General features: G+C 67.5%; 61 protein-coding genes and 1 pseudogene (2 of these 62 only partly in view). 34 read left to right on the plus strand and 28 right to left on the minus strand.

Annotation, left to right across the window (positions count from 1 at the left end; translation table 11 throughout):
- The 7 genes in view from ABW16_RS16790 to ABW16_RS16820 are tightly spaced (at most 17 nt apart) and all read right to left on the minus strand, a layout consistent with a single transcriptional unit that may run on beyond the window.
- A protein-coding gene (locus ABW16_RS16790; protein ID WP_047320329.1) for an alcohol dehydrogenase catalytic domain-containing protein crosses the window boundary here: on the minus strand, positions 1–638 show its 5' portion. 403 nt of this gene lie to the left of the window's left edge; only the first 638 of its 1,041 coding nucleotides appear in the window; its start codon is at positions 636–638; its stop codon lies off the left edge, out of view.
- Positions 639–648: 10 nt separating this feature from the next.
- Positions 649–1,167, minus strand: a complete 519-nt coding sequence (gene msrA / locus ABW16_RS16795; protein ID WP_047320330.1) for a peptide-methionine (S)-S-oxide reductase MsrA — start codon at positions 1,165–1,167, stop codon at positions 649–651.
- A gap of 17 nt (positions 1,168–1,184) precedes the next feature.
- Complete coding sequence (locus ABW16_RS16800) at positions 1,185–2,351, minus strand: cytochrome P450 (RefSeq protein ID WP_047320331.1); 1,167 nt, start codon at positions 2,349–2,351, stop codon at positions 1,185–1,187.
- Entirely contained in the window at positions 2,351–3,463 is a 1,113-nt protein-coding gene (locus ABW16_RS16805; protein ID WP_047320332.1) for an alpha/beta hydrolase, read from the minus strand. The genes ABW16_RS16800 and ABW16_RS16805 overlap by 1 nt, the downstream gene beginning before the upstream one ends.
- 16 nt (positions 3,464–3,479) lie before the next feature.
- Positions 3,480–4,133, minus strand: a complete 654-nt coding sequence (locus ABW16_RS16810) for a TetR/AcrR family transcriptional regulator (RefSeq protein ID WP_047320333.1) — start codon at positions 4,131–4,133, stop codon at positions 3,480–3,482.
- Positions 4,130–4,963: an enoyl-CoA hydratase/isomerase family protein gene (locus tag ABW16_RS16815; protein ID WP_052956953.1), complete on the minus strand. Its 834-nt coding sequence runs from the start codon at positions 4,961–4,963 to the stop codon at positions 4,130–4,132. Before ABW16_RS16815 ends, ABW16_RS16810 begins: the two co-directional genes overlap by 4 nt.
- Before the next feature lie 11 nt (positions 4,964–4,974).
- Positions 4,975–5,514, minus strand: a complete 540-nt coding sequence (locus tag ABW16_RS16820; RefSeq protein ID WP_052741261.1) for a VOC family protein — start codon at positions 5,512–5,514, stop codon at positions 4,975–4,977.
- A 133-nt stretch (positions 5,515–5,647) separates the two neighbouring features.
- Between ABW16_RS16820 and ABW16_RS16825 the strand changes: the two genes are divergently transcribed.
- From ABW16_RS16825 to ABW16_RS16835, 3 genes are read left to right on the plus strand one after another with little or no spacing between them, the layout of a single operon-like run.
- Entirely contained in the window at positions 5,648–6,154 is a 507-nt protein-coding gene (locus tag ABW16_RS16825; RefSeq protein ID WP_047320334.1) for a nuclear transport factor 2 family protein, read from the plus strand.
- On the plus strand, positions 6,151–7,164 hold the full coding sequence (locus ABW16_RS16830; RefSeq protein ID WP_047320335.1) for an NAD-dependent epimerase/dehydratase family protein: 1,014 nt from the start codon (positions 6,151–6,153) through the stop codon (positions 7,162–7,164). Before ABW16_RS16825 ends, ABW16_RS16830 begins: the two co-directional genes overlap by 4 nt.
- Complete coding sequence (locus tag ABW16_RS16835) at positions 7,161–7,556, plus strand: DUF427 domain-containing protein (protein ID WP_047320336.1); 396 nt, start codon at positions 7,161–7,163, stop codon at positions 7,554–7,556. Before ABW16_RS16830 ends, ABW16_RS16835 begins: the two co-directional genes overlap by 4 nt.
- Before the next feature lie 15 nt (positions 7,557–7,571).
- On the opposite strand, the gene ABW16_RS16840 is transcribed toward ABW16_RS16835, so the two are convergent.
- Positions 7,572–7,961 (minus strand): nuclear transport factor 2 family protein, encoded by a 390-nt coding sequence (locus tag ABW16_RS16840; RefSeq protein WP_047320337.1) that lies wholly within the window; start codon positions 7,959–7,961, stop codon positions 7,572–7,574.
- Between the two features lie 64 nt (positions 7,962–8,025).
- Between ABW16_RS16840 and ABW16_RS16845 the strand changes: the two genes are divergently transcribed.
- Positions 8,026–8,952 (plus strand): DNA-3-methyladenine glycosylase family protein, encoded by a 927-nt coding sequence (locus ABW16_RS16845; RefSeq protein WP_047320401.1) that lies wholly within the window; start codon positions 8,026–8,028, stop codon positions 8,950–8,952.
- On the opposite strand, the gene ABW16_RS16850 is transcribed toward ABW16_RS16845, so the two are convergent.
- Positions 8,939–9,529 (minus strand): TetR/AcrR family transcriptional regulator, encoded by a 591-nt coding sequence (locus tag ABW16_RS16850; protein ID WP_047320338.1) that lies wholly within the window; start codon positions 9,527–9,529, stop codon positions 8,939–8,941. The two genes, ABW16_RS16845 and ABW16_RS16850, sit on opposite strands and share 14 nt — an antisense overlap.
- A gap of 169 nt (positions 9,530–9,698) precedes the next feature.
- Here ABW16_RS16850 and ABW16_RS16855 point away from each other — a divergent pair, with 169 nt between their 5' ends.
- The 3 genes from ABW16_RS16855 (at position 9,699) to ABW16_RS16865 (ending at position 12,244) form a co-directional block, all read left to right on the plus strand.
- Positions 9,699–10,295, plus strand: coding sequence for a TetR/AcrR family transcriptional regulator (locus ABW16_RS16855; protein ID WP_233424802.1), 597 nt, complete (start codon positions 9,699–9,701; stop codon positions 10,293–10,295).
- Positions 10,296–10,361: 66 nt separating this feature from the next.
- Positions 10,362–11,300, plus strand: coding sequence for a class I SAM-dependent methyltransferase (locus ABW16_RS16860; protein WP_047320340.1), 939 nt, complete (start codon positions 10,362–10,364; stop codon positions 11,298–11,300).
- 83 nt (positions 11,301–11,383) lie between these two features.
- Positions 11,384–12,244, plus strand: coding sequence for an SDR family oxidoreductase (locus tag ABW16_RS16865; protein ID WP_047320341.1), 861 nt, complete (start codon positions 11,384–11,386; stop codon positions 12,242–12,244).
- Between the two features lie 34 nt (positions 12,245–12,278).
- Here the strand turns inward: ABW16_RS16865 and ABW16_RS16870 are convergent, their stop codons facing one another.
- Both ABW16_RS16870 and ABW16_RS25465 read right to left on the minus strand, forming a co-directional pair.
- A complete protein-coding gene (locus ABW16_RS16870) occupies positions 12,279–13,094 on the minus strand; it encodes a tyrosine-protein phosphatase (protein ID WP_047320402.1) in 816 nt (271 codons plus the stop codon).
- 103 nt (positions 13,095–13,197) lie between these two features.
- A complete protein-coding gene (locus ABW16_RS25465) occupies positions 13,198–13,341 on the minus strand; it encodes a hypothetical protein (RefSeq protein WP_095173665.1) in 144 nt (47 codons plus the stop codon).
- A 133-nt stretch (positions 13,342–13,474) separates the two neighbouring features.
- Here ABW16_RS25465 and ABW16_RS16875 point away from each other — a divergent pair, with 133 nt between their 5' ends.
- Positions 13,475–14,122, plus strand: a complete 648-nt coding sequence (locus ABW16_RS16875; RefSeq protein WP_047320342.1) for a TetR/AcrR family transcriptional regulator — start codon at positions 13,475–13,477, stop codon at positions 14,120–14,122.
- Between the two features lie 9 nt (positions 14,123–14,131).
- On the opposite strand, the gene ABW16_RS26070 is transcribed toward ABW16_RS16875, so the two are convergent.
- From ABW16_RS26070 to ABW16_RS16890, 4 genes and pseudogenes are all read right to left on the minus strand, one after another.
- Positions 14,132–14,419 (minus strand): hypothetical protein, encoded by a 288-nt coding sequence (locus tag ABW16_RS26070; protein ID WP_131721514.1) that lies wholly within the window; start codon positions 14,417–14,419, stop codon positions 14,132–14,134.
- Positions 14,388–14,789, minus strand: coding sequence for a type II toxin-antitoxin system VapC family toxin (locus ABW16_RS16880; protein ID WP_052956954.1), 402 nt, complete (start codon positions 14,787–14,789; stop codon positions 14,388–14,390). The genes ABW16_RS26070 and ABW16_RS16880 overlap by 32 nt, the downstream gene beginning before the upstream one ends.
- Positions 14,790–14,878: 89 nt before the next feature.
- A pseudogene (locus ABW16_RS26925) lies at positions 14,879–15,055 on the minus strand (type II toxin-antitoxin system Phd/YefM family antitoxin); the annotation flags it as partial.
- A 223-nt stretch (positions 15,056–15,278) separates the two neighbouring features.
- Positions 15,279–16,178 (minus strand): alpha/beta hydrolase, encoded by a 900-nt coding sequence (locus ABW16_RS16890; RefSeq protein ID WP_047320344.1) that lies wholly within the window; start codon positions 16,176–16,178, stop codon positions 15,279–15,281.
- 72 nt (positions 16,179–16,250) lie between these two features.
- Here ABW16_RS16890 and ABW16_RS16895 point away from each other — a divergent pair, with 72 nt between their 5' ends.
- Positions 16,251–17,591 carry an FAD-binding oxidoreductase gene (locus tag ABW16_RS16895; RefSeq protein WP_047320404.1) on the plus strand — a complete coding sequence of 447 codons (1,341 nt, stop codon included), beginning with the start codon at positions 16,251–16,253 and terminating at the stop codon, positions 17,589–17,591.
- Here ABW16_RS16895 and ABW16_RS16900 read toward each other — a convergent pair.
- The gene (locus tag ABW16_RS16900) at positions 17,588–18,124 is read right to left on the minus strand and encodes a TetR/AcrR family transcriptional regulator (RefSeq protein WP_047320345.1); all 537 of its coding nucleotides are present in this window, start codon (positions 18,122–18,124) and stop codon (positions 17,588–17,590) included. The two genes, ABW16_RS16895 and ABW16_RS16900, sit on opposite strands and share 4 nt — an antisense overlap.
- Positions 18,125–18,286: 162 nt before the next feature.
- Here ABW16_RS16900 and ABW16_RS16905 point away from each other — a divergent pair, with 162 nt between their 5' ends.
- Entirely contained in the window at positions 18,287–18,883 is a 597-nt protein-coding gene (locus tag ABW16_RS16905) for an SDR family NAD(P)-dependent oxidoreductase (protein WP_131721515.1), read from the plus strand.
- Here ABW16_RS16905 and ABW16_RS16910 read toward each other — a convergent pair.
- Positions 18,880–19,686: a thioesterase family protein gene (locus ABW16_RS16910; RefSeq protein WP_047320347.1), complete on the minus strand. Its 807-nt coding sequence runs from the start codon at positions 19,684–19,686 to the stop codon at positions 18,880–18,882. The two genes, ABW16_RS16905 and ABW16_RS16910, sit on opposite strands and share 4 nt — an antisense overlap.
- 10 nt (positions 19,687–19,696) lie before the next feature.
- Positions 19,697–20,542, minus strand: a complete 846-nt coding sequence (locus ABW16_RS16915; RefSeq protein WP_082134174.1) for an SMP-30/gluconolactonase/LRE family protein — start codon at positions 20,540–20,542, stop codon at positions 19,697–19,699.
- An 81-nt stretch (positions 20,543–20,623) separates the two neighbouring features.
- Between ABW16_RS16915 and ABW16_RS16920 the strand changes: the two genes are divergently transcribed.
- Complete coding sequence (locus ABW16_RS16920; RefSeq protein WP_047320348.1) at positions 20,624–21,514, plus strand: acyl-CoA thioesterase; 891 nt, start codon at positions 20,624–20,626, stop codon at positions 21,512–21,514.
- On the opposite strand, the gene ABW16_RS16925 is transcribed toward ABW16_RS16920, so the two are convergent.
- Positions 21,509–22,195 (minus strand): DUF427 domain-containing protein, encoded by a 687-nt coding sequence (locus ABW16_RS16925; RefSeq protein WP_047320349.1) that lies wholly within the window; start codon positions 22,193–22,195, stop codon positions 21,509–21,511. The two genes, ABW16_RS16920 and ABW16_RS16925, sit on opposite strands and share 6 nt — an antisense overlap.
- A 159-nt stretch (positions 22,196–22,354) precedes the next feature.
- Here ABW16_RS16925 and ABW16_RS16930 point away from each other — a divergent pair, with 159 nt between their 5' ends.
- The 7 genes from ABW16_RS16930 to ABW16_RS16960 are packed head-to-tail and all read left to right on the plus strand — an operon-like array spanning position 22,355 to position 28,763.
- On the plus strand, positions 22,355–22,912 hold the full coding sequence (locus ABW16_RS16930) for a hypothetical protein (protein ID WP_052956955.1): 558 nt from the start codon (positions 22,355–22,357) through the stop codon (positions 22,910–22,912).
- Positions 22,912–23,628 (plus strand): hypothetical protein, encoded by a 717-nt coding sequence (locus tag ABW16_RS16935; protein WP_047320350.1) that lies wholly within the window; start codon positions 22,912–22,914, stop codon positions 23,626–23,628. Before ABW16_RS16930 ends, ABW16_RS16935 begins: the two co-directional genes overlap by 1 nt.
- A 50-nt stretch (positions 23,629–23,678) precedes the next feature.
- On the plus strand, positions 23,679–24,854 hold the full coding sequence (locus ABW16_RS16940; RefSeq protein WP_047320407.1) for a cytochrome P450: 1,176 nt from the start codon (positions 23,679–23,681) through the stop codon (positions 24,852–24,854).
- Positions 24,855–24,857: 3 nt separating this feature from the next.
- A complete protein-coding gene (locus ABW16_RS16945) occupies positions 24,858–25,826 on the plus strand; it encodes a zinc-binding dehydrogenase (protein ID WP_047320351.1) in 969 nt (322 codons plus the stop codon).
- Positions 25,823–26,572, plus strand: a complete 750-nt coding sequence (locus ABW16_RS16950) for an HpcH/HpaI aldolase family protein (protein ID WP_047320352.1) — start codon at positions 25,823–25,825, stop codon at positions 26,570–26,572. Before ABW16_RS16945 ends, ABW16_RS16950 begins: the two co-directional genes overlap by 4 nt.
- A complete protein-coding gene (locus ABW16_RS16955; RefSeq protein ID WP_047320353.1) occupies positions 26,569–27,300 on the plus strand; it encodes an SDR family NAD(P)-dependent oxidoreductase in 732 nt (243 codons plus the stop codon). Before ABW16_RS16950 ends, ABW16_RS16955 begins: the two co-directional genes overlap by 4 nt.
- Complete coding sequence (locus ABW16_RS16960; protein ID WP_047320354.1) at positions 27,297–28,763, plus strand: flavin-containing monooxygenase; 1,467 nt, start codon at positions 27,297–27,299, stop codon at positions 28,761–28,763. Before ABW16_RS16955 ends, ABW16_RS16960 begins: the two co-directional genes overlap by 4 nt.
- On the opposite strand, the gene ABW16_RS16965 is transcribed toward ABW16_RS16960, so the two are convergent.
- Positions 28,744–29,859, minus strand: a complete 1,116-nt coding sequence (locus tag ABW16_RS16965; RefSeq protein ID WP_047320408.1) for an alcohol dehydrogenase catalytic domain-containing protein — start codon at positions 29,857–29,859, stop codon at positions 28,744–28,746. The two genes, ABW16_RS16960 and ABW16_RS16965, sit on opposite strands and share 20 nt — an antisense overlap.
- A gap of 14 nt (positions 29,860–29,873) precedes the next feature.
- Between ABW16_RS16965 and ABW16_RS16970 the strand changes: the two genes are divergently transcribed.
- The 16 genes from ABW16_RS16970 to ABW16_RS17045 all read left to right on the plus strand — a co-directional run bounded on the left by ABW16_RS16970 (position 29,874) and on the right by ABW16_RS17045 (position 46,032).
- Entirely contained in the window at positions 29,874–30,329 is a 456-nt protein-coding gene (locus ABW16_RS16970) for an acyl-CoA thioesterase (RefSeq protein WP_047320355.1), read from the plus strand.
- 36 nt (positions 30,330–30,365) lie between these two features.
- Positions 30,366–30,806, plus strand: a complete 441-nt coding sequence (locus ABW16_RS16975; RefSeq protein ID WP_047320356.1) for an SRPBCC family protein — start codon at positions 30,366–30,368, stop codon at positions 30,804–30,806.
- Between the two features lie 20 nt (positions 30,807–30,826).
- Complete coding sequence (gene fadD5 / locus ABW16_RS16980) at positions 30,827–32,515, plus strand: fatty-acid--CoA ligase FadD5 (protein ID WP_047320357.1); 1,689 nt, start codon at positions 30,827–30,829, stop codon at positions 32,513–32,515.
- Between the two features lie 281 nt (positions 32,516–32,796).
- Entirely contained in the window at positions 32,797–33,534 is a 738-nt protein-coding gene (locus tag ABW16_RS16985; RefSeq protein ID WP_109519646.1) for an MlaE family ABC transporter permease, read from the plus strand.
- Between the two features lies 1 nt (position 33,535).
- Positions 33,536–34,405 carry an ABC transporter permease gene (locus ABW16_RS16990; RefSeq protein ID WP_047320359.1) on the plus strand — a complete coding sequence of 290 codons (870 nt, stop codon included), beginning with the start codon at positions 33,536–33,538 and terminating at the stop codon, positions 34,403–34,405.
- A gap of 5 nt (positions 34,406–34,410) precedes the next feature.
- The gene (locus ABW16_RS16995; RefSeq protein WP_047320360.1) at positions 34,411–35,622 is read left to right on the plus strand and encodes an MCE family protein; all 1,212 of its coding nucleotides are present in this window, start codon (positions 34,411–34,413) and stop codon (positions 35,620–35,622) included.
- The gene (locus ABW16_RS17000) at positions 35,619–36,647 is read left to right on the plus strand and encodes an MCE family protein (protein WP_047320361.1); all 1,029 of its coding nucleotides are present in this window, start codon (positions 35,619–35,621) and stop codon (positions 36,645–36,647) included. Before ABW16_RS16995 ends, ABW16_RS17000 begins: the two co-directional genes overlap by 4 nt.
- Positions 36,644–38,248 carry an MCE family protein gene (locus tag ABW16_RS17005; protein ID WP_047320362.1) on the plus strand — a complete coding sequence of 535 codons (1,605 nt, stop codon included), beginning with the start codon at positions 36,644–36,646 and terminating at the stop codon, positions 38,246–38,248. Before ABW16_RS17000 ends, ABW16_RS17005 begins: the two co-directional genes overlap by 4 nt.
- Complete coding sequence (locus ABW16_RS17010) at positions 38,245–39,810, plus strand: MCE family protein (protein WP_047320363.1); 1,566 nt, start codon at positions 38,245–38,247, stop codon at positions 39,808–39,810. The genes ABW16_RS17005 and ABW16_RS17010 overlap by 4 nt, the downstream gene beginning before the upstream one ends.
- A complete protein-coding gene (locus ABW16_RS17015) occupies positions 39,810–40,979 on the plus strand; it encodes an MCE family protein (protein WP_230987332.1) in 1,170 nt (389 codons plus the stop codon). The genes ABW16_RS17010 and ABW16_RS17015 overlap by 1 nt, the downstream gene beginning before the upstream one ends.
- Entirely contained in the window at positions 40,973–42,565 is a 1,593-nt protein-coding gene (locus ABW16_RS17020; RefSeq protein ID WP_047320365.1) for an MCE family protein, read from the plus strand. Before ABW16_RS17015 ends, ABW16_RS17020 begins: the two co-directional genes overlap by 7 nt.
- Positions 42,535–43,188, plus strand: a complete 654-nt coding sequence (locus ABW16_RS17025) for a hypothetical protein (protein WP_047320366.1) — start codon at positions 42,535–42,537, stop codon at positions 43,186–43,188. Before ABW16_RS17020 ends, ABW16_RS17025 begins: the two co-directional genes overlap by 31 nt.
- Positions 43,185–44,141 (plus strand): RDD family protein, encoded by a 957-nt coding sequence (locus ABW16_RS17030; RefSeq protein ID WP_047320367.1) that lies wholly within the window; start codon positions 43,185–43,187, stop codon positions 44,139–44,141. Before ABW16_RS17025 ends, ABW16_RS17030 begins: the two co-directional genes overlap by 4 nt.
- The gene (locus ABW16_RS17035) at positions 44,138–44,686 is read left to right on the plus strand and encodes a hypothetical protein (protein WP_047320409.1); all 549 of its coding nucleotides are present in this window, start codon (positions 44,138–44,140) and stop codon (positions 44,684–44,686) included. The genes ABW16_RS17030 and ABW16_RS17035 overlap by 4 nt, the downstream gene beginning before the upstream one ends.
- Positions 44,620–45,330, plus strand: a complete 711-nt coding sequence (locus tag ABW16_RS17040) for a hypothetical protein (protein ID WP_052956956.1) — start codon at positions 44,620–44,622, stop codon at positions 45,328–45,330. The genes ABW16_RS17035 and ABW16_RS17040 overlap by 67 nt, the downstream gene beginning before the upstream one ends.
- A 33-nt stretch (positions 45,331–45,363) precedes the next feature.
- The gene (locus ABW16_RS17045; RefSeq protein WP_047320369.1) at positions 45,364–46,032 is read left to right on the plus strand and encodes a YoaK family protein; all 669 of its coding nucleotides are present in this window, start codon (positions 45,364–45,366) and stop codon (positions 46,030–46,032) included.
- A gap of 15 nt (positions 46,033–46,047) precedes the next feature.
- On the opposite strand, the gene ABW16_RS17050 is transcribed toward ABW16_RS17045, so the two are convergent.
- The 8 genes in view from ABW16_RS17050 to ABW16_RS17085 are tightly spaced (at most 19 nt apart) and all read right to left on the minus strand, a layout consistent with a single transcriptional unit that may run on beyond the window.
- The gene (locus tag ABW16_RS17050) at positions 46,048–46,842 is read right to left on the minus strand and encodes a mannan-binding family protein (RefSeq protein WP_047320370.1); all 795 of its coding nucleotides are present in this window, start codon (positions 46,840–46,842) and stop codon (positions 46,048–46,050) included.
- Between the two features lie 10 nt (positions 46,843–46,852).
- Positions 46,853–47,407 carry a hypothetical protein gene (locus ABW16_RS17055; RefSeq protein WP_047320371.1) on the minus strand — a complete coding sequence of 185 codons (555 nt, stop codon included), beginning with the start codon at positions 47,405–47,407 and terminating at the stop codon, positions 46,853–46,855.
- A gap of 19 nt (positions 47,408–47,426) precedes the next feature.
- Complete coding sequence (locus ABW16_RS17060; RefSeq protein WP_047320372.1) at positions 47,427–48,677, minus strand: MlaD family protein; 1,251 nt, start codon at positions 48,675–48,677, stop codon at positions 47,427–47,429.
- On the minus strand, positions 48,674–49,912 hold the full coding sequence (locus ABW16_RS17065) for an MCE family protein (RefSeq protein ID WP_047320373.1): 1,239 nt from the start codon (positions 49,910–49,912) through the stop codon (positions 48,674–48,676). Before ABW16_RS17065 ends, ABW16_RS17060 begins: the two co-directional genes overlap by 4 nt.
- 3 nt (positions 49,913–49,915) lie before the next feature.
- Positions 49,916–51,049, minus strand: coding sequence for an MCE family protein (locus ABW16_RS17070; protein ID WP_082108104.1), 1,134 nt, complete (start codon positions 51,047–51,049; stop codon positions 49,916–49,918).
- Positions 51,046–52,089 (minus strand): MCE family protein, encoded by a 1,044-nt coding sequence (locus ABW16_RS17075; protein ID WP_047320374.1) that lies wholly within the window; start codon positions 52,087–52,089, stop codon positions 51,046–51,048. The genes ABW16_RS17070 and ABW16_RS17075 overlap by 4 nt, the downstream gene beginning before the upstream one ends.
- Positions 52,082–53,176, minus strand: coding sequence for an MlaD family protein (locus tag ABW16_RS17080; RefSeq protein WP_046283295.1), 1,095 nt, complete (start codon positions 53,174–53,176; stop codon positions 52,082–52,084). The genes ABW16_RS17075 and ABW16_RS17080 overlap by 8 nt, the downstream gene beginning before the upstream one ends.
- Positions 53,173–53,905 carry the end of an MlaD family protein gene (locus tag ABW16_RS17085; protein ID WP_047320375.1) on the minus strand. 845 nt of this gene lie beyond the right edge of the window, so the window shows 733 of its 1,578 coding nt (coding positions 846–1,578); its start codon lies beyond the right edge, outside the window; it ends in the stop codon at positions 53,173–53,175. Before ABW16_RS17085 ends, ABW16_RS17080 begins: the two co-directional genes overlap by 4 nt.

Raw genomic sequence — 53,905 nt, forward strand, 5'->3', positions numbered from 1 at the left:
AGTTCTTCGGCGGCACGCAGCTTCACCGGATCGTTGTCGAGGGCGATGATTCGGGCGCCGGTGGTGGACTTGAGGATCTGCAGCCCGAGATGTCCCAGGCCACCGATCCCGACGACAACAACGGTGGCGCCTGCGTTGAGACGATGGCGTGTCGAATTGATGGCGTGCATCGGTGTGACGCCCGCGTCTGCCAGCGGGGCGGAGGTGACCGGGTCCAAATCGCCGATTCGCTCAAGGTACTGCGCCTGCACCAGCATGTACTCGGCCATCGCCCCGTCCGGGCCAAGGCCCGGCGTCGTCGGGAACGCGGTCCGGCTGCCATTGACCTGGCAGGCGTTCTCGCGGCCTTCGATGCAGGCACGGCAGTGCCCGCACCCCCACACCAGTGCCACGATGACGGACTCGCCGCCGGAGAAGCCCTGCACCCCCGGGCCGACCGCGTCGACCCAGCCTGCGCCCTCATGGCCGATGGTGCCGCCGAAGACCGGCCACCGGTCACCGAGCTCCAGGACATGGAGATCCGAATGGCACAGGCCCGCGCCGGCGATCTTCACCCGGACCTCGCCCGGCCCGGGATCACCGACGTCGACCGCCTCGAGGCGCAGCGTCCCGGGGGAGACCAGTTTGACCGCCCGCACGATGGCGTCGCTACCGGTTGGAGTCGGCGCGGCGCGGCAGCTGCCAATCCGGCCGGATGTAGTGACAGGTGTAGCCGCCCGGGAACCGCTCCAGGTAGTCCTGGTGCTCGGGTTCGGCTTCCCAGAAGTCGCCGGCGGGGCTGACCTCGGTCACCACCTTGCCCGGCCAGCGGCCGGAGGCCTCCACGTCGGCGATGGTGTCCAGTGCGATCTGGCGCTGCTCGTCGTCGAGGTAGAAGATCGCCGAGCGGTAACTGGTCCCGACGTCGTTGCCCTGCCGGTTACGCGTGGTCGGGTCGTGGATGGCGAAGAAGAACTCCAGCAGGCTGCGGTAGTCGGTCGCCGCGGGGTCGTAGGTGATCTCGATGGCCTCGGCGTGAGTGCCGTGGTTGCGGTAGGTGGCGTTCGGGACATTGGGGTCGCCGGTGTAGCCGACGCGGGTGCTCACCACGCCGGGCTGCTTGCGGATCAGGTCCTGCATGCCCCAGAAGCAGCCGCCGGCCAGGATCGCTCTCTGGTAATTGGTCATGCCCCGATTATCCGCAGCTATCCGTGACCCGCCAGCGGATAGGAACGGTAGCTGGTCAACACCGCGCTCGGCTCCCGGTGCGGCGGCGCCTGCTCGGTCAACTCGGGAAATCGGTCGAACAGGGCGAGCAGGCCCAACCGGATCTGCATCCGGGCCAGCGGGGCGCCCAGGCAGACATGCGGACCGAACCCGAATCCCAGATGGCCGGTCTGCGACCGGGCCAGGTCGAGCCGGTCGGGGTCGGGAAACACCGCCGGATCGCGGTTGGCGGCCGCCAGCCCGAGCAGGATCGGGGCGCCGGTGTCGATCACGGTGTCGCCGATCTCGATCGGCGCGCTGGCCACCCGGGAGATCATCAGGGCCGGGCTGATCATCCGGACCAGTTCGTCGACGGCGTGCGGGGAGTCGGCCAACAGGCCGCGTTGCTCGCTCTGCTCGATCAGCAGCGCGGCCGCGCCGGTCAGCACGGCCGTGGTGGTGTCGTGGCCGGCCGACAGCAAGAAGATGGCGTTGTGCAGCAGCTCGTCGTCGGACAGCGGCAGCCCGCTGGTGGCCACCACGGACAGCAGGTCGTGGCCGGGATCGGCGCGGCGCAGCTCCAGCAGATCGGCGAGCAAAGCCTTCATCCCGGCGGCGGCGTCGTCCGCGGCAGCGAACACGGTGCGAGGCGCCGCCGGCTCCAGGGCCGCGATCAGCGCCATCGACCAGGTCGCCAGGTTGTCCAGTTCGCTGTCGGGCACCCCCAGCAGGGTGGCGATGGCCCCCAGCGGCAACGGCTTGGCGAACTCGGCCACCAGGTCGAAGCCGGCCGGATCCAGCCCGGCCGCCAAAGACCGGGCCCGGGCGGCGACTTCGGCTTCGAACGAGGCCAGCGCCCGCGGCGTGAACGCCCGGGACAGCGGGGCCCGCAGCCGGCGGTGGTCGTCACCGGACCGGTAGAACAGGTTGTGTTCCACGTGGGTCAGGTACGGGCGGCCCGGATCGAGCTTGCTGCGGTACAGGTTTCGCCGGTCGGTGCTCGCCCGCTCGTCACGCAGCATCGCCAGCACGTCGGCGTAGCGGGTCAGCACCCACAGCCCCTGGCTGCTGCGGTGCACCGGTTCGGCTTCGGCGAACCGGCGCTGATACGCCAGGGGATCGACGTGCAGCTCCGGGTCGCGGAAATCGAAGTCGAGCGCGCCCATCAGGTGCGTTCAGCGATCCAGGACGCCACCAGATCCGCGCAGACCGTGCGGCTGTCCGTCGGCTGCTCCAGATAGTGGTCGCCGGCGATGAAATGGAGCTGCTTGTCGGTGCTGGCCAGCGAGTCGTGGATGTGGTGAGCATCGCTGGGGAAGACACCGGTGTCCGCGGTGCCCTGGATCACCAAGGAGGGCAACGTGATCCGGCCCAGGTGCGGGGTGCCCTGGCAGAACGACGTCTGCAGGCTCCACATAGACAGCCAGGTCCGCAGTGTGCAGTGCGCGGCGATGTTGTACGGCGCGCGGTTGGCCCGTCGCGGGTCACCGAGGTAGCACTGGTTGAGCGGGCGGTCCGACGGGTCGAGCGAGGGGTCCAGGTAGCGCGGGTCCGCCCACACTCGATGCACCGAGAAGGAGCGGTCGTAGGTGCCGCCGGCCTTCAGTCGCTTCAGTTCCGCCTGCGCCCACGCGGTGATCCGGTCATTGCGGTCGCGCTGGGCCTGGCGGTAGCGGGCGATGAATTCCGGGGTGTAGGGCGGCGCGTTCTGCTCGGCGTACATGTCCAGCGACGGGTCGCAGGACAGCGGGTCGGTCTCGTCGGTCACCGACGGGTCGATCCACGCGGTCAGCACCTCCGGGCGCCCGGCGTGTGCCTGGGTGGACACGTACAGGTCGCCGGGCGGCAGTGCGTTGCACGCGTCGGGTACCGGGCCGCCGCCGACGGTGGTGATGTGCGGGTCCACAGACTGCGACTGGTAGGCGGCCATCAACGAGCCACCGCCGGAGTTGCCGAGCAGGACGATCGTCTCGACGCCGGCCTGTTCGCGCAGCCACTGCACCCCGGCCGCGATATCGAGCAGTGCGTGCTCGAGCAGGAACAACGACTCGCCGCTGCGATACCGGGTGTTCCAACCCAAGAAGCCGTAGCCGCGTTCGGCCATGAGCGGCGCCAGGTAGTGCTCGGCGAAGTCCACGTTGTAGTGGCTGGCGATCACCGCCACCTTCGGCTTGACGCCGGCCGGGGTCCAGTACAGCCCCTGGGCCGGGTGATAGCCGGCGGGGTTCACACCCGCCGATGCCGAAGTGAGCGAAACGAATTCGCGGGTTACCGCCACTGCATTACTCCTTTGGTCATGAACCCTGATTGCGCCAGCTCACCGAGCGATACCAGGTGTCGGTGAGCGTCTTGATCGCTGCTTCTTCGTCCAGTTCGCGGCCCGCGACGTCGCCGCCTGCCACCAGCCAGACATAGGTGAAGTGGTTGAGCATGGCGACGATGGCGGACCCGACCAGTTCCGGGTCTGCGTCGGGCGCGTAGCCCTTGCGCTGCGCCATCCGCACCGTCTGCGCCACCCAGTCGATCGCGTCGGCGCACATGTCCCGCCAGCGCTGGGCGAACTCGTCGTTGATCATCGCCAGCTGGAACACCCCGACCATGACCCCGAGATGTTCGCGGTAGGTCTCCCAGTGCGCCCGCACGGATTCCTCGATGATCTCCCGCAGATCCTGGCCCGGGTGCAAGGCCTGTACCGCACGGCTTTTGGCCGAGGCCCGGAAGTCCTCGGCCAGCGACGCCAGCAGGTCTTCCTTGGATTCGAAGTAGTGGTAGAACGACGCCGGCGAGCGTCTGGCGGCCGAGGTGATGTCGGTGATCGTCGTCTTGAAGAAGCCCTTGCGGGCGATCACCTCACGGCCGGCCTGCTCCAGGCGGGCCTGGGTGTCGCGGCCCCGGACGGTGGGGCGGGTGGCCGACCCCTCCGCGGCCCCGCCGTCCGCGGACGTCATACCGGTTCCGTCCGGTCCAGGTCGGCCACCAGGTCGGCCAGTCGGCGTTCTCCCTGGGGCGTCTGGCCGCCTGCGGCCAGGAAGCGTTGCATCTTGGGCAGCGCCGTGCCGCGGCCCAGCATCTGGGCGAACGCCGAACGCTCGACGGCCAGTCCCGCGGCGACGTCCGGGGCGGCCAGGGTGGCCTTGACATCGGCGATGTCGGCCAGCGGCACCGTGGCGATGCGCTTCACCAGCCGGTCGAGGAAAGCCGCGACGTCGTCGGGGGCCAACGCCCGGTTGACCAGCCCGTAGCGTTCGGCGAGGCCGGCATCGAGGTCGTCGTGACCGAGGATGACCTCCAGTGCTCGGCCCCGCCCCAGCAGGTGAAGCAGGTGCTGCGGACCTGAACCGGCCGGGATGACCCCGATTCCGGTCTCGACCTGGTTGAACACCGCCCGGCCGGTGACCGCAAACCGCAGATCGAGGTTGACCAGCAGCTCCATCCCGCCGCCGGCAACCCGCCCGGCGACCACCCCGATGGTGACCTGGTCCAGGGCCCGGAACGCGCCGACCAGGTCCTGAAAGGAGCCGACCTCAGCCTCGGTGTTCTCGACCGAGGCGGCCAGCAGCGCCAGGTCCACGTGGGCGATGAAGAAGTCGGGGTTGGCGCTTTCCAGCACCACCACCCGGACGTCGCGCCCGGCGGGTGACCGCAGCCACTTCACCAGTCGCCACAGGTCGCCCATCATGGTGGCGTCCATCAGGTTGATCTCGCCGTGGCTGATACCTACCCGGGCCACCGGTCCGTCCTGGGTGACCGTCAGCGACGTCAGGGAATCGAGACCCATGAGTGCCCGGCTCAGCCGAGCTGGGTGGTGGTCGTCTTCGACGTGACCACCTTGGGGTCAGCGGCTCGCTCGGTACTGTTCAGCAACTTGTGCGCCTGCTCCGGGTCGGGTTCGAACCCGGGGGTGTCGCGGCAGAGCTCGATCATGATGCCGTTGGGGTCCAGGTAGTACAGCGAGTGGCACCAGCCGTGGTCGACGTCCATCAGCGCCTTGATGCCGGCGGCGTCCATCCGCGCCCGGACTTCGTTCTGCTTCTCCTCGGTGGCCCGGAATGCGAAGTGGTTCACCCACACCGGCAGTCCGTTCGGACGTGACAACGAGCTGGACCAGTCGGGCTTCTCCCCGACGCCGTGCAGGTCGAAGAACGCGATGCACGAGCCGTCGCCGAGGTCGTAGAACACATGCCGGAAGAAGCCTTCTTGCAGGTGCTCGACTTCGGTGTGCACCAGCGGCAGGCCCAGCAGGTCTTCGTAGAAGTGATTGGTCGCTTCCAGGTCGGCGCAGGCGTAGGCCGCGTGGTGCAGGCCGACGGCGGGCTTGGGGGACGTCACTGGCTACCGAACCTCCTCACGGCCCGCGGCGGGCCGACGGCGCCACCGTAGCACTGCCGGTGAATATAAACCCAGATTCGATTCTGGGCGCGGACCCTCGACAACCTCGCTAGAACGTGTTCTAGTTCTTGGCATGACGAAACCGCAGTTCAGCCGCGCGGAACTCGCGGCCGCATTCGATGTGTTCGAGCAGACCGTCGCCCGTGCCGCCGAGACCAAGGACTGGGACGCCTGGGTGGCGCACTACACCCCCGACGTCGAATACGTCGAGCACGCGATGGGCACCATGCACGGCCGTGATGAAGTGCGCAGCTGGATCCGCAAGACCATGTCGACGTTCCCGGGCAGCTACATGACCGAGTTTCCGGCACTGTGGTCGGTCATCGACGAGGACGGCGGGCGCATCATCTGCGAACTGGACAACCCGATGCGCGACCCGGGCGACGGCACCATCATCAGTGCCACCAACATCTCGATCGTCACCTACGCCGGCGACGGTCTGTGGTGCCGCCAGGAGGACATCTACAACCCGCTGCGCTTCGTGGCCGCGACCATGAAATGGTGCCGCAAAGCCCAGGAACTCGGCACCCTCGACGACGAAGCGGCGGCCTGGATGCAGCAGTTCGGAGGCAACGCGTGAGCGGCAAGCCCAAGCTTGTCATCGGGGCCAACGGGTTCCTGGGGTCGCACGTCACCCGCCAGCTCGTCGACGCCGGCGAAGACGTGCGGGTGATGGTGCGCCCGAGCGCCAACACCATCGCCATCGACCACCTCGACGTCACTCGGTTCCACGGCGACATCTTCGACTCCGCCACCCTGGCCGAGGCGATGGCGGGCTGCGACGACGTCTACTACTGCGTCGTGGACACCCGCGCCTGGCTGCGCGACCCGAGCCCGTTGTTCCACACCAACGTCGAGGGCACGCGCAATGTCCTGGCAGTTGCCAAAGACGCCGACCTGCACCGCTTCGTGTTCACCAGCAGCTACGCCACGGTGGGCCGGCGCCGCGGTCACGTCGCCACCGAGGACGACATCATCAACCCGCGCGGACTCACGCCCTACGTCCAGTCCCGGGTACAGGCCGAAGAGCTGGTGCTGCGCAGTGCCGCCGAATCCGGCCTGCCTGCCGTCGCGATGTGTGTGTCCACCACCTACGGCGACGGCGACTGGGGCCGGACCCCGCACGGGGCCTTCATCGCCGGGGCGGTGTTCGGCAAACTGCCGTTCCTGATGCGAGGGATCGAGCTGGAGGTGGTCGGAGTGGACGACGCCGCCCGCGCGATGATCCTGGCCGCCGAGCGTGGACGCAACGGCCAGCGCTACTTGATTTCCGAGCGGCTGATCCAGCTGCAGGACGTGGTCAAGATCGCGGCCGACGAAGCAGGTATGCCCGCGCCGTCGCGTTCGATCTCGGTGCCAGCGCTGTATGCGCTGGGGGCATTGGGCAGCATGCGGGCGAGCCTGACCGGAAAGGACGCCGAGCTGAGCTTGAAGTCGGTGCGGATGATGCGCGCCGAAGCCCCGGTCGATCACAGCAAGGCGGTGCGCGAGCTCGGCTGGCAACCACGACCGGTTGAGGAATCGATCCGGGAGGCGGCGCGTTTCTGGATGAAACTGCGTGACGCCAAGAAGCGAGGTACCCCGGCATGACACACGGCCATTCAGGCAGACGTCCGATTCACACCCCGACTGCCGACTACCCGATCACCGTGACCCCGACCGGGCGCCAGGTCACGGTACGGATCGACGGCGAGATCATCGCCGACACCGCCGACGCACTGACGCTGCAGGAATCGAATCATCCTGCGGTGCAGTATATTCCGCTGGCGGATGTCAAGACCGATCTGCTGACCCGCACACAGACCACCAGCTACTGTCCGTTCAAGGGCGATGCCGCCTATTACAGCGTCACCACCGCGGCCGGCCGATGCGTCGCCGACGCGATCTGGACCTATGAGCAGCCATTTCCGGCCGTTGCGCCGATCGCCGGGCACGTTGCGTTCTACCCCGACAAGGCCGACATCAGCATCGCCGGAGGCTGAGGCTTACCAGCCCTTCTACAGGCCCAGCAATTGCCCGGCGAACCGGGTGTCGGTGTACTCGCGCACTGAGACGATCCGTCCGTCCTGGGTGTCGACGATGTACGCCAGCGGACTGTCGTAGTGCGAGCCGTCGGCGGCGTGACAGTCGCCCAGCGCCTCGATCACCACGGTCTCGTGTTCGTTGATGCACCGGACCAGCTCCAGGTTGATCCGCAGGCCGAGTCGCCGCTGTTCGACTTCCAAGCGCAGCTCGTCCTTGTCGACGGCCTGGCGGGTCAGGATGCTCCACCAGGTGAAGTCGTCGCTGACCAGCGCAAAAATATCGTCCAGGTCGTCGTCGCCGCAGATGCCTTGGAGAAACATCCACGCCAATTCCGCCTGCGGATCGTCGAACGGGGTGGCCATTTGTCCATCGTGGCCGCGCGGCGCGGAGCGGTCAACGAGGACGGGAGATCCTTATGATCGCGTCATCAGTAATTCGCTTCGTCGTACCGTCGCTTTTCCCGGCCCGGCCAGCCCCGCGCTGACGCTGGCCCCGCTGCGCCGCGGGCCGGGCGACCCCTGCCTGCAATTCGTCGACGGTGCCATTTGGCGAACCAGCTTGATGCCCAGCGGGCCGGTGACGGCGTGCATCATCCAGGTGGCGCCCGATGCGGTGGACTGCGCGGCCTGGGGTGCCGGGGCCGCGGAGTTCCTTGACGGCGCACCGGGCTTGTTGGGCGTCCACGACGACGCGGCCGACTTCGCGCCCACCGACCCGACGGTGGCCGCCGCGTATCGGCGCGTGCCGCACCTGCGGTTGGGTCGAACCGGCCGGGTGCTCGAGGCGCTCGTCCCGGCCGTGCTCGAGCAGCGGGTGCCCGGAGCCGACGCCTTTCGGGCCTGGCGGCTGCTGGTCACCGAGTTCGGCTCGCCGGCTCCCGGCCCGGCGCCGTCGCGAATGCGGGTGCCGCCGTCGGCGCAGACCTGGCGGACCATCCCGTCATGGAAGTTCCATCGCGCCAACGTTGATGGCGGACGGGCCCGCACCATCGTCGGTTGCGCGGGGCGGGCGGCTGCCCTGGAGCGGCTGGTGGCCCGCCCGGCCGCGGAGTCCCGGGCGGCACTGATGTCGCTGCCCGGCGTCGGCGAGTGGACCGCCGCCGAAACAGCGCAGCGCGCCTTCGGTGATGCCGATGCGTTGTCGGTGGGCGACTATCACCTTGCGACGATGATCGGCCGCACGCTGCTCGGCCTGCCGCTCGACGAGCCGTTCACCGACGAAGCCATGGTCGAACTGCTCGAGCCGATGCGGCCGCACCGGCACCGGGTGGTGCGGTTGCTGATCGAAAGCGGGCTCGCCGTCAGCAAACGACGCGGGCCGCGACTGGCCCTGCAGCGGATCAGCTCGCTGTAGACGGCTTGCCGGGCTGGGCGTCGGTCGCCGTGGCAAACCTTCCGGAGTCGAGTGCATCGAGCAACTGTGCGGCGATCCACTCGAACGTGGAGGTGTCGCGCGGCAACAGGGCTTGCTCGTAACCGATCAGCAGATAGATCGCCCAGTTTGCGAACAGTTGCGCCTGCCGCTTGTCATGGAGGACTTCCAGTGCCGACTCGAAGAGAACGTCGAAGCGTTGCTGATCCACCTCGGCCTGCACGGCATGCACACGCGGGTCCGCCGAGCTCCAGGAGCGGATGGAGGCTTCGGCCCCGTGGGGGAGAGTCAGGCCGATCTGGATCAGGCTGTCGAGGCGCTGCCGCGGGTCGGGTATCGCACGTAGGAACTCCACGTGCTGGAGCGTGCGGACGTCCAGCCAGTGTTGAACCAGGTCACGGGTGTAAACCGGCCAGCTGGTGAAGTAGTGATAAAACGACCCCGTGGTCACCCCGAGCCGGTTGCACACTTCGGCGAGCTTGAGGCCGCCGTAGCCCAATTCGGACAGCACTTCGAGACCTGTCTCGAAGTACGCCTGACGAGAGAGAACCGCGCCCATAAGTCGACTTTAGTTCGCTGGACGCAGTTGGCATACAGCGCGGCTGAGTCTTAAGTGAATCTTGGTAATTACGGTTTTTCTCGGGTCCGAGGCTGTGCCGTGCCACACTTGTCCAGTGCGGGATGCGGCATTTCGCAGGGTGGGGCGCCCCCGCGGGGCGCGGTCTGGCGTGACCAGAGAGCGCATCGTCACGGCCGCCAGCGGGTTGTTCGGCGAATTCGGCTACCACGCAACGACGTTCCAGGCGGTGGCGGAGCGGGCACAGCTGACCCGCCCGGCGATCAACCACTATTTTCCTAGCAAGCAACTGCTCTATCAGGCGGTTCTTACGCAGGCTGCGACCCTGTTCGAGCGCGCCGTCGAACAGGCGCGCACCGAGTCCACCCTGATCGGACAGCTTTCCTCCATCATTGTCTCGTTCGCTCAGCTCGGCGAAGAAGACCGCACGGTGGCGGCGTTTGCGGTCACCGCGGTGGTAGATGCCCAGCGCGACCCGGTGTTGAAGTCATTGGTCGGCGACATCCAAGGCCCGCCCCGGGCGTTTCTGGCCGAAGCGCTCACCGACGCCGTCGACCGGGGAGAGCTGGTCACGAACTCCGGGATCGGTGAGCTGACCGAGATGCTGCTGGCCGTGTGGTGGGGAGTCGCGTTCTATGTCTCGCTGGTGGGTAATCAGGCGACCTCGGCGGGGGTGGTCGCCACGCTGCAGGCGCTGTTGACCCAGGAACTCTGGCAGTTGCGTCAGCCAGCCGACGGAAAAAGTTAATAGCCCGGCTAACTTTCATCGGTAGGATGGCGTGCGACACCGGCCGCGACCAAACGAGGTAACCCGATGAGCGCACTCCGTACCCACGACGACACCTGGGATATCGCCACCAGTGTCGGCTCGACGGCGGTAATGGTGGCCGCTGCCCGCGCGTCCGAGACCGCCAGCGCCGATCCGCTGATCAATGACCCGTACGCCGAGCTTCTGGTCGCCGGTGCCGGCACCGGGATCTGGGAGATGCTGCTCGACGACGCGTTGGTCGACAAGGTGGAGGCCATCGACGCCGAGGTGGCCGCGGTGTATCACCACATGCGCAACTACCAGGCGGTCCGCACCCACTTCTTCGACGCCTTCTTCGCCGACGCGGTCGCAGCCGGTATCCGCCAGGTGGTGATCCTGGCATCCGGACTGGACTCTCGGGCCTACCGGCTGGACTGGCCGGCCGGCACCGTCGTCTATGAGATCGACCAGCCGAAGGTCTTGGCCTACAAGGAGCAGACCCTGGCGGCCAACAATGTGACGCCGGCGGCAGAGCGCCGCGCGGTGGCCATTGACCTGCGACAGGACTGGCCGGCCGCGTTGACCGCCGCCGGTTTCGACCCCGCGGCCCCGACCGCATGGTTGGCCGAGGGACTGCTGATGTACCTGCCGGCCGACGGCCAGGACCGGCTGTTCGACCAGATCACCGCGCTCAGTGCTCCGGGCAGCCGGATTGCTGCGGAGACCGCGGGTAACCACCGCAGCGACGAGCGGCGCCAGCAGATGTCGGAGCGGTTCAAGAAGATCGCGGAGACGATGGGCCTGACGCAGAGCGTGGACATCCAGGATCTGATCTATTCCGACGAGGACCGCGCGCCGGTTAGGGGATGGCTCGACGAGCACGGTTGGCGGGCCGCCTCTCAACCCTCCACCGCGGAGATGCGCCGGCTTAACCGCTGGGTGGACGTGTCGGTGACGGACGACGCGGACGCGTTCTCCGAGTTCGTCACTGCGGTGCGTACCTGACCCGCATACCCGACCCGACATAGCGGACTCGATTCATCCCCCGTATACAGGGAAGGCCTGGATCGAATCGAGGAAGGAAACTGATGTCCGGAGTGCAGGATCGTGTTGTCGTCGTCACCGGAGCCGGTGGTGGGTTGGGCCGCGAATACGCCCTGACCTTGGCCCGCGAAGGGGCCTGCGTGGTGGTCAACGATCTCGGGGGTGCCCGCGACGGCACCGGCGCCGGGCACAACATGGCCGACCACGTCGTCGCTGAGATCAAGGAGGCCGGCGGCCGGGCCGTCGCCAACTACGACAGCGTCGCCGACGCCGATGGCGCGGCCAACATCATCAAGACTGCGATCGACGAGTTCGGGAAGGTCGACGGCGTGGTCAGCAACGCCGGCATCCTGCGCGACGGCACCTTCCACAAGATGACGTCGGAGAACTGGGACGCCGTGCTGCAGGTGCACCTCTACGGCGGCTACAACGTGGTGCGGGCGGCGTGGCCGCACTTCCGTGAGCAGAGCTACGGCCGCGTGGTCGTCGCCACCTCCACCAGCGGGCTGTTCGGCAACTTCGGGCAGGCCAACTACGGTGCGGCCAAGCTCGGCCTGGTCGGCATGATCAACACGCTGGCCATCGAGGGCGCCAAGTACAACATCAAGGCCAACGCGATCGCCCCCATCGCGGCGACCCGGATGACCGAGGACATCCTGCCGCCGGAGGTGCTGGCCAAGCTGAAGCCCGAATACGTCGCACCGGTGGTCGCCTACCTGTGCACCGAAGAGGTCGCCGAGACCGGCTCGGTGTTCATCGCCGGCGGCGGCAAGGTGCAGCGGACGGCGCTGTTCGAGAACGCCGGCGCCACCTTTGAGAACCCGCCGTCGGTCGAGGAGATCGCGGCGCAGTGGTCGACGATCACCGACCTTTCGGCGGCCAAGTCGGCCAGCTTCTCGCTGTAGCGGCCGGCCGGATTCGGGACGTGGCGCGCTGCTCCTAGCCGAGCAGCGCGCCGCGCAGCCCGTCTCGGTCGGCATCGGTGACTCCGGAGGCCCGCAGGAAGCCGTCGAGGGAGCCGAAGTTCTCCTCGATCGAGCGTTCGGCGGCATCCAGGTAGTCAGCGCGCACACCGAGCACCTCGTCGGAGAGGCGCGCTTCGGTGAAGGTCAGCACCTCAGGGGTGATCTCCGCCTCGGGCCGTGACCGGATCATCTCCATGATCCGGTCACGCAACACCGGCACCGCGGCGTTGCTGCGCAGATAGTCCGCGATGACGGCATCGCGGTCCACCCCGGCCGCCCGCAGCACCACCGCGACGACGAAGCCGGTGCGGTCCTTACCGGCGAAGCAGTGGGTCAGCACCGGCCGGCCTTCTGCCAGCAGCGACACCACCCGCTGCACCGCCCGGCGGGATCCGGCGAGCGTGGGGAAGCGTTCGTACTCCTCGAGCATGTAGCGGGCGGCGACGTCGGCGGCGGAATCCTCGTCGGGCTTCTCGGCCATCATGTTGCGGAACGCATCCTCGTGCGGAGCCGAGCTGTCCGGTGATTGGTCACCGGCCAGATCCGGGAATGGCAGCAGGTGGATGCCGACACCGTCGGGCACCAGCCCTGGGCCCCGGCGGGTGACTTCGCGCGGAGATCGCAGGTCGGCCACGTCAGCCACCCCGAGCCGCCGCAGTTCTTCGCGGCCCTGTTCCTCGAGGCGACTCAGTTCGCTGGACCGGAACAAGCGACCCGGGCGCAGCGCGCCGGTAGTCTGCGAAACATCGCGAAAATTCCACGCCCCGGGCAGATTCGGCTGGGAGGTCACTCGGCCACGATAGGACACCACGCTGGCAGCGCTGCGGATCAGACGTGAAACGACCCCTGATCCGCGTGAATCAGGGGTCGCCAGCGAGGTTCGTTGTGGCCGTTTAGATCGGCGGGTAGTTCTGCGGGGGGTAGCCGCCGCCACCGTCGACGCCACGAAGACCCCACGTGAGGTACTTGAAGAAGAACTCGGCCTCGTCGCTCAGCTCGTAATCCGGATTCGGATCGTAACCGTAACCAGGACCCATGTCGTCAACCCCTTAGTTTGGATTTCCACCAGTTTAGTCGGCCCGTCAACGCCGTAACAGCGGACTGCCTAGAATCCTTCCAACCAGTTGATTGACACGCCGATGACACCGGCCTGGCCGAAGAGTGAGGGACATGGCAAACGGCAAGGCTACGCCGGGGGGATCGTCCCAGAGCCCGTCTCGTCGCGAGGAGTTGCTCGCGGTCGCTACCAAGTTGTTCGCCGCCCGCGGCTACCACGGCACCCGCATGGACGATGTCGCCGACGTGGTGGGGCTGAACAAGGCGACGGTCTACCACTACTACGCCAGCAAGTCATTGATCCTCTATGACATTTACCAGCAGGCCGCGGAACGGACGCTGGCGGCTGTCCACGACGATCCGTCGTGGACCGCACGCGAGGCGTTGTACCAGTACACCGTGCGTCTGCTCGACCAGATCGCGGTCAATCCCGAGGGCGCGGCGGTCTACTTCCAGGAGCAGCCCTACATCACCGAGTGGTTTACCGAGGAGCAGGTCGCCGAGGTCCGGGAGAAGGAAGCCCAGGTCTACGAGCACGTGCATGGCCTGATCGACCGCGGTATCGCCAGCGGCGAGTTTTACCCGTGCGACTCGCACGTGCTGGCGCTCGGCTACATCGGTATGACATTGGGGGCCTACCGCTGGTTGCGGCCCAGCGGCCGGCGCAGCGCCAAGGAGATCGCCGCGGAGTTCAGCACGGCACTGCTGCGCGGGTTGATCCGCGACGAGACGATCCGGGTCGAGTCACCGCTGGGCGTGTAGGCGGCCTTCCTACGGGGGAGGTCTGTCGCGGCGGGCGAGGTTGTGGGCGCGCTCGGCCTCGATGCACCGGAGTCGGTCCTGGGCGCGGGTGTTCTTGCGCGTGGGCATCATGACCTCACGTCCCCGATCCGAAGGTGGCGCGGTGGCCGGCAGCGACGTGGTGGGCAGACACAGGGTGGGGAACAGCAGGCGACGGCCGGGCCGAGTGGTGTAGTTGTGTCCGGTGGGCGATCGCCGGTCGATGGTGCCGTCGGGGTGGAGGGCGTCATTCCACCGGATCGGCGATCCGGAACCCAAGTGCCACAGCCACGGACTTCATAGCCCCGTCATGCGTGGTGATCACAAGATCATCGAGGCCGGAGCGCAACGCCGACGCGAGATGAATGGCATCAAGCGTGCGAAGGTGAGGGATGATTGCTTCCGCTTCCTGCAATACGGCGTGGTCGAGCGGGATCGTGTCGACATAGTCCAGAATCTGGTCGCGATCGGCTACCGGCAAGCTCTCCCGCCGCAACACGCGAGTGATCTCGGTGCGGAGGATGCGTGAGGAGACGACGCGCTCATCGTCTCTACCGGTCGTGCTGTCGAACCATTGGGCCGCTGACGCCGAATGGCCGAGCATGATGCGTACTGCGACAGAGCTGTCGAGATAGTGGTATATCACCACGAGCCCTTTTCCTCGTCGAGAAGTTCATCGATTGTCGATGCCGTGGTGAGGTCATGCCGGGCGATCGTGCCGGTACGTGCGGGCCCGCCAGCCTTCCGGGGAATAAGGGCCGCCGACGAGACAGCGGGAACGATTGTGCCGATCCGGCGGTTGTGACGGGTCAGCGCGTACGGCTCGCCCCTTTCGAGGTCGGCGATCATCGAAGCAGGGTTCTGGCGCAGTTCACCAACGGAAATCGACTTCACGAAGTCAGCGTACCAGCGAATTGTCTACATTTGTCTACGATGTTGGACCCGAGACGGGGGTAGGCTCATGACGGGTCGGAGCTGTTAGCTCGCTCTGCCGGGCTGATCCCTGCCACCTGCGGATTCACCGTCACGGCATAGGTAGCTGACCTTGCAGGGGTGAGTCGGTCCCCAGGGGAAGTCGGCGGCGACAGGGGCTTGCTGGCGGCACCGCCGGCGATGAGTTCGGTCGGAAGACTTCGGCTCAGACCCCCGCGGTCTTGAGGTTGCGATCCAGGAATTCGAGCTGATCCGCGACCACCCGCTCGAAGGCGTCGCCGACGTAGATGTCGAAGTGGCCCTCGGGGTATCTCTTGACCGTGCCGCGGGGCGCCTTCGCGGCGTAGCGCAGCGTCGGTCCGGGCGGGGCGACCGAGTCGGTGTCGCAGACGCAGAACAGAATCGGGCAGGACACCTTGGCCGCCAGCCGGCCCGGACGGTAGGTGAGGATCTTCATCCCGATCCGCGCCGCGACCTCGTTGCGGATGGTCTGCCCCTCCGGGACCAGCTTCAGGTAGCCCGGGTAGGAGTCGGGCGTGCTCATCAGGGCGACGTCGCCGGGGCGGCCGGCGGTGGCCACCATCACCGGGGGATTACCGAGCCGTGCGGCGGCCAGATCCCGCAACGCCAGCACGCTGATCCGCGCCGTGGTCAACGGCGGAATGGTGCGCGCCGAGGCGATCCCGTCGGTGAACGGGCATTGCGCCACCGCCGCCGCCACCGGCAGTCGCGCCGCGGTGGCGATCACGTGGCCGCCGCCGAATGACGTACCCCATATGCCGATCCGGTTGCGGTCAACGCCGGCCAGGGTGTGCGCGAAGTCGACGGCGGCAGACCAGTCCGCCAGCTGCATACCCACATCGAGCAGCTGGCGGGGAGCGCCGTCGCTGTCGCCGAAGTTGCGGTAGTCGAACACCAGGCAGGCGTAACCGGCCGCGGCGAACCGCTCGGCGTAGGCATCCAGGCGCATGGTCCGCACCGCGCCCAGGCCATGCGCCATGACCAGAAGCGGGGCGCCCTTTGGGCCGGCGCTGTCGGGGCGGTACAGCCAGGCGCTGATGCGGTCGGCGCCGGATCGAAACGAGACGTCTTCGCGGGTAGCCATGCCTAAAGGTAGCCCGGTGTGTGGTAAACCGGCTTCGTGACCGGGGCGGTGACTCAAAGCCAGTTTCGGAGCCTGATTCAGAATCTGGCGGAGGCGGTGGGTCCCGCCTATGTCACCGACGATCCCGACGTGCTGGCCGGCCGCAGCGTCGACTACACCGGCCGTTACCGGGGCCGAGCGAGTGCGCTGGTGCGGCCCGGGTCGCCCGAGGAAGTCGCCGCGGTGCTGCGGCTCTGTCGCGACGGCGGCGCGCACGTCACCGTCCAGGGCGGGCGCACCTCGCTGGTGGCCGGCACCGTCCCCGAACACGACGACGTACTGCTGTCCACCGAGCGGCTGAACACCGTCGGTGCGGTCGACGTCGTCGAGCGCCGGGTGACGGTGGGGGCGGGTGCCACGCTGGCGGCGGTGCAGCGGGCGGCCGCCGATGCCGGGCTGATCTTCGGTGTCGATCTGACCTCCCGGGACACCGCCACCGTCGGCGGAATGGCCTCGACCAACGCCGGCGGGCTGTACACCGTGCACTACGGCAACATGGGCGAGCAGGTCATCGGCCTGCGGGTGGCCCTGCCGGACGGCAACCTGCTGCACCGACACAGCGCCGTGCGCTCCGACAACACCGGCTACAACCTGCCGGCACTTTTCGTCGGGGCCGAAGGAACCCTGGGCGTGATCACCGAACTGGATCTGCGGCTGCATCCCCGTCCATCGCACCGGGTCACGGCAGTCTGCGGCTTCGCGGAGCTGAAGGCCCTGGTCGACGCGGCCCGAATCTTTCGCGACCTCGACGGCATCGCGACGCTGGAATTGATCGACGCCCGCGTCGCGGCGCTGACCGGGGAGCGGCTCGGGATCGCCGCCCCGGTGCGGGGTGACTGGTTATTGCTGGTGGAACTGACCGGCGACGCCGACCAGGCCGATCGCCTCGCCGACCTGCTGGCGCAGGTGCGGTGCTGCGACGAGCCGGCGGTGGGCGTGGACCTTGCGACCCAACAGCGGCTGTGGCGGGTGCGTGAGGCGGTCGCCGACGTGTTGGGTGCATTCGGGCCGCCGCTGAAGTTCGACGTGTCCCTGCCCCTGGCGGCCGTCGCCGGATTCGCCAAGGCGGCGAGCGCGGTGGTGCGCCAGCATGCACCGGAGGCTCTTCCGGTGCTGTTCGGCCATATCGGTGAGGGCAACCTGCACTTCAACGTGCTGCGGTGCTCGGCGGCGGCCGAACCCGAGTTGTACGCGGCGATGATGGCGTTGATCGCCGACTGCGGCGGCAACGTCAGTTCCGAACACGGGGTAGGCAGCCGCAAGCGGGCCTACCTGACGATGTCACGCGGGCCGGACGATATCGCCGCGATGCGGACGATCAAGGCAGCGTTCGATCCGACCGGCTACCTCAATGCCGCGGTGCTCTTCGACTAGTCGCGGTGCTTGATGCCGACGGCCTGACGCAGCTGGGCGAGGAACTGCTCGGAGTCGTCGCTGCGAATGATGTAGTGCGAGATGGCTATCCGGATCGCGGCCGCCGCCTTCACCGCGGCGTCCGGTCCGGTCAGCATCCGCTGCAGACCTTCGCGCATCGGCACGATGATGCGGGAGAAGTCGGCGAGCACATGCTTGGGCTCGATGTCGATCATCCGCACGCCCGTGTACGAGTGCTGATAGTCGACGATGAAACGCAGTGCGGCGTCGAGCCTTTCGGTGCCCTTCAGTCCGTCGGTGGCACGGGCGATCCCGCTGTCGAAGATGTGCCGCTCGTAGCGGGAGAACGCCGAGACCAAATCTTCCTTCGACGGGAACCATCGATACAGGGTGGGGCGCGAGACCCCAGCCTGGGAGGCCACCTCGGACAAGCTGAGCTTGGTCATGCCATTGCGCCCGAGCACCTCGGCGGTGGCCGCGAGGATCCGCTGCCGGGTCGAGCTGTCGGGGCCGTCCACCGTGCTGCGGGTCATAGCGGAGACTTTACAAAAAATAGCGAGAGTGTCACGCTGGTTCGGTGCCTGGACATCGTTCCTCACCGTCACGGGCCCCTGGGATCGGGCCGTAGGGCAATTATTGTGATCGAAGCGCCGCAAGTCACGTGCGAGGAACGCACGCATCCGCCGCGAGCCGTGATGATCGTCATTGAAGCGGCCGGGATCGGCCAGGTGGCCGCGGCCCAGTTGGCCGCGCAAGGACACCTGGTTTTGCTCGGCGGTCGACACTTCGAGGAGTCCGAGCGGTTCGCCGCGCAGCTTCGAGACCGCGGCGGCAGCGCCTTCGCCGTCCACCTCGACCTCGCCGACCCGCGGTCGATCAACCAGTTTCTCGCCGCCGCGCACTACCTCATCGGCACTCCGGACGTGCTCATCACCGACGCCGGGCTCGTCGGCCTGCCGGGCACGTGCGTGGAGGGCGCGTGCATCGGAGCGCAAACCCTTGCCACCCAACTGATTCCGGCCATGATCGCCCGGGGCAGCGGTGATGTGGTGCTGGTCGGCCCGGAGTTCGCCGGGGTGCGCTGCGCCGCCGTCCAGCGCAAGGTCGACGCCTGGCTTGCGGCCTTGGACGCGGAATTCGTCGGCACCGGGGTGCGGGCCTCGGCCGTGCGGTCGGCCCAGCCGGGCGCGGTCGGGTTCACCGCTGAGGCCGGGCGCCTGCTCGCCGGGATGGCCACCGAGTCGCGGCTGCGTCTTGTCGAGATGCTCCCGGCTGTGGGAGCGGCCCGCTAGCGACGACGCAGCAGGACGGACTGCTGGATGCCCGCCACCGCGCCCTGCTGGTCGAACAGGGTGCCGATGGTCGTCCCGATGCCGTCGGGGCCGTAGTTGGTCTCGGCGCGGATCCCGATCCACTCGCCGTCGGGAATCCGGTGCACGTGCACCACCAGGTCGGTGTTGAGGAACGTCCACTTTCTGATGTCGAGCTTGGTGCCGACCCCGTTGGCGTCGTCGGCCACCGCGAACAGCCGCTGCAGCGGAGTCATCCCTTCGCCCTTGACCAGGTCCACGATCGGCGAGATCCAGGACTCGCCGGCACCGGGGGCCAGCGGCGTGGTCAGCCACCGCCAGTCCAGGCTGTGCACATAGTTGCGGTCCCAGTTCTGCTGCATGTTGTTGCTGCAGGCCTCGCTGACCGGCCGCAGCGGGGGAGCCGAGGCGTGCTGCACGTCGCCGGTGTCCAACGTCTGCAGCCGCCAACCGGTCGCGCGGGCGACCGGTCGCGGCAGCTGGTCGGGACCGGGTGCCAGCATCTCAGCGCTGACCAGTTCGATCTGCTTGCCGGCCCGGTCGACCTGTCCGCGCACCCACAGCGCGCCTTCGGCCGGCACGGGCCCCAACAGGTCGATGCTGACCCGGCTGAGCCGGGTCTCGTCGCGGGGCTCGAGTCGCTCCAGTGCCCGCACCAGCAGCGCCGAAACCGGTGCGGCGTGCTGAATCTGAGCTGACCAGGTGCCGCGCACCAGATCGGTGGCGGCGAACTTCTCTCCCCGAGGATCGAACGCGTCCAGCAGTTCGTAGTAGGAGTCGGTCATCGAATCCCTTTCAGGGCAGTCCGGCGCCGGGTATCTCCACGGTGACCGTGTCCAAACGCGAGTCGTGGGTCCCGACCAGCCGTTTGGGGTAGGCGCCGGGGCTGGTCAGCAGGAACAGCGTGCGACGCCTCGGCCCGCCCAGCGCGCATGCGATCGCGGCTCGCTCGCCGGTTGCGATGCGGTCGGTGACGGCGCCGCCCTCGGTGATGCGCTCGAACTGATTGGCCAGTGTCATCGCCGTCCAGATCCCGCCGGCGGCGTCCAGCGCGATGCCGTCCGGTGGTCCGTCCAGCCCGTCGGCGAACACCCGGCGGTCACGCAGCCCGCCGTCGGCGCCGATGGTGAACCGGGTGAGTCGGCGGCCCATCGACTCGGCGACGATCAGCGTGCCCCCGTCCGGGGTGATCACCATCCCGTTGGGGAAGTCGAGATCCTCGGCGACGACGTGCGTGCTGGAGTCCGGATCGACCCGCACCAGCACACCGCCGGAGTAGGCCTGCGACCCGATATAGCTGCGGCCGGCCGCGTCCACCACCATGTCCCCGAGATCGGCCGGCACCTGCTGGCTCAGGTCCACCAGCGTCGTCACGGTGTCTCCGTCGTAGCAGAGCACCTGGCGGTCGGAGGCCGAGGCGATCAGCAGCGATCCGTCCGGCCGGAAACCGAGCCCGCTCGGGGTATGCCCGGGCAGCGGCACCGTGGTCATGGAGCCGCGCAGGTTCACGGTGTGGATCGCCTCGCCGAGCATGTCCGAGAACCACAGCAGGCCCTCGAACCAGCGCGGTCCCTCCCCGAAACAGAAGCCGCCGGCCAGCGGTGTCGGTGTCGGCTGCGAGCTTGCTTCGGCGATGCTCAACACTGTCGCCCTCCTGTCCTGCGGTCGCGGGCGCGATCAGGCATACTTTACAAAATCTGGCTGAAATGTCACGCTCGCGGAATGGCTCAACCCACCGAGACCCCGCCCGCGCCGCAATGGTCGGTGAGCGGCCTGCTGGACCTTTTCGAGGTGACGGCCGACGGTCCGGACCGGTATACCGGGGCGACCGGGCTTGCCGGCGACGACGAGCGTCAAGTCGTCGAGGGCACGCAGCTACTGGCGCAGGCCATCGTCGCAGCGGCAAAACGCTTCTCGGACAAGTCCATCCGATCGGTGCACGCGGTGTTCGCCCGGGCTGTGCTGGTGGGGCCGCCGGCGGAATACCTGATCGACGTCGTCAGCGAGGGGCGCTCAACGGCCACCGCGGTGATCTCGGTGCTGCAGAACGGCAAGCGCTGCGCCACCATCACGGTGCTCGCCGACGTCCCGTCGGCCGACGTGATCACCCACCACCTGCCGCGGCCCGAGGTGGCAGCCCCCGCCCAGGCCAACCCCTGCGTCATGCCGATGACCGGACGCGAGGTGCGCCTCGTCGACGTCATCGACGTCAACAGCCCCGACGAGGTGGGCCCGCCGGAGCTCTATGCCTGGCTGCGCTATGACCCCATTCCCACCCGCGACGACCTCGCCAAGGCGCTGATCGCTTACTTCACCGGACATTTGGGCATCTCGACGACGATGCGCGCGCACGCCGGAATCGGCACCAGTCAGTCGCATCTGACGGTGTCCACCGCTCCCATGACGATCACGGTGAGTTTCCACGAACCGGTGCGCTGGGACGGCTGGATCCTTTATGGCCATGAAAGCACCCAGGTGGGTGCGGGCATGTCTTACGTTCGCGGCACCGTGCACACCGAGGACGGCGAACTTCTCGCCTCGTTCGCCCAGGACGGTCTGATCCGGCCGCTGCGCACCAGCGACAACAAGATCGCCGAGCACTCGCGGCTATAGCCGGGCCGGTACCGGCAGCTCGGCGAGGCCTTCGGCGCGGGTCATGTCGAAGCTGAAAAACCCTGCGATGGGCGCACTCTCGGGGAGCGGATCGGGGTAGCTCCAGGCCACGTCCTCGACGACGGTGTCTCCGACGATCGCGGACCAATACCGGGCGTACCCCTTGTAGTTGCAGTAGGTCGACGTCGCCGACGCCTGCAGCAGATCGGTGCGGACCCGTTTGGGGGCGACATACAGCCGCGGAGCCAGGGCCGTCTCGAACAGGATCACCGTGTCGTCGGTGTCCACCAGGGCCACTCCGGCGACCTCGACCCGCAATGTGCGCCGGGTGGGCCGGCAGTCGACCCGGTGATAGGGGTTCGGCGGGTAGTGCACCAGCCGGCGGCCCTCTTCGAACCAGGCGTCCACGGCGTCCCACGGCACCTGCACGAAGCCGGCTGCCTCCGGCAGCGCCCGATGCGGAAGGTCGCCGACGGCATCCGCGGGGAAGGCGTAGCTCAGCGGCTCGCCCTGCCGATGCACCAGCAGCGCCTGTTCGGTGTCGATCACGGTGCGTTCACGGCGGATCGCCCACACCCGCCGGGGATGCGGTTCGACGTACACCAGAGCGCCGGTGATCTGCGGAGAGAACCAGCCGGCGCGCTCGGTGCTGAGCGGGCCGTGCCCGGCAACCAGACTCATGGGAACCCCACCCCTCGTCCTCGGTCGTGTTCGGCCGAATTCGCCTTTACAAATTCCACGCCAACTGTAATATCTCGGAGAAGTTGTGCTGCGCGGTACGGACGGCTCGTCCGACCGGCGGCACCGTCTGAGATTCTCACGACGAGCTGGGATGATGCGATGACGAGTACCGCTGCGGCCCTGGATTCCCTGGCGCAGGACCAGTACCTGCGCTACCGCCTCGATGTCATCGCCCTCGATGTTGCCGGCCTGGTGCAGGCGGCCGGCGGATGGCTGTATCACCGTGCGGCGATCGGCTGGGACGTGCGGGTGCTGGTGCCATCGCGCCAGGATCTCCGGCCCTTGCACATCCTCGGACTGAATACGGCAGACCTCGAGGCCGAGCTGGCCGCCCCCGAAGGCGATGCGCCCGCGCACAGCCTGGCGGTGGTCGCCGACGCGCTCACCGCCGATCCCCGGATCAGCCGGCGGGTGCGCCACGCGCTGCGGAGCAGCCTGACCGAGGTCGTGTTGTGGGGTGAGCGCTGGCCGCTGGAGGTCAGCCATCGGCTCAGTACCGTGCAGCACCTGCCCACCGTGGCGGGCCGGGCCTTCAAGCGGCAGGCCCTGGCCGCCGCCGATGTCAGGGAAACGGCGCCGTTCGACGGTCCGGAGATATTCCGTAGCGACCAGAAGCGTTGCCTGCCGGTCAATTCCGACCTGGTCCCGCTCGGCTGATGCGCAAACACTACGACCACACCCTGCTGTACCTGCACGAGACGATCAATCTGGGCCGCGGCCTGCGCGACGACTTCACCCGCAACTTCACCGAGACCTACCAGCCGATGATGAGCGAGCTGGGCGCTCGCCTCTTCGCGTTGTGGGAGTCCACCGCCTACAACGGGCACTGGCCGCAGGTCACGATCATCTGGGAGATCGACGCGTTCGCCGACTACGCCCGAATCGGGCGGGCGCAGAACCGCGGCGGCAGCCACGCCCAGCGCGCGGCCGAGTGGTCGGCCTACCTCGCCGGTATCGGAGCATCGGGGGAGGGCCGGATCATGTACCCCGGCCCGCACAACAAGACCCTGTCCCAGCTCTGCGCGGCCGACTTCGACGCGACCGTGGTGATACAGGAAATCATGCAGACCAAGCCCGGCCGCCAGGACGACTACATCCGGGAGCTGGAGCGGCTTTACGTGCCGTGGTCGGAGCGCACCGGCAAGCGCTGGCTCGGTTCGTTCACCACCACGTTCCGCTACAACGAGGTCATCCACTACTGGGCGCTGGACGGCGGCTGGGAGTGCTTCGCCGAGCATTACCCGTCGTGGAAGGACCACCCGCCGGCCGAGATCGTGACGTGGATGAGTGTGGCGCCCGCGTTACGCGACGGCTGGGAGGACTCGATCCTGCAGGCCCTGCCACCCTCCCCGCTGCAGCGAGACGCCACGTGACAAGCGTTGCCGCACCGGAGTTCTCCTACGATCCGTTCGACCCGGCGGTGATGGCCGACCCGCTGCCGTACTACCGCGTGCTGCGCGACCAGCACCCGATGTACTACGTACCGCAGTGGGACCTCTACGCCCTGTCCCGCTTCGACGACATCTGGGATGTGCTGGCCGTCAGTGATGGAACCTTCGTGGCTTCGGAGGGCACACTGCCCGCGGCCAACGTGCTGGCGCACCACAACGGCGGTCCGGTCCCGGACCCGCCGCTGCACCCGCTGCCCTTCCACGCCGTCTTCGACAAGCCGATCTACGACGACATCCGCCGGTTGCAGTCCCCGGCGTTTCGGCCCCGATCGGTGGCTGACTGGGAAGACCGGGTCCGCACCTTGGCCAACCAGCGGCTGGATGAGCTGCTTCCGGTGGGCCGGTTCGACTTGACCTGTGATTACGGCGGAGTCGTAGTGGCCCAGGTGGTCTGCGAACTGCTGGGCATCCCGACCGATTGCGCCGCGGAGGTATTGGCGGCGGTGAACGCCGGCAGCCTGGCGCAGGCCGGCAGCGGCGTGGACACCGCCGCGGCCCGGCCCAACTACCTGCAGTACCTCATCCCGGCCGTGCAACGCCGGCGCGCCGAGCGGGGCTCCGGCGACCTGCCGATCGTCGACGGGATGCTGGCCTACCGGCTACCCGACGGCAGCGACCTGAATGACGTCGAAGCCGCGACGCAATTGCTGTGCATCTTCATCGGCGGCACCGAGACCGTGCCCAAGATCGTCGCGCACGGATTGTGGGAGCTGGCTCGACGCCCGGACCAACTGGCCGCGGTGCGGGCGAATCCGCACGAGACGGTGCAGCTGGCGCGCGAGGAGATGATCCGGTATTGCGCACCGGCGCAATGGTTCGCGCGCACCGCCCGCAAACCGTTCACGCTGCACGGGACGACTGTCGAGCCGGGCCAACGCATCATCACCCTGCTCGCGTCGGCCAACCGCGACGAGCGTCAGTACCCCGACCCCGACGAATTCCAGTGGGACCGGCCGATCAAACGCTCCCTGGCGTTCGGCCGCGGTCAGCACTTCTGCATCGGCTACCACCTGGCCCGACTGGAAGTGGCTGTCCTGGTGCAGGAATGGTTGCGCCGAGTCCCGGGCTATCGGATCGTCGACGACGGCGCGACCAGGCTGCCGTCCAGTTTTCAATGGGGCTGGAACACCATCCCGGTGGAGGTCTGAGGCATGTGGGCATACCGGTTGATCGCGCCGTATCAGTTCGAGAAGATCGAGGCCCCCGACCCCACCGAGCAGCGGGTCGGCGCGGGGCAGGTGTTGCTGCAGTTCGTCGCCGCCGGGGTGTGCGGCAGTGACCTGCCGGCCTTTCGTGGCGCGCAGGGCAGGTTGCCCGGTGACGACGGTGCCGGTGCTGCGGAGAAGCTCGGCTTCCCGATCCACGAGATCGTCGGCGACGTCATCGCCAGCCGGCACCCGCAGCACCAACCCGGCGACCGGGTCGTCGGCTGGGCATCGGGCTTCGACGGACTGATGGAACAGGTGATCAGCGACGGCGAGGGCCTGATGACCTACGACCCGGCGCTGGTGCCCGCCCAAGCCGTGGGCCTGCAACCCCTGGCCTGTGTGCTCTACGCCGTCGAACAGTTGCCAGACCTGGCCGGCCGCCATGTGGCGGTGATCGGGCAGGGTTCGATCGGTCTGCTGTTCAGCGCCGTCGCCAAAGCCGCGGGTGCGCGCCGCATCACCGGCGTGGACCCGGTCGATCGCCGAGATATGGCTGCCGCCTTCGGCGTTGACACCGTCGTGCAGGCGACCAGCGACCGGTGGGTGCGCCACCTGGACGCCGGCGACCGCCCGGAGATCGTGATCGAGGCCGTCGGCCACCAGGTCGCCACCCTGGGTCACGCCATCGAGGCCGTCGCACCCGGCGGCACGGTGTTCTACTTCGGTGTCCCCGACGACGACAGTTATCCGATCAGTATGCGCACCATGCTGCGCAACAACCTCACGTTGATCTCCGGAGTCACCCAGGAGCGGCCCCGGATGCTGGCGGCCGCAGGCAGATTCGCCGCCGGGCATCCAGAACTGTTGGGTGACTATGTCACTCATGTGTTCGGTTGCCACGAAGCCCAGGCCGCCTTCGAGTTGGCGACCCGGCCGGTGCCGGGCCGCGTCAAGATCGCGATGGTCGCATGACGTCGGCGCTGCGTGCCGCACTGGCGGACCGGGCACCGCTCTGGGGCGGCTGGGTCACCGGGCCCACGGTGCTGGGCCCGGAGGAATTCGCCCGCGCCGGCTATGACTACGTGGGTTTCGACGCCCAGCACAGCTACCTCGGCGATGCCGAGATCGCCGCCATGCTCCGGCACACCGAGCACCTGCCGATCGCCACCGCGGTCCGGTTACCCAACGCGGATCCGGCCCCCATCGGGCGGGTGCTCGATGCCGGCGCCGACGCGGTCATCATCGCGTTGATCGAGACCGCCGAGCAGGCGGCCGCCGCGGTGGCCGCCACCCGCTACCCTCCGGCGGGCATCCGCAGCTTCGGGCCGTTGCGGCCCGGCCTGGGCCGCGATCTGGCCGGCCTCCAGGAGCGGGCGGACGTCTTCGCGATGATCGAGACGGCCGCGGCCTTGGCCGACGTGGAACGGATCTGCGCGGTTCCCGGCCTGGCCGGCATCTACGTCGGACCCGCCGACCTGGCGATCTCGCTGGGCGTCGATGTCGCGCAGTCCACCACGCACCCCGACCTGGTCGCGGCCATGACACGAATCCGGCAGGCGGCAGCGGCCGCGGGCGTGATCGCCGCGATCCACGGCGGATCGGGCGCGGCGGGCGCGGCCCTGGCCGGGCTGGGCTACCAGATGATCACGCTGGCCGCCGAGTCCGCGGCGCTACGCCGCGGAGCCCTCGAGCACCTCGAGGAAGCGCGGGGCCGATGAGCCCAGCACGCGTAGCGCTGGTCACCGGCGCCGCCCGCGGCCAGGGCTGGGCGATCGCCGAACGGCTGCGCGCGGACGGCTTCGCCGTGGTCGCCTGCGACATCAACGCCGACGAATTGCATGCGGCCGTTGCCGCGCGGGGTGATGAGGGGTTGATCGGTCTTGCGCTCGACGTCACCCGCCCCGAACAGTGGGACGCCGCGGTGGCGGCGACCGTCCAACGGTTCGGGGCGCTGACCGCGCTGATCAACAACGCCGGCACCCTGCACCGTGCGGCGATCGCCGATGAGACACCCGAAGACTTCGAAAAGGCCTGGCGGGTCAACTGTCTGGGCGCATTCCTGGGAATCCAGGCGGCGCTGGACCAGCTGCGGACGGCCGAGGGCGCCGCCATTGTCAACACCTGCAGCACCGGGGCGATCCGTCCCTTTCCGCAGCACAGCGCCTACGGGTCGTCGAAGTGGGCGCTGCGCGGCCTGACCCAGACCGTCGCCGCGGAGCTCGTCACGGCGGGCATCCGGGTCAATGCGGTGTTCCCCGGGCCGATCGCCACCCCGATGCTCGACGAAGTCACCCAGCAGCGCCTGGCCGCGGTGTCGGCGGGCGGCCGGCTCGGCCGGCCGGTCGAGGTGGCTGACGCGGTGGCGTTCCTGGTTTCGCAAGCCGCGTCGTTCATCACCGGCGCCGAGCTCGTCGTGGACGGCGGCCAGTGCCTGCAGATCCGATGAACATCGGCATCATCGGCGCCGGGCCGGGCGGGCTGGCGCTGGGAATCCTGTTGCAGCGTGCGGGATTCTCCGACTTCACCATCTTCGACCGGGAGGACGGTGTCGGCGGCACCTGGCGGATCAACACGTATCCGGGGCTGGCCTGTGACGTCAAGTCACACCTGTACTCCTATTCCTTCGACCTGAATCCGCACTGGTCGCGGCAGTGGTCGCAGCAACCCGAGATCCTGGCCTATTTCGAGCGGTGCGCCGCCGACCACGGCCTGGCCGCGCACCTGCGGCTGCGCACCGAGATTCGCTCGGCCCGTTGGGAAGAAGACCGCCGCCAGTGGTGTCTGACCACCGACACCGGCGCGCAGCATCGGTTCGACGTGGTGGTCTCGGCCGTCGGGCTGTTCACCCAGCCGGTGCTGCCCGATCTGATCGAAGAACAGCCCTTCGCCGGCACCGTGATGCATTCGGCGCGGTGGGACCATTCGGTGCCGATCGCCGGGGCGAAGGTCGCCGTGCTCGGGACGGGTTCGACCGCGGCGCAACTGCTGCCGGAGCTGGCCGAGGTCGCCGAGAAGGTGTACTCGCTGCAGCGGTCACCGACCTGGATCCTGCCCAAGCCGGACCGGCGCTACACCCCGCGGGAGCGATGGGCCTTCGCCCGCATCCCATTGGCCAAACGGCTGTACCGGATGCGACTGTGGCTGCGCAGCGAGTCGAACATCTCGGTGATCGAGAACGGCAGCGACAAGACCCGGGAGTTCACCGATATCGCGCGAAAACTCTTGGACAGCACCATCGCCGACGAGCAACTACGCCAAGCGCTCACCCCGGATCACCCGCTGGGCTGCAAACGTCTGGTGTTCTCCTCGGACTACCTGCCCGCGCTGGCCCGACCCAACGTCGAAGTGGTGACCAGCCCGGCCCGGGCCCTGCGCTCCCGATCGGTGGTCACCGAGGACGGCACCGAGTGCGAGGTCGACGTGGTGGTCTGCGCCACCGGATATGCCGCTGCGGACTACCTCGGTCAGATCGAGGTGACCGGGGAGGACGCCACCACGCTCAAGCAGGCCTGGCGGGACGGGCCGCGTGCTTACCTCGGTATGGCGATGCCCGGGTTCCCCAACTTCTTCATGCTCTACGGGCCCAACACCAACGTCGGCTCCAACAGCGTCATCTTCGTGCTGGAAGCCCAAGCGCGCTACATCGTGCGGGTGCTCAAACACCTTCGGCGCACCGGCAAGTCCTACGTCGCCGTGCGGCCGGCCGCGCTGGCCGACTTCATCACCAAGATCGACCGGTGGATGCACGGCACCGTGTGGACCACCCGCTGCAGCAACTACTTTCGTGCCGCCAACGGCCGGGTGGTCACCCAGTGGCCGCGCAGTGCCGGCGCCTTCTGGGCGATGACCCGCCGATTCCGGGCCGCCGACTTCACCTTCGAACCACCAGTCAGTGCGGATCGAAGGTGATGATCTGACGTACCGCGGTGCCGTCGGCGAGTGAGTCCATGGCCTCATTGATCTGCTCCAGCGGCACTGTCGCCGACACCAGCCGCTCGACGGGGAGCCGGCCCGCTCGCCACAACTCCACGAAGCGAGGGATGTCACGCGCGGGGACCGCCGAACCCAGATAGCTGCCGATCAGTGAGCGTCCTTCGGCGACCAGACTCAGCGGGGACACACTGATCCGGGCGTCCGGCGGCGGCAGGCCGACGGTGATGGTGCGCCCGCCCGGCGCGGTCAGGCCGATCGCGGTCTCCAGCGCGGCGGGGTGGCCCGCCGCCTCGATCACCACCGGGGCGCGCACGCCGGCGTCGAGTGCCTGCTGCGGCGTGTAGGTGCGGTGCGCGCCCAACGCGGTTGCGGCGGCCATCTTGTCCGGCAGCCGGTCGATCGCGATCACCTGCACGCCATCGTGGGCCAGCGCGGTCAGCACCGCGGCCATCCCGACCCCGCCGAGCCCGACCACCGCGACGGTGCCACCGGGCGCCGGACGGCCGACGTTGAGTACGGCGCCGCCGCCGGTCAGTACCGCGCAGCCCAGCAGGGCGGCCACTGTCGGCGGCACGTCGTCGGGAACCGGCACCGCGCTGGCCGCACTCACCACCGCATGCGTGGCGAACCCGGAGACACCCAGGTGGTGGTAGACGGTCTGGTCGGCGCGGTGCAGCCGCAGCCCGCCGCCGAGCAGAGTGCCCGCGCCGTTGGCGGCGCTGCCGGGCTCGCACGGCGCCATGCCGTCGGTGGCGCACGCCGCGCAGTACCCGCAGCGCGGCAGGAAGGTCAGCACCACCCGCTGGCCGGGGCGCACCCCGGTGACCCCGGCGCCGACCGCCTCCACGATGCCGGCGGCCTCGTGGCCGAGCAGCATCGGCACCGGTCGCACCCGGTTGCCGTCGACCACCGACAGATCGGAGTGACAGACCCCGGCGGCCTCGACGCGCACCAGCAGCTCGCCCTCGCCGGGCGGGGCCAGCTCCACCTCCGTCACCGTCAGCGGGCGCGAGGCGGCGTAGGGGCGAGGCGCACCGATCCGCTCCAGTACGGCCCCGCGGATCGCGATCATGCTGGAATACAACCATGAGTGTCCCGCCCGCGCCGGAAGGGTTGACCAGCCAGGACTTTCCGGTGCACTGGCCGGTGCTGACCCGCTGGGCCGACAACGACATGTTCGGCCACCTCAACAACGCGGTGTACTACCAGCTGTTCGACACCGCGATCAACGGCTGGATCGCCGCCCATGTCGATATAGACCCGGTCGCGATGCCCGAGCTGGGGGTGGTCGCCGAATCGGGCTGCCGATTCCTGGGCGAACTCGCCTTCCCGGACCGGCTGGCGGTGGGGCTGGCGGTGACCCGGCTGGGGCGCAGCAGTGTCACCTACCGGCTCGCGGTGTTCCGCACACCGGATGACGCCGGCGCCGTCCCGCTGGCCGCGCTCGGGCACTGGGTGCACGTCTATGTCGACCGCACCACCCGGCGGCCGGTGCCGATCCCCGACGGTATTCGCGCGTTGCTGGCCACCGCCCAGGTTTAGCTCGGCGGCAGTTTCGTCGGTGGCTATGCTCGGCGGGTGCCGCTCGTGAGTAAGACCGTCGAAGTCGCCGCCGACGCCGCCACGATCATGGGGATCGTGGCCGATTTCGAGGCGTACCCGCAGTGGAACGAAGAGGTCAAAGGGATTTGGGTGCTGGCGCGCTACGACGACGGCCGGCCCAGCCAGCTGCGGCTGGATGCGTCCTACTCCGGCTTCGACGGCACCTTCATCCAGGCGGTGTACTACCCCAGCGCGACCCAGATCCAGACCGTGCTCCAGCAGGGCGATCTGTTCAGCACGCAGGAGCAGCTGTTCTCGGTGGTCGAGATCGGCCCCACCACGTTGCTCACCGTCGACATGAACGTCGAGACCGAGATGTCGGTGCCCAAGCCGATGCTCAAGAAGGCCTTCAGCAACGCATTGGACTACCTGGCTGACAATCTCAAACGGCGCGCCGAAGAACTGGCTTCGGGCTAGCACGAAGCGGGAGACCCGAATTGAGCCACCCAACCGTCGACCCCGCCGAGCAGCCCTACCGCGCTCGTCGACAGAACTGGGTCAACCAGCTGGACCGGCACGCGCTGATGACACCGGACGCCCCGGCACTGCGGTTCCTGGGCCAGACCACCACCTGGTCGCAGCTGCGTGATCGGGTTGGCGCGCTGGCCGACGCCCTGAGCCGCCGCGGGGTTCGCGCCGGTGACCGGGTGATGATCCTGATGCTCAACCGCACCGAGTTCGTCGAGTCGGTGCTGGCCGCCAACATGCTGGGCGGGATCGCGGTGCCGGTCAATTTCCGGCTCACCCCGCCGGAGATCGCCTACCTGGTCACCGACTGCGAGGCCAGGGTGCTGATCACCGAACCGGCACTGGTGCCGGTCGCCGCCGGTGTGCGAGAGCTGACCGGACTGCTGGACCACGTGGTGGTGGCCGGCGGTTCAGCGAGGCTCGACGGAGGAGAGGCGAAGCTGGGACCGCCGCATGAGCCCGGAGCGCCGGCCGATGAGGCGGCGGGCCTGCTCGCCTACGAAGACCTGATCAGCGAGACAGGCGAGCCGCACGCCCCGGTGGACATCCCCAACGACTCACCGGCCCTGATCATGTACACCTCGGGGACCACCGGCCTGCCCAAGGGAGCGGTGCTCACCCACACCAACCTGGTCGGTCAGACGATGACCGCGCTGCACACCGCCGGAACCGGCACCTCCGACGTGGCCTTCATCGGTGTGCCGTTCTTCCACATCGCCGGTGTGGGCAACCTGTTGCCCGGCATGTGGCTGGGCATCCCGACCGTCATCAACCCCCTCGGCGCTTTCGACGCCGGCCAACTGCTCGACGTGCTGGCCGCCGAGAAGGTCACCGGCATCTTCCTGGTGCCGGCTCAATGGCAGGCGGTCTGCGCCCAGCAGCAGGCCAACCCGCGCGACATCCGGTTGCGGACCATGTCGTGGGGTGCGGCGCCGGCCTCCGACGCCTTGCTGCGACAGATGGCCGAGACCTTCCCCGGCACCAAGATCCTGGCGGCCTTCGGGCAGACGGAGATGTCGCCGGTGACCTGCATCCTGCTCGGCGAGGACGCCACCAGAAAGCTCGGTTCGGTCGGCACGGTCATCCCGACCGTCTCGGCCCGGGTGGTCGACGAGCAGATGAACGACGTCGCGGTCGGCGAGGTGGGCGAGATCGTCTACCGGGCGCCCACCCTGATGAGCGGCTATTGGAACAATCCGGAGGCCACCGCCGAGGCCTTTGCCGGCGGCTGGTTCCACTCCGGCGACCTGGTCCGGATGGATGAAGAGGGCTACGTCTGGGTGGTCGACCGCAAGAAGGACATGATCATCTCCGGTGGCGAGAACGTGTACTGCGCCGAAGTGGAGAACGTGCTGGCCGATCACCCCGATATCGCCGAGGTCGCCGTCATCGGCCGCCCGGACGAGCGATGGGGCGAGGTACCGATAGCGGTCGCCGCGCTGTCCCGGGCCGGCCTCACCCTGGCCGACCTCGACGATTTCTTGACCAAGCGGCTGGCGCGCTACAAGCACCCCAAGGCGCTCGAGATCGTCGACGCCCTGCCCCGAAACCCGGCCGGGAAAGTGCTCAAAACGGAACTGCGCATTAACTACGGGACGGCTCAGGGATCCGAGCGGGGCAGCACCCCAAGCGATGCCGCGCGAAACACCGATGAGTGAGGTGGCGGCACGTTACTCTCCGGTAGGAAGCCCGCGTAGGTTCCGCCCGTTCGATGTCCTTCTCACGGAGACATCAGGTATGGTCCGATGGTCGCCAAGGGCACTTCGGGCCGATAAGGTGACGCGGGTCTCGCTGAACGACGGACGGGAGAAGACACTGTGCGACGCGGTTCCTTGCTGAGTCGTGCGGCGGGATCTCTGGTGAGGGGGGTGGTGTGACGGCTCCAGCGCGTCCTCGTGTCGCCGACTTCCTCCGGGATCGGGTGCTGCCGCCGCTGATCATGGTCGGCGGATTCTTCAGAATGTGTGCCCTGACCGCCCGCGCGCTTTTCGTACGCCCGTTCCAATGGCGCGAGACCCTGCAGCAGGGCTGGTTCATCACCAGTGTCGCCATCATTCCGACCATCGCGGTCGCCATTCCGCTGACCGTGCTGCTGGTCTTCACACTGAATATCCTGTTGGCGCAGTTCGGTGCTGCCGACGTTTCCGGCGCCGGCGCCGGTATCGCCGCCGTCACCCAGTTGGGGCCGCTGGTCACCGTGCTGGTGGTCGCGGGCGCCGGCTCCACCGCGATCTGTGCCGACCTGGGTGCGCGCACCATCCGCGAGGAGATCGACGCGATGGAGGTACTCGGCATCGATCCGATCCATCGACTGGTGGTCCCCCGGGTGATCGCCGCGACCGTGGTGGCCTTGCTCCTCAACGCCTTGGTGATTGTGATCGGCTTGACCGGCGGCTTCCTCTTCGGTGTCTACCTGCAGAACGTGTCCGGCGGCGCCTATCTGTCCACGCTGACTCTGCTCACCGGGCTGCCCGAGGTGGTCATCTCGACGGTGAAAGCCAGCGTGTTCGGACTTATCGCGGGCTTAGTCGGCTGCTATCGCGGACTTACCGTCCGCGGCGGCTCCAAGGGTCTGGGCACCGCCGTCAACGAAACAGTCGTGCTGTGCGTGCTTGCGTTGTTCGCCGTGAACGTGGTGCTGACCACCATCGGCGTGAAGTTCGGAACGGGGACCTGACATGTCGACATCGACAGTAGTTCGGGGACGCTTTCCCGGGCTGGTTGCGAACTACCAGCGCTACGTCGGGATGGCCGGCCGCGGACTCGAAAGAAGCGGCCGGCTCGGCTGGTTCTCGGTAACCGCCCTCCGGCAGATCCCGTGGGCGCTGCGCCGGTACCGCACCGAGACGCTGCGTCTGGTCGCTGAACTGGGCATGGGCACCGGCGCCATGGCCGTGATCGGCGGCACCGTCGCCATCATGGGCTTCGTGATGCTGGCCGGCGGCTCGCTGATCGCGATCCAGGGCTTCACCTCGCTGGGCAACATCGGTGTGGAGACCTACACCGGTTTCGCCGCGGCCTTGGTCAACGTCCGTGTGGTCGGCCCGGTCAACGCCGGTATCGCCCTGGCTGCGACGGTCGGGGCGGGAGCCACTGCCGAACTCGGCGCGATGCGCATCAGCGAGGAGATCGACGCCCTCGAAGTGATGGGGATCAACTCGATCGCCTACCTGGTGTCCACCCGCGTGGTGGCCGGCTTCACCGTGATCATCCCGCTGTACGCACTCGCGCTGATCATGGCGTTCGCCGCACCGCAGATCGTCACCACACTGTTCTTCGGACAGTCGTCGGGTACCTACGACCACTACTTCCGAACGTTCTTGCGGCCCGACGATGTGTTCTGGTCGTTCATTGAAACGATCTTGATCGCGGTGGTGGTCATGGTCACCCACTGCTATTACGGCTTCAACGCCAGTGGTGGTCCGGTCGGCGTCGGTGCCGCGGTGGGCCAGTCGATGCGCCTGTCCCTGATCACGGTGCCCACAGTCGTGCTGCTCGCAGCGTTGGCGCTCTACGGCGTCGACCCCAACTTCAACCTAACGATGTGACGCGTATGGCAACCGGGAAGCAGAACAAAGTGCACAACCCGCCGTTCCGGCTCGCGGGCGTGGTGACCTTCGCCGTCCTGGCGCTGATCGGCGGCCTGGTCTACGGCCAGTTCCGTGGGGCCTTCACGAAGACGACGTCGCTGACCATGGTCGCCCCGCGCGCCGGTCTGGTGATGGACCCGGGCGGACCGGTGACCTACAACGGCGTCCAGATCGGGCGCGTGGCCGACATTGCGCCGACCGAGTACGAGAACAAGCCGGCCGCCAAGTTCACCCTCGACGTGAACCCCAAGTACCTCAAGCTGATTCCGTCCAACGTCAAAGCCGACATTTTGGCTACCACGCTGTTCGGCAACAAGTACGTGTCGCTGACCGCCCCGGAACACCCGGCGCGGGAACGCATCACCAGCAAGAACATCATCGCGACGTCGGTGACGACGGAGCTCAACACGCTGTTTGAGACCATCAACAACCTGTCCGAGCACGTGGACCCGATCAAGCTGAACCTGACGCTGCACGCCGCAGCCGAGGCGCTGACCGGGTTGGGCGACAAGCTCGGCGAATCGCTGGTCAACGGCAACGCGATTCTCGACGACGTCAACGCGCGGATGCCGTCCTTCCGCCGCGACCTGAAGGGTTTCGCAACCCTGGGCGAGGTCTACGCCGACGGCGCACCGGATCTGGTCGGCTTCCTGGACTCCTCGGTGGTGACCGTCAAGACCATCACCAACCAGCAGAAGGAACTGGACGCCGCGTTGCTGGGCGCCGCCGGGGTGGGCAACCTCGGGGCGGATGTCACCCAGCGGTTCGGGCCGTACTTCCGTGCGCAGTTCTCCGACCTGGTCTCGGTGTCGGCGCTGTTGGACGAGTACAGCCCGGAACTGTTCTGCGCCATCCGCAACCTGGCCAATGGAGGACCCAAGGTCTACGACTTCCTGGGCGGCGACGGCTACTCGCTCGCCACCAACAGTGAGCTGGTCGGTCCGGCCAACCCCTACATCTACCCCGAGAACCTGCCGCGTTACAACGCCCGGGGTGGGCCCGGCGGTGCGCCGGGCTGCTGGCAGGAGATCACCCACGACTTCTGGCCGGCGCCTTACCTGGTGGCCGACACGGGAGTCAGCCAAGCGCCCTACAACCACTTTGATACCGGATCGCCCCTGGCCATTGATTACGTCTGGGGTCGCCAAGTCGGGGATTACACGATCAACCCATGAACATCACCAGAACCGCCCTCAAACTCGGCGCCGTCGGCTCGGTGCTGCTGCTCTTCACGGTCGGCCTCGTCGTGGTCTTCGGGCAGATCCGGTTCGACCGGACGGCCCGCTACTCCGCGGAATTCAGCAATGCCAGCGGCCTGCGTCAGGGGCAGTTCGTGCGTGCCTCCGGGGTGGAGATCGGCAAGGTCAAGAGGGTCCGACTGGTCGACGGCGGCCGTCGGGCGGTGGTGGACTTCGACGTCGACCAGTCACTGCCGCTGTTCCAGTCGACCACCGCGCAGATCCGCTACGACGACCTCATCGGCAACCGCTACCTGGAGCTCAAACGGGGCGAGGGTGAGGGCGCCGACCAGCGGTTGCCCATCGGCGGATTCATTCCTGCTTCCCGTACCGAGCCGGCGCTGGACCTGGACGCATTGATCGGCGGTTTCAAGCCGGTGTTCCGGGCGCTGGACCCGGAGAAGATCAACACCATCGCGTCCACCATCGTCACGGTCTTCCAGGGCCAGGGCGGCACCATCAACGACATTCTTCAGCAGACCGCTCAGCTGACAGCTCACATCGCCGACCGGGATGCGGCGATCGGCGAAGTCGTCAAGAACCTCAACGTCGTCCTGGACACCGCGGTTCGCCATCGCCAGACCTTCGATGAAACGGTCGACAACTTCGACAAACTGGTCAAGGGTCTGAACAGCCACGCCGACCCGCTGGCGAACGGCACCGCGGAGTTCGGTAACGCCGCCGGCAATCTGGCGGATCTGCTGGCCGACAACCGCACCCAGTTGCACAGCCTGTTCCCGGTCGCCGGTCCGGAGCCGCCGGACCGGCTCGCCGATGTCGACGAGCTGCTGCAGAAGATTCCGAGGGCGTTGAAGTTGATCGGGCGCACCGGGGTCTACGGTGACTTCTTCAACTTCTACCTCTGCGACGTGACTATCAAGCTTCCTGGATTGCAGCCGGGCGGGCCGGTGCGAAACGCTCGGTTGTGGCAGCAACCGACGGGGAGGTGCACGCCTCAGTGAGGACTCTGGAACCGCCCAACCGGGCACGGATCGGCATCATCGGTGTCGCCACAGTGGCGTTGGTAACCCTGGTGGGGCAGACCTTCACCACGGTGCCGATGCTCTTCGCCGAACCGAGTTACTTCGGACAGCTCTCCGATAGCGGCGGCCTGAACGCCGGCGACAAGGTGCGCATCTCCGGCGTGGACGTCGGCAAGGTACAAGATCTGTCGATCGAGGGCGACCACGTGCTGGTGAAGTTCTCGGTCGGTGCCAACCCGATCGGCAGCGACAGCCGGATCGGGGTCAAGACCGACACCATCTTGGGCCGCAAGGTGCTGTCGATCGAGCCCAAGGGTGAGCGCCGCATAGCGCCGCAGGGTGTGCTGCCGTTGGGCCAGAGCACCACCCCCTACCAGCTCTACGATGCGGTCTTCGACGCCACCAAGGCCGCCTCCGGCTGGGACATCGACACGGTCAAGAAGTCGTTGAAGGTGCTGTCGGAGACGGTCGATCAGACCTACCCGGACCTGAGCGACGCGCTCGACGGCGTCGCGAGGTTCTCCGACACCATCGGCAAACGTGACGACGAGATCACTCACCTGCTGGCACAGACCAACCAGGTCGCGAGCGTTATCGGTGACCGCAGCAACCAGATCGACGCGCTGCTGCGCAATACTCAGACCCTCTCGGCAGCAGTGAACCAGCGCAGCCAGGCGATCTCGGCGTTGCTAGGCAACATCGCCTATTTCGGCGAACAGGTTCAGGGCCTGGTCCGCGACAATCCGGGTCTGGATCTGAACCACGTCTTCGAAGAGGCCTCCACCATCACCGACATGCTGGTGCGGCGCCAGGATGACCTGCGGGAGATGTTCACCATCCTGGGCAGGTACCTGACGATCGTGAACGAGGCGATGGCATCGGGCCCCTACTTCAAGGTCTCGACGCTGAACCTGATCCCGTACTGGATCCTGCAGCCCTGGGTGGACGCGGCGTTCAAGAAGCGTGGCATCTCGCCCGAGGAATTCTGGCGCAACGCCGGCCTGCCGGAGTTCCGTTACCCCGACCCGAACGGAAATCGGTTCGCCAATGGTGCACCGCCGCCCGCTCCGCAGGTGCTTGAGGGCACCCCCGAGCACCCCGGGCCGGCCGTCGCGCCCGGTTCGCCGTGCTCGTACGCACCTGCCGCGGGCATGTTCCCGACTCCGGGCAACCCGCTGCCATGCGCCAACTTGGACCCGAACGACGGCCCGTTCGGACGGAGCGGACCGTACCCGGGGCCGACCGATGTGTTGGTCTCGCCGCCCAACCCGGACGGCATCCCGTCGTCGCCGGGCATCTCGATCGCGGGTCGTCCGGGCGAGACGCCGCCGGTGGTGCCGGGCACGCCGGTTCCGATGCCCGACGCCAACCCGGGCGGGCGTTCGGAGCCGATGGGCCCGGTCGCCGGTCCGGCTCCCGCCAACCCGGGCGCGGCACCCCCACCGGCACCGCGGGCACCCGGTCCGCCTGTTCCGCCTGGACCCGGCAACCAGCTACCGGCACCGTTCATCACGCCTGGTGAAGGCGGCAACAGCCAGCCCGGTGGCGGCGGTGGCGCAAGAGGGAGTGAGCGTCCGTGAGTACCGTCTTTGATGTTCGCAACCTGCGACTGCCGGAGCGATCGCGGACGACGGTGATCGTCGGGTCGCTGCTGTTGGCGCTGGCCCTCGTTGCCGGCTTCGGAGGAGTGCAGCTCTTTCGCAAGCTGAACAGCACCAGCCTCGTCGCCTACTTCCCACAGACCGACGCGCTGTACCCCGGTGACGCGGTGCAGATCATGGGTGTCCGGGTGGGAGCGATCGACAAGATCGAGCCGGCCGGCGACAAGATGAAAGTCACCCTGCACTACAACAACAAGTACAAGGTGCCCGCCGACGCCAAGGCGATCATCTTGAACCCGACTCTGGTCGCGTCGCGGACCATTCAGCTGGAGCCGCCGTACCGGGGCGGGCCGGTGCTGGCCGACAAGGCCGTGATCCCGGAGGAGCGTACCGAGGTCCCGGTGGAATGGGACACGCTGCGCAACGATGTCACCAACATCATCGACAAGCTGGGGCCGACGGCGGAGCAGCCCAAGGGCCCGATCGGTGACGCCATCGAATCCTTCGCCGACGGGCTGGCCGGCAAGGGCACGCAGCTCAACACCGCTTTCAACAGCCTGTCGGACGCGCTGACCGCCCTGAACAAGGGCCGGGGTGATTTCTTCGCGGTGGTACGCAGCCTGTCGCTGTTCGTCAAGGCGCTGGACCACAACGACCAGCAGTTCGTCGCGCTGAACCATGATCTGGCCAAGTTCGCCAGCAACCTGAACAGCACCGACCAGGCACTGGCGACCGCCACCGACCAGTTCTACGCGACGATGACGATCGTCAAGGCGTTCCTCAACCAGAACGCAAAGCCATTGGTGCACAGCATCAACAACGTGGAACAGGTGACCACCGCCATCACGCAACCGGAAGCGCTGGATGGTTTCGAGACCGCGCTGCACATCCTGCCGAACGTGCTGGCTGGCGTGGACGAGATCTACCACCCGGCGCAGGGCATGGTGCTCAGCTACCCGGTTATCGCAAACTTCGCGAACCCGATGCAGTTCCTGTGTAGCGCGATTCAGGCCGGCAGCCGGCTGGGTTACCAGGACTCCGCGGAGCTGTGCGCGGAATACCTGGCGCCGATCGCCGACGCGATCAAGTTCAACTATCTGCCGTTCGGTATCAACATCTGGAACAGCGCGTTCACCACACCGAAGGAGATCGCCTACTCCGAGCCCCGGCTGCAGCCGCCGCCCGGATACAAGGACACCACTGTCCCGGGGATCTGGGTGCCCGACACCCCGTTCTCGCACCGCAACACCCAGCCGGGCTGGATCACCGCACCTGGGATGCAGGGCGTGCAGCCCGGCCACGACACCGAGCGGCTGCTCACCCCGGAGTCGCTGGCGCAGTTGATGGGTGGCCCCGACCCGGCACCGGTGGAGTCGCAGTTCCAGACCCCGCCCGGCCCGCCCAACTCCTATGACGAATCGCCCGGCCCGCTGCCGTTCATCGGCCAGCCTCCCGGGGTGGGTCCGATCGCGCCGCCTCCGCCGGGCCCGAACGTGATTCCGGGGCCGGTGGCACCGATGGCGCCGCGAGGTGACGGCTGATGAGACGGAGGACAGCGATGAACACGGTCGGCCGGCGCGGCTGGCAGGCGCTCGTGCTGCTGATGGCCGCGCTGACGTTGACGTCGTGCAGCAGCTGGCGCGGTATCGCCAACGTGTCGTTGCCGGGCGGTCCGGGCAGTGGCGCCGGTGCCTACACGGTCTACGTCCAGGTGCCCGACACCTTGGCGCTCAACGGCAACAGCCGGGTCCTGGTCGCCGATGTGTTCGTGGGCGCGGTCGAGCGGATCGAGCTGAAGAACTGGGTCGCCACGCTGAAGCTAAAGCTGAACAAGGATGTTCACCTGCCACGCAACGCCACGGCGAAGATCGGTCAGACCAGCCTGTTGGGTTCGCAGCATATCGAACTGAAGTCCCCGGACAACCCGGAGGGCGAACTCAGAAACGGTGACACCATCGGACTGAGCAATTCGACGTCGTACCCGACGATCGAACGGACGCTGGCCGGTATTGCCCTGCTGCTGCAGCGCGGCGGGTTGTCGGACCTGGACACCATCACCACCGAGTTCGCCGCGCTGTCCAACGGGCGCGCCGACCAGATCCACGCCTTCCTGACCAAGCTGGACACCTTCATCGGCAACCTCAACGACCAGCGTGAGGACATCACCCGGGCGATCGACTCCAGCAATCGGTTGCTGAGCTACTTCGGTGCCCACAACGACACCCTCGAGAAGGCCTTGACCGACTTCCCGCCGCTGTTCAAGTACTTCAACGCGCAGCAGGGGATCTTCATCAACGCCGTCGAGGCACTGGGCGCGATGGGCACCCAGGTCAACACCCAGATCGCGCCCGCGCGGTCCGACCTGCACAAGGTGCTCACCTCGTTCCAGTGCCCGGCGCGGGAACTCCGTAAGGCGTCGCCGTATCTGCCCGACCTGCTGCAGGTGATGATCACCGCGCCTTACCACGTCGACGGTGCCTTTAAGGCGGTCCGCGGTGACTTCATCAACACCTCGCTGATGGTGGACCTCACCTACGCGTCCATCGACAACGCGATCCTGACCGGTACCGGGTTCTCCGGAATGCTGCGGGCACTGGAGCAGTCCTTTGGCCACGACCCGGAGAAGATGGTCCCGGATGTTCGGTACACGCCGAACCCGGCAACCGCACCCGGCGGTCCGTATGTGGAAAGGGCTGACCGGAATTGCTGAAACCTCAGATCAAGCGTCAACTGGCGATCTTCAGCGTCCTGACCGCGGTGGCGCTGCTGGTGTTGGGCGTTTACTACCTGCGGTTGCCGACCTTGGCGGGCCTGGGCCAGTACTCGCTGAAGGCGGACCTGCCCGAGGCGGGCGGCCTGTACAAGACCGCGAACGTCACCTACCGCGGCACCATCATCGGCCGGGTCACCAGTGTGGAACCGACCGAGACCGGGGCGCAGGCCACCTTCCAGATCGCCAGCAAATACAAGATCCCCGTCGACGCCGGTGCCAACGTGCATTCGGTGTCGGCGATCGGTGAGCAGTACCTGGATCTGGTGTCGACCGGTAATCCGGGCCAGTACCTCAAGCCGGGCCAGACCATCACCAAGAGCACGGTCCCGTCGGCGATCGGGCCGGCGCTGGACACCGCCAACCGCGGACTCGCCGCGCTGCCGGCCGGCAAGATCGCGGCCCTGCTCGACGAGACGGCCACCGCCGTCGGGGGCCTGGGACCGTCGCTGCAGCGGCTCGTGGACGCCACCCAGGCCATCGTCGGTGACTTCAAGACGAACCTCGCCGATGTCGACGACATCGTGGAGAAGTCGGCACCGATCATCGAGAGCCAGGTCGACTCCGGCGACGCCATCCACCAATGGGCGCGCAACCTGAACGTTCTCGCCGGCCAGGCGGCCAGCCGAGAAGACACGGTCAAGCACATCGTGTCGGATCTACCGCCGCTGATCGACCAGGTGCACACGGTGTTCAACGACACCAAGGACACGCTGCCCCAGCTGATGGCGAACGCGTCGATCCTGACCGAGATGGCCAAGCGCTACAACCGGAACACCGAGCAGGTACTGGTCTTCCTGCCGCAGGCCGGCTCCATCATCCAGACCGTGACTGCCACCAACCCGGGCCGGGGCTCGATGGGCGTTGCCCTCGGTGCCGTCCCCGGCCCCATCTTTCCGGTGCCGGTTCCGGGCCTGAGCCTCAACACGCCGCCGCCGTGTCTGACCGGCTTCGTCCCGGCATCCCAATGGCGGGCGTTCGCCGACACCAGCCCCGCCGAACTACCGGACGTCTCCTGCCGGATTCCGCAGGACACGCCGGCCAACAGCGTTCGCGGGGTCCGCAACATCCCGTGTGTGGACGTACCGGGCAAACGCGCAGCGACACCCAAGGAGTGCCGCAGCGACAAACCGTACGTCCCGCTGGGCACCAACCCCTGGTACGGCGATCCGAACCAGATCCGGAACTGCCCGGCGTTGGGCGCGCGCTGTGACCAGCCGGTCGAGCCCGGCCACGTGATTCCGGCGCCGTCGGTGAACACCGGCCTCAACCCCCTGCCGGCGGACATGGTGCCGCCGTCGCCGCCGCCGGTGAACGACCCGCTGTCACGGCCGGGGACCGGTAGCGTGCAGTGCAACGGGCAACAACCGAACCCCTGCATCTACACCCCCGGTGGGGGACCAGCCGCGATCTACAATCCGCAGAGCGGCCAAGCGGTGGGGCCAGACGGCGTCGAATACTCCGTCGAGAACTCGATGAACATAGGAGACGACGGATGGAAGGGGATGCTGGCACCGTTCCGGTGAGCACGGACGAGGACCAGCAGACCGCAGATACCTCGGCCTTGGGCACTGAGGGCACTGAGGACGCGGTGCCGGTGGACTCGCAGGAGTCGGCCGACTCGGTGGCAGTAGACGCCGAATCGGCGCCGTCGCGTCTTGGCCGTCGCCAGCAGGTGGGGATCTGTGTGCTGTTGCTGCTGTTGGCCGCCGGGTTGGTGGCAGCCGGCTTTGTCGGCCTGCGCGACCACGTGGCGAGCCAGGCGCTGGCCCGCGACAATGCCGAAGCGATCGCCGCGGCCAAGGAGTGCGTGGTGGCCACTCAGGCGCCAGATGGGCGGGACATCGCCCTGGCGCAGCAGAAGATCCTGAACTGCACGACCGGCGAGTTCCGCACCCAGGTCGCCCTGTACGCGGAGATGTTCGTGCACGCCTACCAGGCGGCGAAGGTCCACGCCGAACTCACCGAGATGGGCGCCGCGGTGGAGCGGAACAACCCCGACGGTTCGGTCGACGCCCTGGTGGCTTTCCGGGTCAAGATCGACAACATCGAGACTCAGGGCAAAGAGGTCGGTTACCGGCTGCGGGCCCGGATGGTCCGGGAGGACGGGCAGTACCGAATCGCGAAGCTCGACCAGGTGGCCAGGTGACCGACCCGCTGGCCGACGCGCCGCGCATCGAACCGGCCCGGTGGCGCGCCCGCGCGACGGCGCTGGCGATCGACCTGCTGCCGGGTTCGGCAGTGATGGTGACGATGGGCATGGCCGCCCTGTGCTTCCCGTTCGGGGGACCCTGGTGGTGGCTCGCGACCATCACCGGCGCCTTGGCGTTCTTGGCCACCGAGGTCAACCGGATCCTGTTGCCGGCGATCAAGGGCTGGAGCCTGGGCCGCGCGTTCACCGGAATCGAAGTGGTGCGGGGCGGCGAAGGGTCGGCTCCGGCCGTCGGTGCGGCCCGGTTGTTGCTGCGCGAGGCGGCGCACCTGCTCGACACCGTGCCGGCTCTGCTCGGCTGGATCTGGCCTTTGCGGGACCGCCGCGGGCGTACTTTTGCCGACCTCGTGGCCCGGACCGAGGTCCGCCCGGCCGACCCACGACAGCCCCCGGCGAACATCCGGGTCGTGACCATGGCGGTGTTCGTGGCCGCGGCCGCCCTGAGCCTCGTCGGTGCCGCCACGGCCTACGCGGTGGTCTACCAGCGTGACCACAAGTCGGATCTGGCCCGAGCCCAGATCGCCCGGCAGGGCCCGAAGATCGTCGCGGACATGCTGTCCTACGATCCCGAGACCTTGCAGGGCGACTTCGACCGCGCGCAGTCGCTGGCCACCGACAAGTATCGCGAGCAGCTGGTTCCGCAGCAGGACGCGATCCGCAATGCCAAGCCGGTTCCGAACTTCTATCGGGTCACCGATGCGGCGGTACTCGACGCCGCCCCGCACCGTGCCACGATGCTGCTGTTCCTGCAGGGCCAGCGTGGAACAGCCGGCAAGGAACGTCTGATCAGCGCCACCGTCCGGGTGGCGTTCGCCGAGGCCGCGGGAACCTGGCGCGTCGATGATCTCGCCGTCGTCAGTAAGCCGCTGCCGGCCGAGGGGGAGCGATGAGTCCGCGCCGCCGCGTCGACACCGACGATCAGCCGCTCTTCGTCGACCGGGCGGTGCCCCGGCGCCGGCGGCTGCCGATGGTGATCGCGAGTTCGCTGGTGGTGGCCGCCGCTGCCGTCGCGGTCAGCGCGGTGACGCTGGTGACCCACGAGCAACACCGGCGAGCAGCCTTGCGGGACGTCGAGGCGCTGGCCGCGGTGGAATCGTTCATGACGATGTTCACCTCGCCGGATCCGTTCCATGCCAACGACTATCTGGCCAATGTCATGGACCATGCCACCGGGGATTTCGCCCAGCAGTATCAGGAGAAGGCCAATCAGATCCTGATCGCGGTGGCGCGCAGTGAGCCGACCACGGGAACGGTGACCGCGGCCGGTGTCGAACGGTGGAACGACGAAGGCAGCGTCAGCATGCTGGTGGCTGTTGAGAACAGCGGCAAGTCGTCCGACGGCAAACACGATGTCAAGGTGGCAACCCGATGGTTGGCGACAGCGCAGAAGGAAGGGGACCAGTGGAAGATCAGCAATCTGAACCAGGTGCTGTGACCGAAGAGCCCGACGCCGCCGACGTAGATCTGGAAGCCGAAGCGGAGGCCCAGGAGACGGTCGAGGAGACGGCCGAGGCCGAGGCGGTCGAGGCCGAGACGGCGGCGGACAAGCGCCCGGTCCGGCGCAAATTCGGTGTGCGGCTTGCGGTTGCGGTCTCAGCCGCGGCCTTCGTCGGCGCCGCCGCATTCGCGGGCGCGGCAGCACAGCCGTATCTCATCGACCGGGCCGAGGTAGCCACCAAGCTCGACATCGCCCGGACCGCGGCCAGGGCGATCCACACGCTGTGGAACTACACGCCGGACAACATGGATTCCCTTCCGGACCGCGCCTCGGTGTATCTCAGCGGCGACCTGGAAGCCCAGTATCGGAAATTCATCGACGCCATCGCAGACAGCAACAAGCAGGCGAGGGTCACCGACACCACCGAGATCGTCGGTGCGGCCGTCGAGACTCTGGACGGGCCCGAGGCCACGGTGATCGTCTACACCAACACCACGGCGACCAGTGAACTGAGCAAATCGATCCCGCAGATCAAGTACCTGACCTACCGGCTCTTCATGAAGCGTGACCAGAACCGCTGGGTGGTCACCAGGATGCCGACCATCACCTCGCTGGACCTCACCCCGCGTCTGCAGGGCTGAGCGCGGGCCGGGTCGAGGGTAACGGGGGGGAGCATGCCGATCGCGTCGCCGTTGTCACGACGGCGCACGGTGGTGGCCTTGCTGTTGTTGACGTTCGCCACCGGCCTCGTGGACGCGATCAGCGTGCTGGTGCTGGGGCGGGTGTTCGTCGCGAACATGACCGGCAATGCGATCTTCCTGGGGTTCCTGTTCGTCCCCGGCACCGGCTTCGATCTGACCGCCGCGATCGTGGCGGTCGGCGGATTCCTGATGGGCGCGGTCATCGGGGGACGGCTGTTCCGGATCTTCGGTGAACACAGCCGCCGGCGCTGGCTGACGGTTGCGCTCGGTTTGGAGGCGGTGTTGCTGCTGGCGCTGGCGGCGCTGGCTGGAATGGGTGTGTTGGGCTACTACAGCAACAGCAAGCTGCTCTTGATCGCCGGCCTCGCGGTCGCGTTCGGTGTGCAGAATTCGACTGCCCGTCAGTTCGGTATCCAGGAGCTCTACACCACGGTGCTGACCTCGACGATCGTCGGTATCGGGGTGGACAGCCGGCTGGCCGGTGGGACCGGCGACCGCGGAAAGCTGCGCTACGGCGTCGTTTTCGTGATGATCCTCGGCGCCATTGTCGGCGCAACGTTGACCCACGTTGTGGTGGCGCCGGTCATCGCCATGGCCGGGGTCGTGGTCGCGGCGAGCTTGGCGTTGTTCCGCTACGGCTGATAGGCCCGAGCGCGCTCAGGACCCGCCGTACTCCGGGCGCAGGATCGAGCTGAGCGCCGACAGCGGGATGTGCGCCTGCACGTTGCCACCGTCCATGTACCACTGCATCTGGTTGTACTGAATCGGGCTGTCGTGGCTGACCGGGTAGTCGGGCATGTACAGAATCAGCTCGTCGGGGGTGAGAGCCCAAGACCGGTAGCCGCCGGAGAAGACCTTGTCGGGTGTAAAGCGCTCCGGGACAAAGGGATAGTCTCCCGGGCGGTGTTCCCAGAATGCCCGGTCCAGCGCCTCGGTGATGTAGGGCTCGCCCAGTTGCGGGATCGTCGCCAACGGGTCGATCCCGGGTTTGGTGATGTCAGCCAATTGCAGTTGCCGGCCACCGGCCCCCATGTCGAACGTGAAAGTCCGGTAGGCGTTGTTGATGTAGGGACCGTCGGAGTGGTAGTCCTCGTGGAAGACCGCGGTCAATGCATTGCCGTGCTGGAAGATCTCGTAGTTCTCGTTTCCCCAGCTGTCGGCCACCATGGAGGCGCCTTTGGTGCGCCAGTTGGTGAACAACTTCGACAGGTAGTCGCGGATCGGGGGTCCGGCGATCGGGTGGTCGACCAGGTCCCCGGGCACCGCCATCCGGATATAGCGGGTGGCCAGCCGCTCCGAGTGCACATCGGTAGTGCAGTACTGCCCGTCCCAGTTGCCGCCCAGCCCGCTGCAGAACGACGGCGCCGAAGCGCCGGCGACCGGTGCCCCGGACACCGTGGCCACCGCAAGTGTCGCGGCGAGCATGCCCGTCACTAGCCGGGTCGCCCACATAGCATGCCTCCTAAGGCAATTCGACTTTGCTCGCCAGCCACCGGCCGTCGACCTTCTGCATCGTCATCTTCATCCGGGCGCGGTCCACTCGCGGGTCGGGCCGCATGGTGTTGGTGATGGTCTGGTTGACCATCACCAGCACCACAACGGTGTCCTTGGAACCTGACTGCACGGCCGACTCGACCACCGTGCCCTGTGCCCTGGCCTTGTTGTCGATCAGCAGCTGCCGCAGGTTGACGCTGGCTTTGGTGTAGGTGTCTTTGAACTCCCCGGTTGCACCGTTGAGGACCGCGTCGAAGTCGTCGTCGACCTTGTCAGAGTCGATGCTGGTCAACACCTGGGCGTAGTCCACCGCTGCCTGTCGTCCGGCGGCTTCCGCGCTCGAGACCCGATGCTGTTGCCACAACTGCCAGCCGAGCCCGATGACCAACCCGAACACTGCCAGATAGGCGGCCGCGACGAGCGCCATCCGCCACGGGACCCGACGCCTGCGCACCGGCGGCGCGGCTGTCTCTTCCACGTCCTCGGGGGCGGTCTCGGCGGTCGGTTCGTCGGCGGTGCTCACCGCGGCATCTCCTTGAGCATCAACGAGGCGGCTCGATCAGCAGGGGCGGACCGCCGTAGGGGGTGGGAATCGTATAGCGGCCCTTGGGTGTCGGGTCGGTGGTCGCCGCCAGGTCTGCACCGGGCGGCGGTCCCGCGGTGTCATCGCCGGGTGGGCGTGGCGCATTGTGGGCGCCGCGCACCAGCACGGACTGGTCGGTGTCACGGCAGTAGCCGTACAGGAACGGCTCCGGGTAGTCCGCCGCAGAAGGGGGCCGCCGCGGGGTCCCGTAATCGCAGGTGTAGCGAGGATAGAGGTCGGCGGTGAACCACAACCCGTTGTCGTGGAAGGCCGTACCGAGCGCCTCCAGCGTCGAACCGCGGTAGGCGGGGAACAACGCATTGAGCGCCGGAGTCCGGACATAGAGCAGCTGAGCCGCGGTGGTCAGGTTGCCCAGCAACCCGACCATGGTGTCGGAATTGTCATCGAAGAGTCCGTCGACCGCCGACAGCATCCCGGGCGCCTGGTCGACCAATCGATGGTAGCCGCCGATCATCCGGTTGATGCCCGTGAGCACCTTGTCGAGGTTCTCGGTCGTCACGGCCACCCCGTTGTTGACATCGCTGAGCATGGTGAGCGCCACCCGGCTCGACTTCAGCAGGCTCACCGTCTCCGGCAGCACCGAATCCAGGGTGGACAGCAAAAAGGTGCCGCCGTTGACGATGTCGGTCAGCTTCTGCGGACCCTCGTCGGACAGGCTGAGCTCCTTTTTGATCAGGTCGAGCTTGCGCGGATCGGTTTGCGCCAGCATGCCGTTGGCGTCGGCGAGCAACTGCGACATCGGGATCGGGGTTGTGGCGCGGTCCCGCGAGACGACGCTGCCGGCGGACAGGAACGGTCCGGTCTCCGACGGGGGCTCGAAGTCGATGTACTGCTCACCGGCGGCTGACAGGCCCGACACGCGCACCGTGCTGGCCGCCGGAATCTTCACCGTCGAGGAGATGTTGGCGACCGCATCGACACCGGTACCGCTGACCCGCAGCGACTCGATCCGGCCCACCGGAACGCCGCGAACCGACACGTCCTGGTTGGCCAGCAGCCCACCGGAATCCGGCAGCGCGATCGTGATCTGGTAGGTCGAGCGGGCCGGGTTCACCCGCAGCGCCCCCACCAGCAGGTAGCCGGTCGCGACCACCAGGGTCATCGCCAACGCGAGCCCTGACAGCAGGTTCTTTCGCCGGTCGCCGGCGCGGACCAAGCCGACGATGCGCCGGCTGAGTGCCTCGATCATGGTGTCGGCCCTGGTCCCGGCGGGCCGAGCTCCGCTGCTGCTACATCGCCCTCCGCCGGGGTGGGAGGTATCGGCGGGCCGACCGCGGTCCACGGCGCCAGCCCCATATCGGAGTCCGGGCCGCGCCCCACCACGCGCTCCTGTAGTCGCCACAGCGCGTACTTGATGGAGCCGGCCAGCTTCGCCCAGTCGTAGCGCTTCGGGCCGTGAAATGCTGGGTCTCCTTTGAAGCCGGCGTCAGGCATCGACCCCCACACCAGCCTGTCAAAACCTGCCCGTAACGAAACCGCCGACCCAGCTGTCATCTTGATGATCGGCGCCTGCAACCGGTTCAGCGCGGCCAGACTGGTGTCGGGGTCGATAGCCACGTCGTTCCATGCGCCAGCGAGCACGTTGGCGTCCTTGATGAAGCTGTGCCCGGAAGCGTCGGTCCCGGCAATCGACGGGAACCGGGCCAGCTGCTGGCTGGTCGCGCCGAGTTGCTCGACGAGATCGGCCAGCCGACCGGTGTTGTCCACCAGCGTGTCGGTGGCCGGACCCGCCGCGTCGAGCACATCGGTGAGCGCCGCGCTGCGGGCATCAAGCCGGTCGGCAAGCCGGCTGGTCTCACGCAGCGCGGTCTCGATCTCACCGGAGCGGGCGTTGAGTTTTGTCAGCAGCTCATTGGACTGGTTGATCAGCCTGCCGAACGCCTGGCCCTGATCGCCGGTCGCCTTGCCGGCGCCGTTGACGATATTGGTGAAGTTCTGCACAGCCCCACCGTTGACCAGAAGCGCCGCCGAACTCAGCACCGATTCTACCGTAGCAGCCGACGCGGTGAACTCCAGCCCGATGATGTCGCCACCCTTGAGCAGCGGCGTCGACGGGTCGACCTGAGTCGGCGGTTTGACCGCCACGAAGACGTCACCGAGCGGGGTCGCCGACCGCAATTCAGCCGTGCTGCCCAACGGAATCCGGACACCGTCCATGATGCGCAGCGTGGTGACTGCAGTGTAGTTACGGGCGACTATCGACTCCAGCTGGCCGACATCGGCGCCGGAGAGCTTCACCTTGGCGTGCCCGGGCAGATTCAGCGCGTTGGCGAACACCGCGGTGATGAGATAGCCGCCGCTGCCGATGCCGGGAGCTGGCAACGGCAGACTGTCCAGCCCACTGGTGGTGCAGCCAGCAGTGATGACCGCGTTGCACAGCAGCGCCAGCGTCGCCCTGGGCGTTCGTTTCCGTCGCAATGCCATCGCCTACTGCCCCATCATCGAGAGTCCGTCGAGGACGTACGTCAGCCCGAAGTCCGGGCCGTAATCCGCCAAGGTTCCGGTGCCGCAGCCTAATTGCCGCAAATGCATCATGTTGCACAGCTCCTTGGTGCTTTGACTGTCGACCAGGCTCTTGTCGACCAGGGTGTGAGCCCGGATCGCCCCGTTGTTGGTGTCGACGGCGTTGTAGATGTTGTCCAGCGCCAGCGGTAGCAGGTCTATTAGCTCCGCCAGGTCGCGCTGCTTATCCACGAGGGTGGTTACGGCAGTGTCGCCGTTGAGGATGCTCTGCTTGAGGTTGTCACGGTTGGCTTGCAGCAGGGCGGTCGCCTGCGTGATGATCTCGTTGAACTTACGCCCAGTGCGTCCCGCCCCGAAGTCCTCGTCGGCGAGCATCTGACTCAATTGGCGGGTGGTGGAACCGAATTGACGCAGCCTCGCGTCATTGCGGGCCGCCGCGTCCATCAGCGAGCTAAGATTGACGATGATCGAGGTCAACTGATCACCGGTCGCCTCGCCGCGGTCGGAGCTCAGTCGCAACGCCCGAGACAATTCGCTCAGGGCCGACTTGATCTTCGCGCCGTTGCCGCCGGCGATGTCGGCGGCGGCGTTGATCACGTCGGCTACCGGCCCGTTGCCGTTGCCGTCGCCGCTGAGCGACTTCGAAACCCTGTCGAGCATGTCAAGCACACGATCGAATGCCACTGGTGTCCGGGTGCGGTTCAGCCCGATAGTGGTGTGGTCGGCCAACACCGGACCGCCGGTATAGGCTGGCGTCAGTTCGACTTGCCGAGCGGTGAGGATCGAGGTGTTGATGGTCACCGCGTGCACGTTGGCTGGGATCTTTACGTTGCGGTCGACGGTGAACTCGGCCTCGACGTACCCGCCCTTCGGGGTGATCTTGGTGACCTTGCCCACCGGCATTCCGAGCACCGCAACCACATTGTCCTCGTAGAGGCCTGCGGCGCTGCCGAATTGGGCGGTGACGGTGATGTGTCCGCCGAACGGGTTGAGGTAGTAGGCGGCCACGGCAGTGACGAGCAGTACTCCTGCGGTCAGCGCACTCACCAGCGCGGCGACACGGCGGCGGCTGCGGGTGGCGGTCGGCGGGGCGCTCATTTGCAGTCCTTGAAGTACTCGATCATGCCGAACTGCTTGGCGCGGCCACTGATCGCGCACATCCACGAGTCGATCGCCATCCCGTTAACTAGGTAGGTTTCGAAAGCCGGTCCGTAGCCGGTGGCATTGGTCAGACCCCGCAATGGCGGCGGTGCGGCCTGCAGCAGGCTGCGCAGCAGGTCGTCATGCTGGCCGAGCATGTCGGATAGCGCACGCAGGTTGGCCAGCATGTCGTCGAGCATCGTCCGGTCGCTGACCACGATGTTGTTCAGTTGACCCACCAGACTGGTCAGCGCAGCCAGCATGGCGTGGAAGGTGTGCTGTCGCGCTACCAGTTCCCCGAGGAAATCCTGGCCCTGATCGACCAGGTTGCCCAGGTTCGTCTGCTGGTTGTGCAAGGTGTTGGCCACCCGCTGGGTGCTGGCGAGCAGGGTGCCGAGCTGATCACGCCGGTCGGCGGTGATCTTCGACAGCGTGTGCAGATTGGCCATCGCCTGTGGAACCACCGGGGGCAGCCCGCTCAGCTGTTGGCCGAGCACGGCCAGGGACTGGCCGAACTGGTCGGAGTCGACCTGGTCGAATGTGGTGGTGGCGTCCTCTAGCAGCGACTCCAGCGAATAGGGCACCTCGGTGTGGGCGAGCGGGATCCGTTTGTCGGGCAGCGAACCCGGGCCGTCGGGTTCCAGTCGCAGGTAGCGCGACCCGAGGATCGTCATCACCTGGATTTTGGCCCCGGTGTCTTTGCCCAGCGGAATGTTGTTGCGCACGGTAAAACCGGCCTCGACGTGATCGCCGGCGAGCCGCATGCTCGTTACCCGGCCCACCTCGATGCCCGCGATCACGATGGGATTGCCCGGCGCCAGCGCCGCGGCCTGGGCGAACTCCGCGGTGTAGCGGGTGTAGCCGAAGCCGGCCAGCTTGACCAGCAGCGCCGCGGCGACGACGACCGCGACAACCGCCAATGCCGCGAACCCCAGCCAGGTGGTGTTGTAGGACTCCAGTGTCCGGGAGCGCCACCTGCGGAGCGACTGATTATCCATTGACGGTGTTCCTGCATCTCGGGGTGTGCCAGGCCAGGTTCTTCATGGTGATGGGCGTGGCGTTGCCGGGCGTGGCGGCGTTGACGATGATCGTGGTGATGTCGTTGAGGCCGGGAAAGAACCCGGTGATGTTCAGGTCGCAGACATACGTGGAGCCGTAGGCGCCGTCCCCGAGTACCCGACCCAGGCCTTTGAGCAGCAGTGGCAGGTTGTCGCCGGTGAAAGCCAGCTGCGGCTCGATTCCGGCCATGTGCTTGGAGAACCCGGGTTCCCGGTTGATCATCTCATCCAGGGAGGGGAAGACCTCGTCGGCGATCGTCGACAGCTGCCGGGTCACCTGGGCCAGGGAGCCGACCGAGGACTGCAATGCCGGGCGACGCGAGTCTAGGTCGGCGACCGCTCGCCGGGCCTGCGTCAGCGCGTGGTCCAACTGATCGTTCTGCCCGGCGATGGTGCCGGTAAGCCGGTTCAGGCTGGTGATGAGGTCGCCGAGCACCTCGTCGCGCCCGGCCAGCGTCGCGGTGAGCGTCGACGACTGATCCACCAGTGCGGTGATAGACGCCTGGTCGCCTTGCAGCGACTCCAGCACACCCCGGGTCAGATCGTCGGCCTGCTTGGGATCCAGCAGCGACATCAACGGTTTGAAGCCGTTGAGCAGCGCGCCGACGTCGAAGGACGGTTCGGTGTGGTCCACCCCGATCACGCCGCCGCGGGGCAGCACTCGTTCGTCCCCCCCGGTGTACTCGCCGTCTTTGCCCAGCGACAGCCCGAGATAACGCTGCCCGATAATGTTCTGGTAGGTCACCGACGCGACGGTGTTGGCATACAGCTTCTGGTTGCTTTGGACGATGAACGAGACCTTCGCTAACTTCCCTTCCAATGCCACCTCGTCGACCCGGCCCACCCGGACCCCGGCCATCCGGACGTCGTCGCCTTCGCGCAGGCCGTACACATCGGTGAACACGGCCGCATACGGCGTCGTCGCACCAGAGACGTCGCGGCGCAGCGTGGCATAGACCAGCCAGGTCAGCACCATCGAGACGACCATGAAGATGGACAGTCCGATCAGCGGGCCGCGGAATCTCATTTGTGGCCTCCCGTGTCGGCGGGTACGAACGAGACCGCGTTACCGCGGGCGACCGGGCCGAGCAGCAGCTGCGCCGCCACAGATGCCGGCTCACGCTGGCCGGTGATCAGGCCCAGCTGGTTGCGTTCGGCCTGGCTGCCGACCGGACCCACGTTGCCGCCGAAGGCCGCGGGGGCCGCGGGCGCCATCGGGGAGGCCGGCTGCCACTCCGGTGCATGCGGCAGTGACGGGATTGGCGGCTCGGGCGGAGGCGGCGGGCCGAGGTCGAGCGGGTCGCCGGTGCTGGGAATCCGGGGGGCCGGGCCGGTCCACCACGGCAGCGGCGGGTTGGTGCCCTCCAGGCTGCGATTCGGGTTGACCAGGGGCGGTCCGACGGCACGGAGGTTCCCATCCGGGCCGATCTCGGTGCCCGCCGGCGGTTCCAGGCCGGCCGGGAAGTGGTAGTTCTGCGGCAGCATGTTCTCAGGCAGCTCGGAACGCACCTCGATCATCGGCGCGGTGAAGCAGCTCGGCCCCTTCAGCTCGCCGTACTGCGGGCAGTCCGCGCGGGTGTAAGTGTGCATCGGGGTGAACGACAGGTTGAACCGCGTGTTCTTGGAGACGAGGTCGGGGTCGTAGAAGTGGTCGAAGAATTTCTCGGAGAGCCGATTGACCCGGGTGAAGATCGGGACGTACTTGTCGGCGTTGTTGGCCAGCACGCCAACAACGGGCGTGAGGTCGTGGGTGATC

It is taken from the genome of Mycolicibacter heraklionensis, from assembly GCF_001021505.1.
In the GTDB taxonomy this organism is placed as follows: domain Bacteria; phylum Actinomycetota; class Actinomycetes; order Mycobacteriales; family Mycobacteriaceae; genus Mycobacterium; species Mycobacterium heraklionense.

What these genes read in the sequence shown, in the direction of transcription:
- msrA (WP_047320330.1), bottom strand. Translation starts at nt 1,167, where the DNA reads ATGACCAATTACCAGAGAGCGATCCTGGCCGGCGGCTGCTTCTGGGGC.
- ABW16_RS16800 (WP_047320331.1), bottom strand. Translation starts at nt 2,351, where the DNA reads ATGGGCGCGCTCGACTTCGATTTCCGCGACCCGGAGCTGCACGTCGAT.
- ABW16_RS16810 (WP_047320333.1), bottom strand. Translation starts at nt 4,133, where the DNA reads ATGACGTCCGCGGACGGCGGGGCCGCGGAGGGGTCGGCCACCCGCCCC.
- ABW16_RS16815 (WP_052956953.1), bottom strand. Translation starts at nt 4,963, where the DNA reads ATGGGTCTCGATTCCCTGACGTCGCTGACGGTCACCCAGGACGGACCG.
- ABW16_RS16825 (WP_047320334.1), top strand. Translation starts at nt 5,648, where the DNA reads ATGACGAAACCGCAGTTCAGCCGCGCGGAACTCGCGGCCGCATTCGAT.
- ABW16_RS16835 (WP_047320336.1), top strand. Translation starts at nt 7,161, where the DNA reads ATGACACACGGCCATTCAGGCAGACGTCCGATTCACACCCCGACTGCC.
- ABW16_RS16840 (WP_047320337.1), bottom strand. Translation starts at nt 7,961, where the DNA reads ATGGCCACCCCGTTCGACGATCCGCAGGCGGAATTGGCGTGGATGTTT.
- ABW16_RS16850 (WP_047320338.1), bottom strand. Translation starts at nt 9,529, where the DNA reads ATGGGCGCGGTTCTCTCTCGTCAGGCGTACTTCGAGACAGGTCTCGAA.
- ABW16_RS16860 (WP_047320340.1), top strand. Translation starts at nt 10,362, where the DNA reads ATGAGCGCACTCCGTACCCACGACGACACCTGGGATATCGCCACCAGT.
- ABW16_RS16865 (WP_047320341.1), top strand. Translation starts at nt 11,384, where the DNA reads ATGTCCGGAGTGCAGGATCGTGTTGTCGTCGTCACCGGAGCCGGTGGT.
- ABW16_RS25465 (WP_095173665.1), bottom strand. Translation starts at nt 13,341, where the DNA reads ATGGGTCCTGGTTACGGTTACGATCCGAATCCGGATTACGAGCTGAGC.
- ABW16_RS16875 (WP_047320342.1), top strand. Translation starts at nt 13,475, where the DNA reads ATGGCAAACGGCAAGGCTACGCCGGGGGGATCGTCCCAGAGCCCGTCT.
- ABW16_RS16890 (WP_047320344.1), bottom strand. Translation starts at nt 16,178, where the DNA reads ATGGCTACCCGCGAAGACGTCTCGTTTCGATCCGGCGCCGACCGCATC.
- ABW16_RS16900 (WP_047320345.1), bottom strand. Translation starts at nt 18,124, where the DNA reads ATGACCCGCAGCACGGTGGACGGCCCCGACAGCTCGACCCGGCAGCGG.
- ABW16_RS16905 (WP_131721515.1), top strand. Translation starts at nt 18,287, where the DNA reads ATGATCGTCATTGAAGCGGCCGGGATCGGCCAGGTGGCCGCGGCCCAG.
- ABW16_RS16910 (WP_047320347.1), bottom strand. Translation starts at nt 19,686, where the DNA reads ATGACCGACTCCTACTACGAACTGCTGGACGCGTTCGATCCTCGGGGA.
- ABW16_RS16920 (WP_047320348.1), top strand. Translation starts at nt 20,624, where the DNA reads ATGGCTCAACCCACCGAGACCCCGCCCGCGCCGCAATGGTCGGTGAGC.
- ABW16_RS16925 (WP_047320349.1), bottom strand. Translation starts at nt 22,195, where the DNA reads ATGAGTCTGGTTGCCGGGCACGGCCCGCTCAGCACCGAGCGCGCCGGC.
- ABW16_RS16930 (WP_052956955.1), top strand. Translation starts at nt 22,355, where the DNA reads ATGACGAGTACCGCTGCGGCCCTGGATTCCCTGGCGCAGGACCAGTAC.
- ABW16_RS16935 (WP_047320350.1), top strand. Translation starts at nt 22,912, where the DNA reads ATGCGCAAACACTACGACCACACCCTGCTGTACCTGCACGAGACGATC.
- ABW16_RS16940 (WP_047320407.1), top strand. Translation starts at nt 23,679, where the DNA reads ATGGCCGACCCGCTGCCGTACTACCGCGTGCTGCGCGACCAGCACCCG.
- ABW16_RS16945 (WP_047320351.1), top strand. Translation starts at nt 24,858, where the DNA reads ATGTGGGCATACCGGTTGATCGCGCCGTATCAGTTCGAGAAGATCGAG.
- ABW16_RS16950 (WP_047320352.1), top strand. Translation starts at nt 25,823, where the DNA reads ATGACGTCGGCGCTGCGTGCCGCACTGGCGGACCGGGCACCGCTCTGG.
- ABW16_RS16955 (WP_047320353.1), top strand. Translation starts at nt 26,569, where the DNA reads ATGAGCCCAGCACGCGTAGCGCTGGTCACCGGCGCCGCCCGCGGCCAG.
- ABW16_RS16960 (WP_047320354.1), top strand. Translation starts at nt 27,297, where the DNA reads ATGAACATCGGCATCATCGGCGCCGGGCCGGGCGGGCTGGCGCTGGGA.
- ABW16_RS16965 (WP_047320408.1), bottom strand. Translation starts at nt 29,859, where the DNA reads ATGATCGCGATCCGCGGGGCCGTACTGGAGCGGATCGGTGCGCCTCGC.
- ABW16_RS16970 (WP_047320355.1), top strand. Translation starts at nt 29,874, where the DNA reads ATGAGTGTCCCGCCCGCGCCGGAAGGGTTGACCAGCCAGGACTTTCCG.
- ABW16_RS16985 (WP_109519646.1), top strand. Translation starts at nt 32,797, where the DNA reads ATGGTCGGCGGATTCTTCAGAATGTGTGCCCTGACCGCCCGCGCGCTT.
- ABW16_RS16990 (WP_047320359.1), top strand. Translation starts at nt 33,536, where the DNA reads ATGTCGACATCGACAGTAGTTCGGGGACGCTTTCCCGGGCTGGTTGCG.
- ABW16_RS16995 (WP_047320360.1), top strand. Translation starts at nt 34,411, where the DNA reads ATGGCAACCGGGAAGCAGAACAAAGTGCACAACCCGCCGTTCCGGCTC.
- ABW16_RS17000 (WP_047320361.1), top strand. Translation starts at nt 35,619, where the DNA reads ATGAACATCACCAGAACCGCCCTCAAACTCGGCGCCGTCGGCTCGGTG.
- ABW16_RS17015 (WP_230987332.1), top strand. Translation starts at nt 39,810, where the DNA reads ATGAGACGGAGGACAGCGATGAACACGGTCGGCCGGCGCGGCTGGCAG.
- ABW16_RS17025 (WP_047320366.1), top strand. Translation starts at nt 42,535, where the DNA reads ATGGAAGGGGATGCTGGCACCGTTCCGGTGAGCACGGACGAGGACCAG.
- ABW16_RS17035 (WP_047320409.1), top strand. Translation starts at nt 44,138, where the DNA reads ATGAGTCCGCGCCGCCGCGTCGACACCGACGATCAGCCGCTCTTCGTC.
- ABW16_RS17040 (WP_052956956.1), top strand. Translation starts at nt 44,620, where the DNA reads ATGGTTGGCGACAGCGCAGAAGGAAGGGGACCAGTGGAAGATCAGCAA.
- ABW16_RS17045 (WP_047320369.1), top strand. Translation starts at nt 45,364, where the DNA reads ATGCCGATCGCGTCGCCGTTGTCACGACGGCGCACGGTGGTGGCCTTG.
- ABW16_RS17050 (WP_047320370.1), bottom strand. Translation starts at nt 46,842, where the DNA reads ATGTGGGCGACCCGGCTAGTGACGGGCATGCTCGCCGCGACACTTGCG.
- ABW16_RS17060 (WP_047320372.1), bottom strand. Translation starts at nt 48,677, where the DNA reads ATGATCGAGGCACTCAGCCGGCGCATCGTCGGCTTGGTCCGCGCCGGC.
- ABW16_RS17065 (WP_047320373.1), bottom strand. Translation starts at nt 49,912, where the DNA reads ATGGCATTGCGACGGAAACGAACGCCCAGGGCGACGCTGGCGCTGCTG.
- ABW16_RS17070 (WP_082108104.1), bottom strand. Translation starts at nt 51,049, where the DNA reads ATGAGCGCCCCGCCGACCGCCACCCGCAGCCGCCGCCGTGTCGCCGCG.
- ABW16_RS17075 (WP_047320374.1), bottom strand. Translation starts at nt 52,089, where the DNA reads ATGGATAATCAGTCGCTCCGCAGGTGGCGCTCCCGGACACTGGAGTCC.
- ABW16_RS17080 (WP_046283295.1), bottom strand. Translation starts at nt 53,176, where the DNA reads ATGAGATTCCGCGGCCCGCTGATCGGACTGTCCATCTTCATGGTCGTC.